This window comes from Planctomyces sp. SH-PL62 (genome assembly GCF_001610895.1).
GTDB lineage: Bacteria > Planctomycetota > Planctomycetia > Isosphaerales > Isosphaeraceae > Paludisphaera.
In genome coordinates this window covers 2,479,005-2,535,796 of the sequence record NZ_CP011273.1, presented here as the reverse complement: position 1 = coordinate 2,535,796, position 56,792 = coordinate 2,479,005, and the positions used below count along the sequence as shown (strand labels likewise).

Below are 56,792 nucleotides of genomic sequence, written 5' to 3'. Positions count from 1 at the left end.
TGGACGACGTCGAGGCGGTCGGTCCGCAGCCGCTTGAGGCTCAGTTCAAGCTGCCGTTTCGCTTCGTCCCCGGTGCGGGCCCCGAGCTTCGTCGCCACCGTGACCCGATCTCGCCACTCCGGCAGGATCCGACCGATGCGTTCCTCGCTCTTGCCGTCGCCGTAGCTGTGGGCCGTGTCGATGTAGGAGATCCCCAGGTCGAGGGCCCGCGTCAGGGCCTCCAGCGCCCGGTCCTCGTCGTACATCAGGAACCGGCTCCCGGAGCCGAATCCGAGGATCGAGACCTGCATCCCGGTCTTGCCGAAGGGACGGGTCGGCAGCCTGGGGGCGTCGGCCGCGCCGAGGGCGGGGACGACCGCGGCGCCCGCCGCGGCCTGGATGAACTGGCGTCGGGAAACGTCCATGGGGGGCTCCTCGTTCGCGGACCGAAAACGTCGGGAACGGCGGCCACGCGCCGGTTTCGGCATCGTAGCCGCTCCCGGCCGTCGAGGCCAGCGGCTTCGAAACCAGGCCGGAGGCGGCACGTTCCTTGCAACGGGTCGGGGTGGAGTCTCCGCCACGCTGCGGGGCGACGAGAACCCGATCCTCGAAGGAGAACGACATGAACCACGATCATCCCGACAAGACGGGCGCTTCCCTGGGCGAGAGCACCGGACCCGTCGGCTCTGTCGCCGACATCCGCGAGCACATGGAGGTCTACGCCTCGTGCGGCACCAAGGTCGGGCTTGTCGACCACGTCGAGGGCGACACGATCAAGCTCACCAAGCGCGAGAGCCCGGACGGCCAGCACCACCGGATTCCGACCTCCTGGGTGGCCAAGGTTCACGACCACATCCACCTGACCAAGAACCATAAGGAAGTGCAGAGCGAGTGGCAGCCGGCCTGAGCGTCGCGCTTCGCGATCGGGCCGGGGGAGGCTCCCCGGCCCTCGCATCGCGCCCCTTCCCAGCAGGAGTCGCCATGACGCCCGATGCGCCCGTGCCGGACGCGATCCCGACGCCCGACCCTCCCCGACCGGCCCCCGCCCTGCCGCCGGATTTCCCGACCATCCCCAGGCCCGAGCCGCCACGCTCGCCGTTCCCGAGCCATCCCGAGCCGTCCCCCGGCTCCCCCTCCCCTTCGCCGACGAACCCGCCCTCCTCTCCCCCGGGGCCGACGGCCTGACCCCCGACCCCGGCCGTCGAGCCAGAACGGCTCGGCTCCCCGGCCGGGAGATCCGGCTTTGCTCGCGAGCCGGGCGAGGTCGGGCCGGGCGACGCTTCCGTCGCACGTCGTCGGGCCTCGGCTGTGGGCGGGACGCAACGAGTGTTTCGCCGGATCACCAGGATTCTCGCCTTGCACGCATTCGTGCGGCCGTCGCGGTCCCTTCCGGGTTGAAGGGCGTAAGGATTCCATGACGACGAAGCGTCACGGCCTGCTCCGCCGCGTGAGGAGTCTTCTCGAAGCGACGAAGGAATCTCGATGCCCAGGCCTTTTTCCCTGCCCGCCGCCTGTCTCGCGGTCTGCTTGATGGGTGCGACCGCCGGTCGCTGCCCCGCCGCCCTGATCGTCGGCGATCCGTCCGCCAGTTCGAGCAACACGGGGTCCAACTACTCCGTCGACCTTGAGGTCGCGACCGTCAGTGCCAACAAGGCCTCGCTGACCTTCGTCGTGAGCAACTTGACGCCCGCGTCCGTCGGCGGCTACCTCACCGCGTTCGTCTTCAACAACCCGGGCGCGATCACGAGCGCCAGCCTCGTCAGCTCCTCCCTCCCCGGCATGACCGACTTCTACTTCACGAACAACCAGGTCAACGCCCAGCCGTTCGGCGGGTTCGACTTCGGCGTCGGGTTGACGACGGCGAACCAGAACAACGTCTTCGAGGGGGGAGGCGCGCCGTCCAACGGCCTGGGGATCGGCGGCGTCGCCACCTTCGTCCTCTCGGTCGGCGGGACCGGCGTGGGCAGCCTGACGACCTCGGACTTCGTGAACGCCCTGAGCACCGGCGGCGAGTTCTTCGCCGTGCGGTTCCGGGGCCTGAACGGCAACCTCAGCGACAAGGTCCCCGGGACTCTGGGGACCTCCGTGGGCCCCGGCGCCGTGCCCGAGCCGGCTTCCGTCGCCTTGATGGGCCTGGGCCTCGTGGGCGTCGCGGTCGTCGCCCGCCGCCGGGCCGGGTGAAGTAGGAGCGGCGATCCTGGACGTGGGGCCGTCCCTCCTCGGCCTCCGCCCCTCCTCGAATTTTCGGCCGGTGATCGACGGGCTTCGGCCCGTCCTTTGCTTTTCCAGGACCGGCGTTGACCCCCTTGCGTCTCCTGGGCGAGCCACGATGAGCGGAACCTCGATCGCGTCGGAATTCCGGGATGTCATCTATGCGGCGGCCGGGGCCGGCCCGCTGCTCCAGCGCGATTACGTCGCGGTGATCGAGTCCGGGCCCTGTTCTCCGGAGGACCTCGCACGGCTCCTCCGCGAGCGTTTCGTGGAATTCGGCCCGCGCGAGACCGCCGCGTTCGAGCGGTCCGCAGGCTCCGGCCCCTTGCGGATCGGCGATGAGATGTCCATCCGGATCGGTGGGGTGATGCCCTGTCGCGTCCGCGTCGTCCAGGCGGACGACCTCGTCCTCACGCTCCGCACCCTTTGCGGCCATCCGGAGGCCGGTCGGATCAGCTTCAAGGCGGGGCGTGACGACCAGGGACGGCTGACCTTCCACATCCGCAGCCGCGCCCGGTCCGGCGGGCTGCTCCACTACCTCGGCTTCCTGGTGCTGGGACGGACGATGCAGGCCCGTTGCTGGATCCGATTCATCGGTCGACTCGCCGAGACCTGCGGAGGCCGCCTGTCCGGGCCCGTCCGCGTGCGAACCTCCACGGTGCCGATGACCCCGCACGACGGCGAGGGGCCCGAGCGCTCCACCTTCGACGACGAGGGCTGACCGCATGGCCCTGTTCCGGATCGGCAGGGGATGGAGCGAATCCGAGATGCGCGGCTACCTGGAGGCGCTCAAGGACCGCGCGGTCAACTTCGATACGCCCATCGATGAGATGGTCGCGGAGAACGGCTGGACCGTCGACGGCGGCGAAGACGAGATCGGCGTCGAGCCCCCCGGCCCGCCGATCCCCGACGGGGTCTTCGCCCGCGCCCGGCAGGCGATCATCAATTACGACTTCTCCGATCCGAGCATCGTCGTGGGCCACTTCGACCCCGACACGCCCCCCCCGGGCCGCGACATGCTGCTGGAGCTGAAGGTCCTGGGGCTCCGGTTCCTCTGCGGCGTCCGCGTCCACAGCGTGCGCGACGAGACGACCGACCGGTTCAGCTATTTCGGGTTCCGGTACGACACCCTCGAAGGCCACGTCGAGAGGGGATTCGAATGGTTCCTCATGACCAAGGACCATGAAACCGGCCGGGTCCATTTCAAGATCGAGGCCCACTGGCGCATGGGCGCGTTTCCCAACGTCTGGAGCCGGGTCGGGTTCCAGTTGATCGGCGAGCATTATCGCTCGCTCTGGCGTCGGCGCGCGCCCGAGCGGCTCCGGGAAGTCGCCCGCAAGCCGGCGGCCAAGCCCGTCGCCGCGCCGGGCCGGCTCGCCCATCGCGGCGACGAGGAGGCGGCGCGGACGACCCCCGAGGCCGGCCGTTGAAGTCAAGGCCGACCCGGTCCGGCCGGGTCAGTCCGATCCGTGGAGCTTCACGATCTTGTTGTAGAGCCCCATGATCAGGAACGGGGCCACCCACTGGCCGACGAACTGCGAGTCCCGGTCGCGCCCGGCCAGCCGGAGCCCGAGCGAGGCCCCGACCGCGCCGAAGGCCATCCCGAGGTAGAATCCCGAGGGGATCTGGCTCGTGTACTGCTCGATCACCTTGGTCGTCAGACCCTCCTCATGCTCGCGAGGGCGGACGCCCACGCCTTCGAAGACGGCTTCGGTCATCAGCATTTCTCCATGGAAAGTCGGGGAAGGGCCGAGGGGACGCCCCCCCGACCCATCGACGTTCAGGCGAACGTCGGCGCGGGGGGCAAGGCGGCGAAATCGAGCGGGCGGCCGGGTGGGTCGGCCGAGGGGCCGGCGGTCAGGACTACGTCGACGGTGGCGACGTAGAGCCGGAGCCCGCCGCGCCGCGGCCCCGGCCCGAAGCCGCTGCGGACGATCCGCAGGCGGCCGGCGGGGAAGCCGGCGAACGGCCGGTCGTTGCAGCAGCCCTGGAGGCCCGCCCGGACCTCGTCCGAATCGCCGAGTTCGAGCCGGCGGCAGGGGGACGTCGGGGACGCGCCGAGGCCCGCGAAGGCCTCGCGCACCGAATCCTCGAATGGTCGGAACCGGAGCGACGGGGTGGGATCGGCCGCAGCCTCGGCTCCGGCGCGGACGCCCGCGCCCAGGCCCAGGCCGAATCCGAAGGGGAGAGCAGCCCCGAACGCGGAGAGGAGGGATCGTCGACTGGGTGGCATCGTGGATCATCCTTCACAGAGGGCCGGGCCGAGAGGGCGGGAGACGCCCCCTCGGGAATCGACGACCGTCGGCGGGCTCAGCGCTCGGCCCCCGCGCGGTCCCAGAACCGGAGCTTGCGGCAGGCCTCGACGAACTTCTTGGCGTCGTCGGCGGCCTTCAAGGGGATGACACCCTCGTCGAGGTTCCCGGCGACCCCCGCCTTCTCGAACAGCGGCATGGCGTCGGCGACGTAGGCCACGAACTTCCGGTGGGCGACGGCGTCGGCGACGAAGTCGCGGGCCGAGGGGAGCGTGATCAGCAGCTCCGCCCCCTCTTTCGAGGGGAGGATCGCCACGGCGTCGAAGAGGACCGAGGGCCCCCCCTCCAGCTTCTCGTGCGCGTCCCGCCAGGCGCCGGCCGAGTCCTTGACGCCGCCGACCTCGGGCGCGATCAGCTTGAGCGTCGCCCCCTCGGCCTTCAGCGCATTCGCCAACGCGTCGAGCAGGCCGGCGTCGACGCCGTCGGTCACCAGCGCGCCCACCTTGCGGCCGGCGAAGCTCTTGGGGCCGTTGAGCACGATGCTCAGGGCCGGCGAGGGCTTCAGGTCCTGCCGCGTCGGTTTGGCCGCGTCGGCCGCCTTGGGCATCTCCTTCAGGCGGAGCTGCTTGGCCACCGTCTCGGCCAGCGCCTGGTCGATGTTCAGCAGATGCGAGACGACCCGCGAGCGGATCGCCGGCGTCTCCACCTTGCTTAGCTCGAACGTCAGCGCGTTGGCGATGTGCGTCCGCTCGATCTCGGTCTGGCTGATGTAGAACTGCCGGCCCTGGCTGTAGTGGTCGGCGAACGTCTCCGAGCGGACCCGCAGCTTGGGGCCTTCCACGGGCGCGGGGAAGCTGTGGAAGCCCTTGTCGGGGCTCTCGCGCGGGCCGACGCCCCACGAGTTGGGCTCGTAGTTCACCCTCCCCTTGGGGTTGTGCATGGCCATGTGGCCGTCCTGCTGGAAGTGCGCGAACGGGCACTTGGGGGCGTTGATCGGGATGTGGGTGAAGTTCGGGCTCCCCAGCCGCTTGAGCTGGGTGTCCAGGTACGAGAAGTTCCGGCCCTGGAGGAGCGGGTCGTCGCTGAAGTCGATCCCCGGGACGACGTTCTGGGTGCAGAAGGCGACCTGCTCGGTCTCGGCGAAGAAGTTGTCGACGCAGCGGTCGAGAACCAGCTTGCCCACCGGGCGGATCGGCAGTTCCTCCTCGGGGATGATCTTGGTCGCGTCGAGCACGTCGAAGGCGAACTTCTCGGCGAAGGCCTCGTCGAAGACCTGGAGCCCCAACTCCCACTCGGGGAAGTCGCCGGCGTGGATGGCGTCCCAGAGGTCGCGGCGGTGGAAGTCCGGGTCGGCGCCGTTGATCTTCACCGCCTCGTTCCAGACCACCGACTGCAGGCCCTGCTTGGGCTTCCAGTGGAATTTGACGAACGTCGACTTCCCGGCGGCGTCGACCATGCGGAACGTGTGGACGCCGAAGCCTTCCATGAACCGGAACGACCGCGGGATGGCCCGGTCCGACATGATCCACATGATCATGTGCATGCTCTCGGGGGAGAGCGAGACGAAGTCCCAGAAGTTGTCGTGGGCGCTCTGGGCCTGGGGGAAGCCCCGGTCGGGCTCCTGCTTGACGGCGTGGACCATGTCCGGGAACTTCATCGCATCCTGGATGAAGAAGACCGGGATGTTGTTGCCGACCAGGTCCCAGTTCCCCTCCTTGGTGTAGAGCTTCACGGCGAAGCCCCGGACGTCGCGCGCCAGGTCGAACGACCCCTTGTTGCCGGCGACGGTGGAGAACCGGACGAAGGCCGGCGTCTTCTCGCCCTTGCGCTGGAAGAGGTCGGCCCGGGTGAGGTCCGCCAGCGGTCCGTAGTTCTCGAAGTAGCCGTGGGCGCCGAAGCCACGGGCGTGGACGACGCGCTCCGGGATGCGTTCGTGGTCGAAGTGGAAGAGCTTCTCGCGGAAGTGGAAGTCCTCCAGGAGCGTCGGCCCGCGGGCACCGGCCCGGAGCGAGTTCTGGTCGTCGGAGACGGGGATGCCCTGCTGCGTGGTCATCGCCGGGAGGTCGCCCCCGGCGACCTGGTGCGTCTCCCCCCCGGCGCCGACGTTCACATCCGCCTCGCCGTAACGCGCGGCCTTGCGCGCCTTGTCGTCAGCCTGCTCGGCCATGAGGTTGCCTCGGTCGTCTGGGAAAGGAATGCGTTCAAGCGTCCACAATCCCGTTTCTCGGAGGCAAAAGGCGTACCGCCCCGACCGGGGCGCGAGCGGGCCGGGCTCGACGCTCGGGTCGGAAGGTCGTCACGGCGACGGGGCGCGGGACTTCAGGACGTACCAGTGGGTGCCGCCGGCGACGGGGAGCTTGATGCGGAGGCCGCCGTCGACCGGCTCGGGCCGGGAACGGGCGGCGATCCGGCCGTCGGCGGCCAGGGCCAGCAGTTCCAGGTCCGTCGCCTCGGTCCTCAGGACGACCGTCCCGACGACCGGCTCGGAGACGTACGCGGCCCGTTTCTTCGGGTCGGCCGTTGCGCGGGCCATGGCGGTGATCAGGATGAAGCGGGACTTCGCCAGCGGCTCGTCGTCCACGCTGGTGAGGGCGACGACGGCCTTCCTGGTCTCGATCGCGAAGCTCGCGTCGGCCGTGGCGACGGCCTCGCCGCCGATCCAGCCCGAGGCCGCCTGGGACTTCGGGGAGTCGATCACCTGCACGCCCCGCTTCCAGTCGCGGGTGACCTGGCCGGTGTCCGACTTCACGAACGACTGGCCCTCGGGGATCATGTCGCGGTCGGGGTCGTCCAGGACGATCGCCCCTTCGGGGGCGGGGGCCGGCTTCAGCCAGGGGAGTTCGCGAGTCTCGGGCAGGCCGATCGTCAGCCGGCTCTGCTCGACCAGGGTGCGGATGGTCGCCGAGGTCTCCGGGCTCAGTCGGCGGCCGTAGAGCTGCTCCGGCGAGAGCGCGAGGTGGTAGGACTTCGCGGCCGGCGCGACGTGGCCTTTGCGGTAGAGCAGCGCGGCGGCGGGCATCATCCCCGTGAGCGCCGGGTCGGCGTACGTCGACCAGGTCGAGGGCTTCTTGGGCCGCGGGAGCACCTCCTGCGAGTAGTTGTAGATCATGGGGGCGTCCCAGCCTTGCAGGGCCGACGCGGCGGCCACGTAGAGCGGCGCGGTGAAGCGGTCCTCGGCCGGATAGGGGACGTTCCATTCGGTGACGGTCAGCGGCTTGCCCGCCAGCTGCGCCGCGCCGATCCAGGGGATGAAGTTCGCCTCGTAGCGTGGGTCGGCGTCCAGGGCCTCGGCCTTGCCGTAGGAGTGGACGTCGATGACGTCGCCGTCGCTGAGCGAAGGGAGGTTCCAGAGGGGCGAGTCGCCCCAGTAGTTGGTGGTGGCGATCAGCCCCCGGAACCCCCCGCGGCGGACGTCGCCCAGGAACAGCTCGTTGAACCGGTGCTCGACGGCGTTGAGGTAGATCTTGCTCGGCCCCGGCACCCAGGTCTGGCCCACCTTGTCGGCGGAGAGGCCGTGCTCGGCGGCGAACGCCTGGGAGTCGCGGGTGAACAGGGCGTTGTGGTACGGCCGCTTCTGGTTCGGCAGGAACATGTGGCCGAAGTGGTTCCCCAGGTCGTTCTCATTGGTGATGAGGACCGCGGCCACCGCCGGGTCGTCCTTGTACGCCAGGCCGGTGTGCGGGTTGACGTGGTCCAGGTATTGCTTCTGGAACTCGCGCATGAGCCGCTGGACGTCGGTGTTGTAATACGAGAAGCCGGCCGCCAGCCGCTTCGCGGCGTTGACCTCGGACTGGCCCTCGGTCAGGCCGTCGTCGTCCAGGAAGGCGCGGCCCACGTGCAGGTCCATCCAGACGTAGATTCCTTCATCCTTCAAACACTTGATCCACCAATCGATCTTCTCAAGCGACACCGGGTCGAGCCGGCGGGTGGTTTTGGGCTTCGTCCCGAAGACGTTCGGGGAGACCCACGGGGAGTCGTGGTGATGGATGCGCATCAGGTTGTAGCCCAGTTGCGCCATCCGTTTCGCCTGGGCTTTCGCGAGTTCGGGAGGGGTCTCGAACAAGGTGTAGGCCGCGATGTTGCCCCCCCAGAAGCGCACCGGGGAGCCGTCGCCGCGGACCAGTCGGTCGCCGTCCGCCTTGATGAATCCCCGCCGTCCGGCCGGTCGGTCGTCGGCGTTCAGGAACCGCAGGTCCACCGGGCTGGCGTCCCAGGCCACCGCCCCCGGGAACCACGTCTCGGGCGTCGCCGGGGCGTAGCGCTCGGCGGGGGTCGGCGTGCGGGTCGCCCCTTCGGGAAGCGTCAGGGTCATCCGGTACGTCTTCTCGCCCGGCTCCACCCGATCGGACATGAAGAAGACCCGCACGCCGTTCTCGGCGTAGACCTTGGCCGCCGAGGGAGCCACCTTCAAAGCGATGGGGAAGCCCGGCGCCGGCTCCCACGTCCAGCCGGTCGCGCCCGGCAGGATCTTCGCCGGCGGCGCCGCGCCCCCCAGGACCGTCGATTTCAGCTTGGTCGACCATTGCAGGCCACCGCCGATCGCTTCAGGCATCGCCTCGGCCGATTTCAGCCGGTATTCCATCTCCAGGACGTTGGGGGCGAGCGGGCGATAAACGGCGGCGAGATCCGTCTTGAGCTTCTCGATCCTCGCCGAGAGCGTCGCGCCGCCGCCGGACGTCGGCCGATATTCGACCTGCGACGGGTTCGTCCACGCCCACTTCGGGCCCCAGTAGACGTGGCTCGATTCCAGGACCACCGACCCCTTGCAAAGCACCCGCACCGCCCCGCTGGGGAGGATCATCCACGTCCAGTCACTCGCCTCGATCACGGGGATCGGCCCGCGCTCCGGCGCCGCCTGGGCCTCTCCCGAGCGGGTCGAAGCCGCCGAAGCCCGCGCGTCCGCCGTCGCCGCGACGTAATGCAACGACCAGGCCAGGACCGCCGCCGCGATCGGCGAGACGACGTAGAACAGGCGTGATTTCATGATGCTCCAACTCCCCGTACGGCCCCCGCGCGGCGTATTCGCGGCCCCCGACGGCCGCCCGACCCCTCGCGCATCGTAACCGATCCTCACGCCCACCCGAAAGCCGACCGCGCAAGGACCGCCATCGTCGGCCCTCCCCCCGCGACCAGCGATGCGAAGGTGCGGAATCCACGGCGCCACGGCGGAGCGGTCGAGTCTTATGAAGCCTAGTCCACCACGCGCCGTTGTCGCCGCCGACTTCGTTCGGCATGGGAACGACCGGAAAATCCGATCGTCCCCGTGGTCCGAACGGCTCGCCCGGACGTCGAATACCTGGGAATCCGGGACCATCCCTCGTCCCGGTCCCCAGGCTTCCCGGGAGAACTTCCGGGATCCGGGGCGAGCCCCAATTTGGCGGTTCGCGTTGATGAGACGCGGCGCGGCCTGATAATCTCGACCGTCGGCCGTCACGAAGCTTGGGCGGTCGCCGTCGTGTCGATATCGAGAGGGGGCGCGCGTCCCGCGCGGGCGACGGGGATTCTCGGGGTGCAGGGGGATTTTGAAAGTGGCCGACGCTTCCGCGTCCGAATCGGAATGTTGCCTCGTCATCTCGCACTACAACGCCTGGCCGACCGATCAACTCGTCGCGCTGCTCGATCAGACGTTGGAGATCCCGGCGGGCGTCCCGTTCCACACGCGAGTGGTGGTCAATCAGGCCCGCCCGATCCCGTTGTCGCTCCCCGAGCGGCATGCGCACGTCGAGGTCTTCCATCGCCCGAACCTCGGGTACAACATCGGCGCCTGGGACCACGGCTGGCGGATGGGCGAGCCGTTCGAGTTCTACCTCTTCCTCCAGGAAGAGTGCATCCTCCTGCGGCGCGACTGGATGAAGCGGTTCCGGGACGCGGCGTCGGCCCCGGGAGTCGGCCTGGTGGGGGAATCGCTCGGGAGCAAGGCGTCCTGGACGAGGCTGAGGGGGGAATCGAAGGGCCTGAAGCGGCTGTTCGATTATCCCCGGTACACCGTGCCGGCCGCCCGGTACGAGATGCTGACGAAAACGGCCCGGGAGCGCGGGATCGACCTTGGCCGGGACGGCCGGCACCTGCAGTCGCTCATCTTCGCGGCCCGTCGCGAGGTGCTGGAGCGGATCGACGGCTTCGAGGCCACGGCGGTCGAGTACTCGCGGGCGGTGATCTCGGAGATCCTGGCGTCGAAGGCCGTCACCACGACGGGGTTGGAAGTCCGCCAGGCGGGATGGCTGCCGTTCTCCGTCATCTCGCACCCCCAATGGAAGCGGCCGATGTGGCAGGAAGTCCTGGAGGCGACCGTCCTCCGCGGGGTCCCGCCGCGGCTGCGATGGCTCTCGTTCCTCGCCTACTACTCGCTGAAGACCCGCGCGGCGCGGGTCGTCTCCTGGAAATAGCCCGCCGCGGCCCTCGCTCGCGGCCGAGGGGCCGCCTCACAACCGCGCCACCGCCGGGAAGCCGCCCGAGGTCGACGCCTGCGCGGAATCGCCGCCCGGAGCGGCCCGAGCCGCCGGGGACTCCCCAGACGGGGGCGGGTGTGCCATAATCTCGGGGTGGATTTCGGGCGATCGGCCGTCGCGGAGGATCGCGCCGGGATGGGTCGGGAGGGGGTCGGTAATGGTCTCGGTGCATCTGCTTCCGTCGATGATGCCGCCCGGAGCCCTGCGCGGCGGGGTGGCGGTCGTGATCGACGTCCTTCGGGCCTCGACGACGATCGTCCACGCCCTGACGCATGGCTGCGCGATGGTGATCCCCTGCGCGGAGATCGACGAGGCCCGCCGGGTCGCGGCCGGGCTCCCCGCGGGGACGGCCCTGCTCGGCGGCGAGCGCCACGGCGAGCCCATCGCCGGCTTCGACCTGGGGAACTCGCCGGGCGATTACACGACGGACGTCTGCCGGGGCAAGACCCTGGTGATGACCACCACCAACGGCACGCGCGCCCTGCTGGCGAGCCTGGAAGCCGAGACTGTGCTGGTCGGCGCGTTCGTCAACTTCGCCTCGACCGTCCAGCGGCTGATCCACGAGGAGCGGCCCGTCCACCTGGTCTGCGCCGGGACCGAGGGGAGGGTCAGCTACGAGGACGCCCTCCTCGCCGGCGCGTTCGCCAGCCGGTTCGCCGACCTCGAGCACGACCTGGGCAACGACGAGGCCGAGATCGCCCGCGGCCTGTGGGAGCGCGTCCAGGAGACCGTCTGGGCCCACGAGCGGCACGGCGGCCGTCCCGGCGAGGAGCCCCCGCTCGTCCGCTACCTCAAGCGCGGCGCCGGCGGGCGTCGGGTCGTGGAGCTCGGCCTGGGGGACGATGTGGAACTCGCCGGCACCCTCAACCGGACCGACTGCCAGACGGTCGTCGAGCTGGCCCGCGACCCCCTGCGGCTGGTGGCCTCGGATTAATTAGCGGAGCGGGCCCCGCCCCGCCCGAAGAGATCGATCGAGAACGGAAGACGAGCGGCTTCGGCCTCCTTAGGGAAAAGAGAACGACGATGGAACTGGAAATGGACAAGCTGGTCTCGCTGTGCAAGCGGCGAGGGTTCATCTTCCCTTCGAGCGAGGTCTACGGCGGGATCAACGGCTTCTGGGACTACGGCCCGCTGGGCGTGGAGCTGAAGCGGAACATCAAGGACGCCTGGTGGCGCGACAACGTCCAGATGCGCGACGACATGGTCGGCCTGGACTGCTCGATCATCATGAACCCGAGGGTCTGGGAGGCGTCGGGCCACCTCGGCGGCTTCAGCGACCCGATGGTCGACTGCCGCTCCACGAAGGAGCGCTACCGGGCCGACCAGATGTACGTCTTCGCCTACGTCTTCCCGGCCGCGAACGCCAAGGGGGAGCCGACCGAAGCCTGGCTCGCCAGCCTGGGAGGCACGCCCGAGGAGGCCGTCGGCCCCGCCGAGAAGCGCGCCGCCAAGCTCGCCAAAAAGTTCGGCAAGCCGGTCGACCCGCCGGTCGTCACGCCCTACCTGGAGATCGCCGAGGACGACCGGATCAAGGTCATCGGCCCCTCCACCGACGAGGCCGGGACCCTCACCGAGCCCCGCTCGTTCAACCTGATGTTCAAGACCTTCGTCGGGGCTTTGGAGTCGGACTCGAACGTCGCCTACCTGCGGCCCGAGACCGCCCAGGGGATCTTCGCCAACTTCAAGAACGTGGTCGACACCGCGCGGGTGAAGCTGCCGTTCGGGATCGCGCAGGTCGGCAAGAGCTTCCGGAACGAGATCAACCCCCGCAACTTCACGTTCCGCTCGCGGGAGTTCGAGCAGATGGAGATCGAGTTCTTCTGCCGCCCCGAGGAGGCGAAGGACTGGTACAAGTACTGGCGGGACTCGCGGTACGCCTGGTACACGACCCTGGGCCTGAAGTCCGAGAAGCTCCGGCTCCGCGACCACGACGCCGAGGAGCTGGCGTTCTACTCGCAGGCCACGGCCGACATCGAATACGCCTTCCCGTTCGGCGTCAGCGAGCTGGAGGGGATCGCCCACCGCGGCGATTACGACCTGACCCAGCACATGAAGTTCAGCGGCAAGGACCTCTCCTACTTCGACGAGGAGAAGAAGGAGCGGTTCGTCCCCCACGTCGTCGAGCCCTCCGCCGGCGCCGACCGCGCCACGCTGGCCTTCCTGTGCGAGGCCTATCAGGAGGACGAGGTGGGCGGCGACATCCGGACGGTCCTGAAGTTCCACCCCCGGATCGCCCCCGTGAAGGCCGCCGTCTTCCCTCTGGTGAAGCGCGACGGCATGCCCGAGAAGGCCGAGGCGATCTATCGCGAGCTGAAGAAGGATTACAACGTCGCGTACGACGAGAAGGGGGCCGTCGGCCGCCGCTATCGTCGCCAGGACGAGGCGGGGACCCCCTTCTGCATCACCATCGACAGCCAGACGGCGACCGACGACACGGTGACGTTCCGCGACCGCGACAGTTGCCGCCAGTGGCGCGTCCCCGCCGCCGGCGCCGCGCAGGCCCTGCGCGACCTGCTCGACGGCCGGTCCGTCCCCGGGGCCGAGTGACGTCGACCCTCGCCGGTCGATCGCTCCCCCCCTCGCCCCGGAGTCGGCGCCTGCCATGAAGCCTTGCATCAGCCAAGCCACGACGATGAACGCCTCGCTCGAGGCCGACTTCAAGGCCTACGGCCGAGGGGGCTGGACCCGGGTCGAGCTCTGGATGACCAAGGTCGAGGAGTACCTCCGCGACCACACGCCGGCCGACCTCCTCAAGCTGCTTGAGGAGAACGGCCTGACGGCCGCCGCCGCCGCCGGCCAGGGGGGGCTCCTGCTCTCTCGCGGAGCCGAGCGGGGCGTCCACTGGGACCTCTTCCGCCGCCGCCTGGCCCTGCTCCAGGAGCTTCGGGTCCCCGTGCTGGTCGTCGCAGTCGACTTCAACCGGACCCTGACCGACGACGACTACCCGCTGGCCGCCGCCTCGCTCGCCGAGGCCGGCGAGCTGGCCGGGAAGCACGGCGTGAAGCTGGCGCTCGAATTCCAGAAGGGCGCCGCCTTCTGCGCCAGCCTGGACACGACCCTCGCCCTGATCTCCCAGTGCCGCTCCCCCCACGTCGGGGTCTGCCTGGACCTGTTCCACTACTACACCGGGCCCAGCAAGTTCGAGGACCTCGCCTACCTGAACCTCGAGAACCTCGCCTGGGTGCAGATCTGCGACCTGGGAGGGACCCCCCGCGAGCTGGCCGGCGACGCCGACCGCATCCTCCCCGGCGAGGGCGACTTCCTGATCGCCCCGATCCTCGACCACCTGGGGGCGATCGGCTACGACGGCCCGGTGTCGCTGGAGGTCCTCAACCCGTCGCTCTGGGCCTCCCCCGTCGACCGGGTCGCCGACTTCGGGCATCAGGCGACGACCCGCGTCCTGGGGCGCTGGAACGACGAGGCCGGACCCGACGCCGCCGCCGACGCGGGGCGGGGAGGGCGTTGAGCGTGTCGAGCGTGGCGACGATGCAACCCACCGCGGCCGTCTTCCACGAAGAGCAATACTTCGACTGGAAGGTCTACGCTCTCATCGGGACGCTGGAGATCCTCTGCGGCGCGGCGATCCTCTGGTGGACCCACCGCGCCGACGTCGACGGGCTGATCGCGCACGCCTGGTCGCTGGAGTTCGGCCTGGGGCTCTTCGCCGGCCTGGGCCTGCCGTTTCTGCTCATCGTCTCGGTCCTGCACATGACCACCGAGGCCACGGCCGACCTGGTGACCGTCTGGTACGGCTGGGTGCCGATCTACCGCCGGACGATCGCGATGGCCGAGGTCAAATCGTGCGACGTGGTCACCTATCGGCCGCTCCTGGACTACGGCGGCTGGGGCTGCCGCCGACGCGCCGACGGCGACCGCGCCTTCACCGCCCGGGGCGACCGCGGCGTCCGCCTCACCCTCCCCGACGGCACCCACCTCCTCATCGGCAGCCAGCGCCCGGACGAGCTCGCCGACGCCCTCGCCCGCCCCCCCCGCCCCGACGCCGCCTGACGCCGGAGATTCCCGGCCGGAAGGGCGAAGGTTCAACCCTTGCACAACGGATGGGGTCGACTACACTGGTCCCCGTGCCGCCGCGCCGTCGAGGGGCGACGCGAGGGGGCGACGAGCTTCGACTCCGGGCGAGGGGGCCCTTGATGCGACTCCAGGATCTGAAATGGCCGGAGGTGGACGGGCTCTCGCGAGACCTGCCGATCGTCGCGCCGATCGCGGCCGTCGAGCAGCACGGGCATCACCTGCCCGTGTTCACCGACAGTATGCTCCTCGGCGAGGTCGTCCGGCGCGCGTCGGAGGCCCTGGGCGACCGGGTCGTCTGGGCCCCCCTGCTCTGGCTCGGGAACTCGCATCATCATATGGACTTCCCCGGGACCCTCTCGGCGGAGCCCCGGACGTATCTCGACCTTCTGGGCGGGCTGATCGAGAACTTCCTCGCCCACGGCTTCCGCCGGATCGTCTTCCTGAACGGCCACGGCGGCAACATGGTGCCGTCGAGCCAGGCGATCTTCGAGGCCCGCCAGCGGCACCGCGAACGCAAGGATCTGCTGCTTCTCTCGGCCACCTACTGGGCCTCCGGGCCGCAACCGCCGGACCTCGGGCCGGGGTTCGTCCAGGACCACATGGAACACGCCTGCGAGTGGGAGACGTCGATGATCCTCCGGCTCGCCCCCCACCTCGTCGGGCCGACCAAGGACCTGCCGCACGTCTCCGGGGCCGACGGCTTCGCCCCCGCCGCGCACGGCTGGACCACCAAGGACCGGAGCGAGTCGGGGCACATCGGCGATCCCCGCCACGCCTCGGCCGAGAAGGGCGAGACCCTCTTCCGGCGCTTCTCAACCGACGTCGTCGCATTTCTGGACAAGGTCATCGCCTGGGACGGCCGCTCCTGGAGCGGGAACGAGGGCTCCGCATGAACGGCGACGACACGACTATCGCAACCTCGCCCCCGCCCCCGACGCCGAAGACCGAGGCTCCGCTCTCCTGGCGGACCTGGGCCGTGTGCGGCCTGATGCTGCTGGCGACGGCGCTCAACTACATGGACCGCCAGGCCCTGGCGCAGCAGGCGAGCGACGTCCAGGCCGAGCTCCACCTGACCAACGAGGACTACGGGAACCTGGAATTCTGGTTCGGGATCGCCTTCGCCACGGGCGGGGTGGCGACCGGGTTCCTGGTCGACTGGCTCAGCCTGCGCTGGCTGTATCCGGCCATCCTGCTGGCGTGGTCGGCGGTCGGCTTCCTGACCGGATCCGCCACGTCGTATCAAGAATTGCTCGTATATCGCGTCCTCCTCGGATTCTTCGAGGCGGGCCAGTGGCCGTGCGCGCTGGCGGCCTCGCAGCGGCTCCTCTCGCGGAGCAACCGGGCGCTGGGGAACAGCGTGTTGCAGAGCGGGGCGTCGCTGGGGGCCATCGCGACGCCGCTCATCGTGCTGCTGCTGAACTCCGGCGGGATGGGGGGCTGGCGGACCCCTTTCCGCGTGATCGGCGCGCTGGGGGTCGTGTGGGTCGTCGCCTGGATGATCCTGATCCGCCCCCGAGACCTGGCGACGCCCGACGTCGATCCCGCATCCGACGAGGCCGGCGACGCGTCCGCGACGGAGGGCGCGGGGGGGACGGCGGTCCGCCGCATCGCCGTGCTGATCGTGGTGGTCATCGCCATCAACCTCTGCTGGCAATACTTCCGCGCCTGGATGCCGAAGATGCTGGAGGAGGAGCACGGCTACGGGAAGCAGGCGGTCCAGTTCTTCTCGTCCGCCTACTACGTCGCGGCGGGGATCGGCTGCCTGGCGGCGGGGATCCTCTCGCGAAGGCTGGCGACGGGGCGGGTGTCGGTCCACGCCGCGCGGATGGCGACTTTCGCCGTCTGCATCGGGCTGACCGCGCTGAGCTGCCTGGCGGCCTATCTGCCGGCGTCCGGGCTCCTGCTCGGCCTGTTGCTGGCGGTCGGCTTCGGTTCTCTGGGCCAGTTCCCGATGTATTACGCGTTCACCCAGGAGATCTCGGTGCGGTACATGGGGCGGGTCACGGGGCTCTTAAGCTTCACCGCCTGGATCGCCGTGGGACGGATGCAGAAGGACATCGGTCGATGGATCGACCGCACCGGCTCCTACGCCGCCCCTACCTGTCTCGCCGGGCTCGTCCCGGTCGTCGCCCTGGTGGCGATGCTCCTCTTCTGGCACCCCCCCCGCCGTCGAGATGAGCCGACGCCCCGGCCCTGATCCAGCCGGCCGTTTCGAGATTCCGCCGCCGATCGGAGGACAGGAGGGCCGATCGGCGCGCGGATGTCGCTCAATTCCTTAGGGCGGACGGTCGCCCTCGTCGTCGGCCGTCCTTGAGGGCCGTTCGCGCCCTCGTTCGTCTCCGGCCCTCCAGGGGGATGGGCCCGTCGTCGCGTGGACCGTGCGGTGAATCGCCGCGGCGGCCGGCCGCTCCCGCGCGCCTGCGATGACGCATGAAGTACGAATGATCATTGTCCACGATGACTGATGATTTCAAGACTTCGCCTGGGATGGCGGGGGAGGCCGGGATGCAGGGCTTTTTCGCGTATTTCGGCCCCGAGGTCCAGATGCCGCTGGCTTCGCTGCTGGCGTCGATCGTGGGGATGGTGATGATCGCCGGCGCGGCGCCCCTGCGCGTGGCGAAGCGGTTGTGGGCCCGCGTGGCCCCGGCCGCGGCTCGGCGGGGGCCTCGCGGCTGAGGCTCCCCGGTCTCTCGACGTGGGAGGGACGGATTTGGACGACCACGCGACGACGTGGGACGAGGCCGCACGCGCCGGGCGACCGGCGGCCCGCGAAGCCTTCCGCACGGCGCTCTGGTTCGGGCTGGCGGCGGGGGGGATCGAACTGCTCCTGCTGATCCTCCGGGTGCAGGTCCAGGAGGGCGGATTCTTCCTGCGCAGCCGACATTTCGTCTGGATGGTGCCGGCCTCCGGCCTGATGCTGTTCACGGCCCTGGGGACCGTTGCGGCGGGGCTCGCCGCATGGCGGGGGACGCACGCCGGGGTTCGTCGCGCGATCCTCGGCCTGTACGTCTTCACGGCGTTCCTGGGCTGGTTCCTGCTTGTCCGGGGCCTGGAGGCGGTCGCCTGCGGGCTGATCGCGCTGGGGTTCGCCGCCCGTGGCGCCCCCTGGCTCGATGTCCGCCGCGCGGGCCTGCGACGGGTCGTCGGCCGGTCCCTCCCGGTCCTCGCGCTCGGCCTGGTCGGGCTGGCGGGGGCGAGCTTCCTGCGCGACGCGCACGAGGCTTCCGGGCGGGGCGTCGGCCGCGAGGCCCAGGCCGGGGAGGTGCGCAACATCCTCCTGATCGTGCTGGACACGGTGCGCGCCGATCGCCTGAGCTTGCATGGATATGATCGCCCCACCTCGCCCACCCTGGAGCGGCTGGGGGCGGAGGCCGCGGTCTTCGAGCAGGCGAGGGCGGCCGGGGCGTGGACCCTGCCGTCGCATGCCTCGATGTTCACGGGGCGATGGCCGGGGGAGCTGGGCGTGGAGCGTCGAGGGTGGCTCGACGCCGCGGCGCCGACCCTGGCGGAGCGTTCCCGAGACGCCGGGCTGGCGACGGCCGGCTTCGTCGCCAATCCCTTCTTCTGCGGCCGCGAGTCGGGCCTGGCGCGGGGGTTCCAGGTCTACGCCGACTATCCGATCACGTCCGGCGAGGTCCTCCGCTCCTCCAGCCTGGGCTGGCTCCTGGCCCGCTCGTGGCTCCGGCTCGGCGCCTTCCTGGGGGCGCGGTCGACCGTCGGCGCGGTGCGGGACGTGGACCTGGACTTCTCGCGCAAGGACGCCGCGACGGTCTCGCGCGAGTTCCTCGGCTGGCTCGACCGCCGGGGCGACCGCCCGTTCTTCGCCTTCCTCAACCTGTTCGACGCCCACGACCCGTACCTGCCGCCGCCGCGGTTCGAGGCGAAGTTCGCCGCCGGGTCGGTCCCGGACACGCCCCATCTGCTCCGCGACTGGCAGCGGGTGGACAAATCGAAGCTGACCCCGGCCGACGCCCAGGCCGCGCGCGACGCCTACGACGACTGCCTCGCCGCGCTCGACGCGCAGCTCGGCGATCTGATCGAGGCCCTCCGCGAGCGGGGCGTCCTCGACCGGACGGTCCTGATCCTGACGGCCGACCACGGCGAGCAATTCGGCGAGCACGGCGAGTTCGGCCACGGGCTGAGCCTGCACGACGAGGAGATCCGCGTCCCCCTCCTGATCCGCGCGCCGGGCCTCGCGCCCGAGGGACTCGTCGTGCCCGACGCCGTCAGCCTCCGCGATCTCGCCGCCACGGCGATGGACCTGTCGGGGCTCGCTCCCCACACGCCCCCCCTTCCCGGCTCCTCGCTCGCCTCGCTCTGGCGCGAGCCCCGGCCCGGTCCGGCCGCGATCTCGCCCGCCTTCTCCGAGCTTCGTGGGCCGGTCGACGATCGCGACGCGCGGCCGATCGCCGAGGAGGAAGACGGCCTGCCGAACTCGTGGCGCAGCGTCGTCGCCGACGGCCTCGCCTATCTCCGCCGCGGCGACGGTCGCGAATCGCTCTACGACCTGGCGACCGACCCGACGCAGACTCGTGACCGCATCGACGATCCGAGCCTGGCCGACGCCTTGCAGGTCTGCCGTCGAACGCTGGACGAGCAGGCCCCGAACCTCGCGCCGGTCCATCAAGGCGAGCGGGACGTCGCGAGCCGTCCCCCCGCCCCGCCGTCGTCGAGGCCCTGAGATCCGTCGCGCTCCCGGGAGTCCGAGATCGATCGGGCGTTCAGGTCGTCGGCGCGGGGTCGAGGTGGAAGTCGATGACGAGGGGGAGGTGGTCGGAGGCGTCGCGGGCGAGTCGGCTGCGGGCGATCCGGGCGTGTCGGACGGTGACGGGGCCTCGGGTGTAGGCCTTGTCGAGGGCCGTCATGGGGAGGTAGGCGGGGAACGAGCGGAACCGGGACCGGGGCGCGGTGACCTGATGGAAGCCGGAGCGGCCGAGCGCCCCCTTGATTCCCAGGGTGTTGCGCCAGTCGTTGAAATCGCCGACGATCAGGGTGGGGTGGTGGCTCGCCTCGCGAAAGAGGGCGTGTTGCATCAGGTGGTCGGCCTGCCAGTGCCGCTCCTTCTCGGCGAGGCCGAGGTGCCAGTGGACGAGGTGGAGCGGCCCTTCGGGCGTCTGCACGACGCACATCTGGGCGCCACGAGGCTTGCGGCGTTGCAGCCGCAGGGAGACCTGATGGTGCGACTGGAAGGGCCAGCGCGAGAGCACGAGGTTGCCGTAGCCCCCCTCCTTCAGCTTGACGTTGAGCTGGTAGAGGTGCGCGGCGGGGCGGAAGGCCTCGATGAACCGCCGGGGCTGGTCGTCGTGGCGGGTCCGCCGCACGGCGCGGTCGACCTCCTGGAGGCAGATGATGTCCGGGTTCTCTTTCTCGACGACCTCGATCACCCGATCGAGCCGATAGCGTCGGTCGCGGCCGCCGATTCCCTTGTGGATGTTATAGCTGAGGAGTCTCATGGGTTCCGTCGCGGGCTCCGATCGAGGGATCATGCCCGGCCAGGCGGGTCAGGCCTGACCGGTGTGCTTGACGTCCGAGCCGGCGGGGCCGTGGTGCTCGTGTTCGTCGTGCGGGTCGGTCGCGTCGTCCGTCGCCTTCCGGCGTTCGAGGTGCTGGCGGAGGCTCTCGCCGTCCTCGACCGCGGGGTGCGAGGGGCCGTCGACGCCCAGGTGGATCGGCGCGTCGAGGGCCTCGTCGGCCTCGAAGGTCGTCGGGGGGGGATTCCAGCGCGCCCGGTGGAGGGCGCGGACGATGACGTAATGGTTGAAGGCCCGATAGGTGAACCAGAAGCCGACGACGTTCGGTCCGGGGACCAGCCAGAGGAGCAACCCTGTGACCGGGGCCAGCACGCCGTCGACGATCAGCCAGAAGAGGTGCGATCGCGCCCGTCGGGCGAGGTAGCGCTTCCAGATCGTCCGGGCTTTTCGCTCCGGGAGGGAGGCGGGGTGGCGAACGACGACGACGTCGACCGCGCCGAGCCGGGCCAGCAGCTCCTCGTCGGGGCGGCGGCCGGAGTGGAGCCAATCCCAGGCCCGTCGCGACCAGCGCGCGGCGGTCCCTTCCGACTCTTTCCAGCGGGCCTCCATCTCCGCCCACTTCCGTTCGGCCCAGGCCCGGACGCCGGTCGGCTTCGCCGACTCGTCGACCGCGAGTTCGCACGGATCGGCGTAGAAGAAGGGGCGGCCGTGTTCCGGCTTGAGGTAGAGGATTTTCACGGTGGGACGGGGGCTCCAGCGGGCCAGGGGCGTCGGTCCTCCCGGGAAACAGGACGGCCGACGACTCCAGGATAGCCGGGGAGCCCCGCGGTCGGAAGACTCGCGGGCCGTCGTGGGACCGCTCAGGGGCTCGCGGGCGAGGCGGGCGGGCGGGACAAGAGCCCGATCCGGTGCTCGACGCGGGCCTGCTCGGCGTCGACCCGGCCCGAAAGATAGGCGGCGTCGAAGAGGCGGGCGAGGCTCATGAACTGGTCGAACTCGGGCGCGACGACCTCGTCCGACCGGCCCTGGCGGCGGGCGGTCGCCCTGACGAAGAAGTCGCGATGCTTGACGGCCAGGTCACCGAACGCGATCAGGTCGAGATAGGCGAAGGCCTCGCAGTCGGGAAAGGCCGCGGCCCTGATCGCGCGGAAGCGGTCGCCGGCGTGGGCGTCGGCGCCGGCCTCCATGTAGCGGGCGACGGCCTCGGCGGAAGTCCCCACGATCAGCCGACGCGACTGGGGGTCGATCGCGAAGGCGAAGGGATACGGGACATCGAGCGAAGTGACGCCGTCGCGTGTGCGGACCTGGGCGGTCGCCGGCGCCCGCTTCTCATCCAGCGCCAGCGCCGCCAGAACCGCCTTCAGGGCGTTGCCCAGGGCCTCGGCCGTGGAGGCGCGCGAGCCGCCGCCTCCGAGGTCGCGCGCGGCCTCCTCGTTGATTTCGATCGCGGCGACGGCGGGGAACGCGAGGCTCCCGTCGCGCGCCCCGGACGCGGCGTCGGCCGCCTCGGCGTAGGCGATCATCCGGGGGCCGAGCGCAGGCAGGACGCGGCTTCGGAGGTCCAGGCCCATCAGCAGCGCGGTCGCGATGGTCTCCAGCTTGGCGACCTTGGGCTGGTCCTTCTCGGGGGCCAGGCCGACGAGGAAACGGTAGACGCCCGGGACGTCGATGCGGAACGAGGCCGCCGCCAAGGCCGACGCCGGCATGTCGAGGAGCCGGGGCCCCGGGCCGATGCCGTCCGTCCCCGTCCGGAACGGGACGAACGTCGACTCGTGAAGGCGGTGGAACGACTCGGGCTTGAACGCCTGCACGAGCTGGAGCTGAACCCTGGAGTCGTCCACGATCAGGGCCGCGCCGACGCGGTTCGTCGCCGCCAGGTAATCGCGCAAGGCGTCGACGACCTTGCGACCGCCGGGGTCGTTCTCCGACGGCATGCTGTCGAGGACCCGCGAGACGAGGCCGGGGGCCACGAACGCGCGGGCCAGCGGTCGGCCCGACAGGCCGTCGGCCGCCTCGCGAAATCCGGGGGCGTCGATGAACGACGACCCGGCCGCGCCCGCCCCGGTCTTGCGGTCGATCACGTCCTGGATCAACGGCTCGGAGTTCGAGAACGCGAAGACGCCGTCGGGGAACAGCACGTACGATTCCGGGAGCTGGGGGGAGCCCTTCGGGTAGCGGCGGGTGGCGTAGGTCGTCCCCCCGCGCTCGGCCTCGACGACCTCGGCGAGTTCGCCGCCGCTCCGCTGGGCCTCGTCGATGCGGTCGATCAGCCGGCGGAGCAGCGCCGGGTCGCGGGCCTTCAGCACCAGGAGCCCTCGCGCGTGAGAAGGGTCGAGCGAGCGGCCTTCGGGGAGGAAGATCGCCAGGACCACCGCGTCGCCGAGGATGTCGTCCCGGACCTGTCCGTGGGAGACCTGGAGGAAGCCCAGGATCCGGTCGCGCGCCTGGCGGAAGTCGGTGACGTTGGGCGAGCCGATCCAGGCGCGGAACATCGGCAGTTCCTGGACCTCGCGCGCCAGGCTGGACTTCACGACCGTTTCCCAGCGACCCCTCAGGTCGTCCACGGCGAGCACCGCGCCGGCCTCGACCGGCACCAGTCGGAGCAATTCGTCGGCGGCCGGAGCGGGGCCGTCGGCGCGGGCGCCCCCGGCGAGGGCCATCGCCAGCGCCATCGAGGCCAGGAGGGAACGGGTCGCGAGCCCCACGGCCCCCCGCGAGTCGGGTGATCGTTCTCGGTGTCGGCGTCGATGGGGGGGGGCCGGCGGTTGCAGGCGGCTCGTCATGTCAGGTTCCCTCGGGATCGGCGGGGGGGACGGCGGGCGGTTCGGGGGTCGCGAGCCGGGGCGAGCGGAGGAAGCCGAACGCCTGCCTCGCCGTGTCGGAGAGCGGCCGCGCGCCGGCGGCGGCGTAGTCGCCGACGTGGTCCAGCAGGGCCGGGCGGAACGCCGAGGGGTCGAACATGGGGATCGGCTCGATGAACGGCGAGCCCCCGCCGACCGTCGAGCCGTCGCCCGCGGCGAGCGAGGCGTCGAGCATGGCGAGGCCCAGCCGGGCGGCCGGCTCCGAGGCCGTCCGGGCGAGCCGCAACGAGGCGTCGCGGGCGTCGGCGACCGCCGTCCGCAGCGAGCCCTCGACCGCCGCGGGGGCGTGCGCGTCGGGCCGGACCGGCTCGGGACGGGCGATCATCAGGTAGAAGCAGGCCGCCGCGGCGGCGAGCCCCGCCAGCGCGACCAGCCCCGTACGGCGGCCGAGGCGGCGGGGGGGAGCGGGCATCGGGAGGGCCGGGGCGTCGGCGACGGCCTCGAGGATGCGCCCGGCGGCCCCCGCCGCGTCGGCCGGGGCGGGGAGCGGGCGGGCGGACCAGGACCGCAGCGCGGCCCGCAGGGTCTCGAACTGGGCGTGGCGGAGCCGGCAAGGCGGGCACGCCTCGGCGTGTTCGCGGAGGCTCGCCTCGCGGTCGTGGCCGGACGCCGGTCGTTCCCCCGCGTCGCGACGGCGACCGGCCTCGGCGTCGAGCAGCTGGTTCCAGACTTGATCGAAATCGCGGCAGTTCATGGTCCGTGTCCGGTTCGAGTTGGTCGGGGTCAGCATCGAACCCCGCGGCTCGCGAGATGGGCGGCGAGTTCCGCTCGGGCTCGATGCAGCCAGGTCTTCACGGTCCCGATCGGTCGGCCGACGGCCTGCGCGACCTCCTCATACGAGAGCCCTTGCTCATGAAAAAGCGCAAAGACGAGACGGTATTCCGGCCGGAGCCGGCCCAGCGCCAGTTCCAACTCGCCGGCCAGGTCGTCCGGGTCGGGCGGGACGGAGCGGAGGTCGGCCTGATCGACGATCCAGGATGGTTCGGCCGAGGGGGGGCGTCGGGCCCGCGAGGCCAGGGCGGTGCGGCAACGGTTGGCGGCGATCTCCAGGAGCCAGGGCCGGATCGGCCGCGTCGCGTCGAATCCGAAGATCCCCCGCAGGGCCCGGACGAACGTCTCCTGCATCGCGTCCTCGGCGTCGTGCCGATGGTTGAGCATCCGGAAGCAGAGGCCGAACACCACCCCCTGGAACCGCGCGATCAACTCGCGCGGGGCCTGGGGGTCGCCCGACCGGATCGCCTCGACCAGCAAGAGGTCGTCCATCGTCGATCAGCCCGCCCGGTCCACCGCCCGTCTCCATCCTCGGGGCTTCGCCGACCACGCGCCGGTCGAAGGGTGTTACCCGAGAGGGAGGGGCTCCGTTTCAGCGATTCGCCCATTCTCGCCGATTCTTGGCGGCGAAGGGGAGCCGGTTGGGCCGGGAGCCCGGCCCTGAAACGCCGATCGGCGGCGTCTCGGTCCTTTGAGGGAAGGCCGAGGCGCCGCCGATGGAGGTCGAGGCCGGGTCCGAGACGATCGACGCGGCGGGCTCAGGAGCCGACCGCGGCCTCGGAGTCTTCCAGGTCGAGCAAGGCCCCCAGCTCCTCGGCCGAGAGGTCCATGAAGTCGCGGCCCTGGCGTTCCAGGCCGTCCTCCAGCCTCACGGCGAGGTGGTGCAGCTCGGGGAGGTCCACCCGGAACGCCAGCTCGGCGAGGTCGTCGGGGTCGAGGTCGCCGAGCTCGCACTGCATCGCTTCGAGCTCGAGCTCGATCCGGGTCACGGCCTCGCGCATCGCGTCGTGCGTCTCCGCGGAACCGCCGACGACCAGGCACTGGGCGCTTCGCGTCAGACGCTGCTGGTCGTCGCCGCCGTCGAGCCCGAATCCGATGATGGCGGCGCGGAGGCGGCGGGGTCGTGGTGTCGAGGACTGGGTCGTGATCATCGCGGAGGGGGCCTTTCGCGTGGGGTCGCCGATGGCGAAGGGATGGCGGACGGAGAGGGGATCCCTACGACCGGCATCGGCCATGTTCGTCAGGCTTCTTATCGGACTCCCCCGCGACGATCGGACAGGGCTCGGGTCGAGAATCCCGCCCCCGTGCGGATGCGACCGGCATCGGTCTTACGATCCGCCCAGGCATTCCTTCGCGACGTTGCGGGCCACGCGATAGGCGATTTTGATGGTCAAACCGCGACCGTCGATCTGGTCCTCGGTGAACGGTCGGCCCTCGCTGGTGTGGAGGCCCGCCAGCGCGATCGTCAGGGGGAGCAAGTCCAGGAATTGGCGGTATTTCTGCTGCAGGTCGGGGGACAGGGCGGGATTCTCGGCCACGTCGATTCTCCTTTCGCGAGGTCCATGTCCTCGTTGGGGCGCGGGACGACCGGCGCGTCCCGACGGCCCGCTCCGGGCGAGGCGGGGCGAGGCCCGCCCCAAACCCGATTGTCCATCGACGGACGCACCCGAGGCAAGCGCCCGGCGACGATTTCCTTCCGGGACGGCGGACCCCCCGACCCTACGCTATGCCCGGCTCGGCCGTGGCAGGCGGCCCGCCCCCCCCTCCGGCCCCCAGGTCCGGTTGGGCAAGAGATTTCGAACCAATCGGCGGGGGGCGACGTCTTGCCTTTGACGGCGGCGTCATGGTCTGATAAGTTCACCATGAAGAATTGAATGGATAGGAAATCGGGGCGCGGCGCGTCTGACGCATCCGGCCCTCACCACACCACCCACGTCACACTCGCTGAGTTTTCTTCGGAGGATTGTTTGATTCGTTCAGTCAAGGAGGCGCCCGCCTCGGGCTTCCGCTCGATGGGCCTGAGCCCCAGCATGCTCAAGGCCCTGGCGATCGCCAGATACCACACCCCCTCACCGATCCAGGCCGAGTTCATCCCCCACGCCCTCGACGGCCAAGACGTCCTTGGGCAGGCCAAGACGGGGACCGGCAAGACCGCCGCCTTCGGCATCCCGCTGATCGAAATGCTGGAAGCCCGGGGCCGAGGCCCGCAGGCCATCATCCTGGCGCCGACCCGCGAACTCACCCAGCAGATCGTCGTCGAGCTGAAGAAGCTGGCGCAGAACCGCGCCGACGTGTCGATCTGCGGGCTCTACGGCGGCGAACCCATCGACCGCCAGATCCGCGTCCTGAGCCGCGGCCTGGACATCGCCGTCGGCACCCCCGGCCGCGTGCTCGACCACATCGAGCGCCACACGCTGTACCTCGGGGACATCTTCCACCTGGTCCTCGACGAGGCCGACCGGATGCTCGACATCGGGTTCCGGCCCGACATCGAGAGGATCATGCGGCAGCTCCCCGTCCCCCACCAGACGATGCTGCTCTCGGCCACGATCAGCCCCGAGATCCGCACCCTCAGCCACCGCTACATGCACGAGCCGATCGAGCTGAACCTGTCGACCGACGAGCCTTCGGTCGAGACGATCCAGCAGTTCTACGTCTCGGTCAACCACGACCGGAAGATGGAGCTGCTCGTCCACCTGCTCAAGCGCGATCAGCCCCGCCAGTGCATCGTCTTCACCCGGACCAAGCGCGGCGCCGATCGGCTGGCCGAGCGGCTTCGGCGGACGATCCCCGGCGTCGCGGCGATCCACGGCGACCTCGCCCAGACGGCCCGCGACCGCGTCATGGCCGGCTTCCGCGCCGGTTCGATCCCGATCCTGGTGGCGACCGACGTCGTCGGCCGCGGCATCGACGTCGCCGGCATCAGCCACGTCGTCAACTACGACATCCCGGACGACCCGGAGAACTACGTCCACCGCATCGGCCGCACCGGCCGCATGGGTAAGGACGGCGTCGCCTACCTGTTCGTCGGCCCGGACCAGGGCGAGCCCCTGACCGAGATCGAGACCCTCATCAACAAGGTGATCCCGTCTCACAAGGTCGAAGGGTTCGAGGTCGTCCGATCTTCCTCCAACGCCCCCAAGGCCAAGGAACTCTTCAACACCGTCGTCAACCGCTCGTTCGCGTCCCGCTGACCCGATCGAGCGGCGCGCCGCCGGCCCCGCTTCGCTCTTCCTCACCGCTTCCGACCCGCCGACCGCCCGAGAGCTTCAAACAGTTCCCGGGCATCCTCCTTCAGGCGGTCCCCCTCCACCGACCCGCCGCCCGATCCGCGGGCGGCGAACAGGATCTGATCGCAACGCGCGGCGAGACTCGCCGCGCGACGACCCAGTTCGTTCGAGCCGCTGGCCCTCGCCACGGCCGCTTCGGCCTCGCCCGGCGTCAAGGCGCCGGGGGGCCGCCCGACGGCCTTCCTCGCATATTCCACCAGGGCCTCGATCATCCGTCGCGCCAGGTCTTCCACGCTCCCCGCGTCGTCGCCGAGCCGTGCGCCGGCTTCGGCCGCGAACCGTCTCGCCTCGCGAGCGCCGCCGGGGAACCGCCGACGCCAGGCCGCCGCGATCCGCTTTCGGAGCGCGAACAGGCCGACCGCCGCCAGAGTCAGCATCCCCAGCGCGAGCCCCACGGCGATCCGTCGCGCCGAGGCGTCCGGGGTCGGCGGTCGGTAGTCGAGTCCGCCGGCGTCGAAGTCCGGAACGGCGACCACCTTGAGCGGGACGCCGTTCGTCGCTCGGGTGATGTAGCGATCGATGCGAGGATCGAATGCCGCGATCGAAACCGGCGGCAGGACGACCTCGCCCGACTTCATCGGCCGGACCCGGAAGACGAACGCCCGACCCGGCGGCTCGTCGGACGTCTCGTCCGCGAGCCTTTCCAGCCGCGGCTCGATCGACGACCCGCGCAGTCGACCCAGGTCCGGCCCAGTCGTCATCCCCCACGCGCCGGGGCCCTGAACGCGGATTCGATAGGTCACTTCACCCCCCATGCGCACCTGACCCGGATCGACCTCGGCCGAGGCGGTGAAGTCGCCGACGCCCCCGAGGAACCCGGGCGGCCGACCCGCGACCGGCGGATTCTCGACCGTGAACCGGAGGGCCTTGCTCCGACCCGATCGGTCGCCGAGCCTCGCGACGATCGGCGGCACGTCGAGCCGTCCCGGCGCCGTCGCGACGAGTCGGAACCGGGTGGAGAACGCGTTGTCGCTCGCGACGCTCCCGCCGATCGCGCTCAGCCCCAGGGGGCGGAACGCCTCCTCGACGAGCCACATCCGCGCCCCCTTGAGCGCGGGCGGCTCCAGCTTCGGCCGCTGCTCCCTCGCCCCCACGTCCACGAACACGTCCACCCCCTGCCCCACCAGGATCCGCTCCCCTCTCGCCCGCGCGCGGACCGTCAGGTCCTCGGCCCGCAGGTTCGAGCCGAGCATGAGGAAGACCGCGATCCCCGCCAGTAAACCCTTCCTCCGCCAGGGGCGAAGGGAGGATTGGCCGTGGTGTGCGTGAACGGGGCTCATGGAGGATTTGTTGATGTCGAAATGTGGTGGTGCCATTATCCGCGTTACCAGTCCTTGCCGTCGACGCGGGGATCGTCGGGCGGTTGGTCGTCGGGGAGTCGTCGCCGTCGGGCCTCGCGGATCTGTTCGAGGGCGGCGTCGAGGCGGTCCTCGGGGGAGGCTCCGGGGGGGGCGGCGGCGTCTCCGCCGGCGCCGCCGCGCTGGCGAGGGCTGGGGCGGTCGCTCGCGCGGGCGTCGGTCGGGTCGGCGTCGGCCGAGTCCGGGGGCTGGCCGTCGGGGTCGTCGCCGGGGCCGTCGTCCGGTTGGGCGTCGCTCGCTTTGGGCGTGGCGTCGGGAGGGGCGGCCGAGTTCGGGGCCTCCTCGGGCTTCTCCTCGTCTTGCTGGGAAAGCTCGTTGCGAAGCTGCTCCAGGGCGAAGAGGCGGTTGACGGCGGCGTCGCGGCGGACCGCGTCGAGGTCCGCGCCGGGGGCCTTCGATCTCAGGCATGCGTCATAGGACTGCACCGCGAGCGGGAGGTCGCCGAGGCTGAGCGCGACGTTCCCCAGCGCGTAGTCGATCCGGGTCCGCAGCGCGGCGTCGGCTCGCTCGCGGGCTGCCTCGTAGCGCGCAAGGGCTTCGGGGAAGCGGCCGATCTGGTACAGGGTCGCGGCGGCGCCGTAGGGGGGGATGGGATTCGCGGGCGCCTTCGCGGCGGCCTCTTCAAACGCGGCGAGGGCCTCGGCGAAGCGGCCCGCGTCGTAATCGGCCCGGCCCCGCGCGACGGCCTCGGCGGCGGTCCCCGGCGCGGGCGGTGGGCCGTCGGCGCCGAACTGGGTCGGGGCGAGCAGGGCGAGGACGAGGACCGAGGCGGACGCGGCGAGCCGAGGGGAGCGTCTGGGACGTCGGCCACGGTCGCCGGGTCGGCCCGCGGCGATCAGGAATCCGGCCGACGCGACCAGGAACAGGCCGAACCGCTCGGGACGCGCCGCGGCCCTCGCCGCGCGGCGGTGCGCCAGGGCCACCGGGGCGATGCGTTCCTGGTACAGCACCCCGAGGTCGGCGGTCGCCAGGCCGAGCTTGATCGACGCCCCCCCGCTCCGCTCCGCGATCGCCCCGAGCGCCGCGTCGTCGCGCTTCGAGACGACCGGCTCGCCCTGGTGGATCAGGGGGCGGGCGGGCGTCCCGGAGGGGACCGGCGCCCCCGCCTCGGCGTCGCCGATCGCGACCGTGTGGACGACGACCCCCCTGGCGAGCGCCCGCTCCAGGGAATGCGCCCACCGCCCTTCGTGATCCTCGCCGTCGGAGAAGAGGAGGATCGTCCGGCCCTCGTCGGCCTCGCCCGGATCGAAGGCGTCGACGGCCGCGTCGATCGCCGCGCCCAGGTCGGTGCCGCCGGGCCGTACGTCGCCGGGACGGAGCCTGTTCATCGCATCGACGACCGCTCCCATGTTCTGGGTGAGCGGGCAGCGGAGGACGCCCCGGCCGGCGAACGCGACCACCCCCGCGCGGTTCGCGGGCTCGCGCGCCAGGGCTTCGACCAGCCCGCGCGCCGTCTCGACGGCCAGGCCCAGCCGATCGGGCGTGGCGTCCTCGGCGGCCATGCTCCGGCTGACGTCGAAGGCGAGCACGACGTCTTGCCCCGGCCCGATCGGCTCGTCGGACGCGAACCCGATCCGAGGCCGCGCCAGGGCCAGGACGAGGAGCGCCGCGGCGATCAGGATCTCGATCGAACGATCTCCCGGCGGCCTCCCCCACAGGCCGAGCGCCCGCCAGCCCCGGGCGCGCAGCCGCGCGGCTCGCCACGACCAGACCGCCAGGGCGGGGAGGCCGAGCAGGAGCCAGAGGCGCTGGGGGTTCTCGAAATCCATGACGCGATGCCTCGGGATGTTCTCGTCTCGTCAGGGGAGTCGTCGCAGGCGTCCGCAGGCCAGCAGCCGGTCGAGGGCCAGCAGGCCGACGGCGGCGGCGGCCCAGGGGGCGAACCGCTCGTCGTATCGGGTGCGGACCTCGTCGCGGATCTGGCTTTTCTCCAGGGCGTCGATCGTGCGAAAGACCGCGTCGAGGGCGTCGGCGTCGGTCGCGCGGAAGGAACGGCCGCCGGTGGTCGCGGCCAGGCGTTCCAGCAGCTCGACGTTCGGCCCCTCGCGCTCGGCGACGACCGGGGCGCCGGTCGCGTCGACCCCGTGGACGACGCCCCCCTCGCGGCCGACGGCGATCGTGTGCAGCGTCACGCCGAGGTCGCGGGCCAGCTCCGCGGCGCGTTCGGGGGCGAGTGGGTTCGGCACGGCCGGCGCGTCATTGCCGTCGGTCAAAAGGATGAGCACCTTCTTGGCCGGCGAGGCGAGCCGCAGGGCCTCCAGCGACCAGGCGATCGCGTCGCCGATGCTGGTGCCGTCGTCCCCCGGCCGGGCCGGACGCACGGCCGCCGCCGTCTCGATCAGGAACCGGTGGTCGAGCGTCGGCGGGCAGGCCAGGTCGGGATAGTTGGCGAACGTCGTCAGCCCGATCAGGTCCTCGGGGCGGCCCTCCACGAACCGCGCGAAGGTCTCGCGCGCGGCCTCCAGCCGGCTGATCCGCCGGGTGTCGCGGTCGGCCGGGAAGTCGACCGTGTTCATGCTCGAACTCTGATCCATCGCGACCACGATCGCGACCCCCTTCGCCGCGATCCGCACCACCCCGCCGACCGTCTGCGGCCGGGCCGCCGCCACCGCGATCGCCCCGATCGCCAGCGCCTGCAAGGCCGCCGGCAGCCACGCGAACCAGGCCCAGGGGGAGGCCCCCGCCCCGCCGCCGACGAACCCCGAGAGGCTCGGCCAGGCGACCCGCCCCCGCATCCGCTCGCGAACCAGCGGCAGGACCGCGAACCCCAGCAGGATGAGCCAGACCGGTTGGGCGAATCGCATGAGAGGTTTGTCCTCCCTTCCCCCACCAGGGGGGAAGGAATGCTTGCGCCGGAGTCGCTTTAGTTCTGTGTCAGCGCCTGCTTCGCGGCCAGGGCGCGGGCGAGGGCCTGTTCCGGGCTTGGGTCGAGGACGGTGATGTGGCCCATCTTGCGGCCGGGTTTGGCGGTGCGCTTGCCGTAAAGGTGGAGCTTCACGCCGGGATCGCGGAGCGCCCGCGCCCAGTTCGGCTCGCCGCCGGCCCAGAGGTCGCCCAGCAGGTTGACCATCGCGGCCGGGGAGGTCAGGTCGCACGAGCCGAGGGGGAGGCCGCAGAGGGCGCGGACCTGCTGCTCGAACTGGCTGGTGAGGGCCGCTTCCATCGTCAGGTGGCCCGAATTGTGGGGTCGGGGGGCGATCTCGTTGACCAGGAGCCGGCCGGCCGAGGTCAGGAAGAACTCGACGCAGAGCACGCCGACGGCGTCGAGCGCCTGGGCCACGGCCAGGGCCGTCTCGCGCGCCTCCTGAGCCACGACCGGGCCGACGGGGGCGGGGGTCATGGTGCTGGCGAGGATGTGCCGCTCGTGGTGGTTCAGGCCCACGGGGAAGGCGGCGGCCTGGCCGTCCCTCCCGCGCGCCACGACGACGGACGCCTCGGCGGCGAACTCGACCCAGCCCTCGGCCACGCATGAGGTCCGGCCCAGGCTTCCCCAGGCGGAGTCGGCGTCCGCGCCCCGCTCGACGAGCACCTGCCCCTTGCCGTCGTAGCCGGAATCCGACGTCTTCAGGATCAGGGGCGTCCCCAACTCGCGGACGGCCGTCGCCAACTCGTCGGCCGTTCGAACGGGGCGCCAGGGGGCGTGGGGGATACCGTGGCGGGCGAGGAACGTCTTCTCGCGGAGCCGGTTCTGGCTGACCCAGAGCGTCCGCCAGCCCGGCCGGACGATCCGCCGTCGGGCCAGCCAGCGGAGCGCGGTGGCCGACACGTTTTCGAACTCGACGGTCACGGCCGACGCGCGGTCGGCCAGGGCGCGGAGGGCGGGCAGGTGGTCGGGCGGGCCGAGCACGGTCCAGTCGGCAACCTGCGCGGCCGGTGTCTCGGCGGTGGCGCTGAGCACGCCGGCCTGGTAGCCCATCCGCTGCGCCGCCTGGATGAACATGCGTCCGAGCTGTCCGCTGCCGACGACCGCGATCGACGCGGGGGGATGCAGGACGTTCGATTCCTCGCCGGAGGTCATCGGGGCGATTCTCCCACCGCGTCGGTCTGGGCCTTGCGGAACGCGGCGAGCGCCTCGCGGACATGCGGGTGCTTGCGGGCCAGGATCGCCGCCGCGAGCAGCGCCGCGTTCGCCGCGCCCGAGGCCCCGATGGCCAGCGTGCCGACCGGCACCCCGCGCGGCATCTGGACGATCGAGAGGAGCGAGTCGATCCCCTTGAGCATCTTGCTCTCGACCGGGACGCCCAGGATCGGCAGGATCGTGATCGCCGCCAGCATCCCCGGCAGGTGCGCCGCGCCGCCGGCCCCGGCGATGATCAGCTCCAGCCCCCGGCCTTCGGCCTCGCGGCCGTAGGCGAACAGCCGGTCGGGCGTCCGGTGGGCGGAGACCACCCGAGTCTCGTGCGGGATCCCCAACTCCGTGAGCAGCTCCGACGCGTGCCGCATCGTCTCCCAGTCGGACTTGCTCCCCATCACGACGCCGACGAGGGGGGACTCGTTCTGTTCTGGATTCATGTTCATGGGCTTACAGCGGCTTCCTGGTCATGGCGCGGCGTCTCCCGGATGATCGCGGCGTCGGCTTCGAGTCTATTTCGGACGTCCTGCGCCCCGGCTTCAACCTATTATCCGCCGCGTGGGGGGCCCTGCCCACCCTCGTTTCGGGATGCGCCGGGGCTTTCGCCCGAATTGACCGGGCCGGGCGGGACGGCGACAATGGCGCTCCAACGCCCAAGGTGCACGCCAGAGGAGGTCGGCCGGATGACGGAGACGGATCGGGACGAGGTTCGGGTCGGTGTGGTCGGGTGCGGGGGCTTCGGCCTCTACGCGTTGCAGCAGTTCGTCCAGGTTCCCGGCGTCCGGCTGGTGGCGATGGCCGGCACGGCCCGCGAGGCCTCGATCGCCGCGGCGAAACGGTACGGCATCCCGGACGTGGAGGCGGTCGATTCGCTCCTGGCCCGCGAGGACGTCGACCTGGTCTACATCTCCACGCCGCCGTTCCTGCACCACGACCAGGCGATCCGGGCCCTCCGCGCCGGCAAGCACGTCGTTTGCGAGAAGCCGCTGGCGATGACGTTGGAGCAGGCCGACGAGATGATCGCCGAGGCCCGCCGCGCCGACCGGCTGCTCACGGCCAATCTGATGCAGCGGTACAACCCGGTGTACGACGCCGTGTCGCGGCTGATCGCCGACAAGGTCCTGGGCGAGCCGATCCACGGCTTCTTCGAGAACTACGCGTCCGACGAGAATCTCGGCCCCGGGCACTGGTTCTGGGATCGCTCCAAGAGCGGCGGCATCTTCATCGAGCACGGCGTCCACTTCTTCGACCTCTTCGCCGGCTGGCTCGGCGAGGGCCGCGTCGTGGCCGCTCAGCGCGGGCTCCGGCCCGGCTCCCCGACGCCCATCGAGGAGCAGGTCCAGTGCTCGGTGCGGTACGCGAACGATGTGCTGATCAACTTCTACCACGGATTCCACCAGCCCGGCCGGATGGACCGGCAGGAGCTTCGCATCGTCTTCGAGCGCGGCGACGTCACGCTCTTCGGCTGGATCCCGACCGTCGTGAAGGTCCACGCCGTCGCCGACGAGGCCCAGACCCGGGCGCTCTGCGACCTCTTCCCCGGCGCCCGCCTGGATTGCACCACCACCTACGCCCCCAAGGACCGCTCCTGCGCCGCCCGCCACAAGTCGCTCGACGTCTACCAGACGCTCGAACTGACCTGGGGCGAGGGCGTGGTCAAGTCGCACCGCTACGGCGAGCTCCTCCGCAGCGTCATGGCCGATCAGGTCGCCTGGATCCGCGACCGCTCCCATCGCCGCGTCATCACCGAATCCAACGGCCGCGACTCCCTGGGCCTCGCCTGCGAGGCCGACCGCCTGGCGCAAGCCTCGGCGTGAGGCTTTTTCGCGGGAGTAAGCGAGCACGAGACTCGCATTCGAACCGTAACATCCTTCCCCCCTCGCGGGGGAAGACAGACCCCGAAGGGGTCAGATGAGGGGGAAGACGAGCAAGTCGGCCGTCGGAATTCGCAGACCGGCCGCCCGAAACGCCGACGGCTCTCATGCTCGTCTTCCCCCTCATCCGGCCCTGCGGGCCACCTTCCCCCGCGAGGGGGGAAGGGATGATCGAATCGATTGGCGTTTACCTACGGAGCGACTCCCATGATCTTGCCCAGGCGATTCGAGAAGCTCCTGCTGACTCCCGCCGACGTGAAGCCCTCGCGCGAGGATTTCGAAGTCGTCGGCGTCTTCAATCCGGGGGTGATCCGGGCCGGGGACGAGGTCGTCATGCTCGTCCGGGTGGCCGAACGCCCGCGCGAGACGCGGGAGGGCTATACGGCCCTGCCCCGCTGGGACGCCGACGCCGGGCTGACAGTGGATTGGGTCGCGAACGACGAACTGAGGCCGATCGACCCCCGCGTCGTCGAGCGCAAGGCCGACGGTCTCGTCCGGCTGACGTTCACGTCGCACTTGCAGGTCGTCCGCCTGGGCGACGGCCGTTCCGTCCGCGAGACCACCGACGTCCGCTTCGTCCCCGAGGGCGAGATGGAGGAGTTCGGGGTCGAGGACCCCAGGATCACCGAGCTTGACGGGCGCTTCTATTTCACCTATGTGTCGGTGTCGCGGCATGGGGCCTGCACGTCGCTGGCGTCGACCGCCGACTTTCGGACCTTCGCGCGGCACGGCGTAGTCTTCTGCTCGGAGAACAAGGACGTGGTGCTGTTCCCCGAGCGGATCGGCGGCGAGTTCGCGGCGATCCATCGGCCTAACCCGGCGACGCCGTTCAACCGTCCCGAGATGTGGATCGCCCATTCGCCCGACCTGAAGCACTGGGGACGCCACGCCTGCCTCCACGGCGGCGGCGGCTCGTGGGAGACCGGCCGCGTCGGCGCGGGGACGCCCCCCGTCCGGGTCGCCGACGGCTGGCTGGAGATCTACCACGGCAACCGCCGCCCGACCAAGCCCGGCGAGGTCGGCGCCTATTCCACCGGCGCCCTCCTGCTCGACCTCGACGACCCATCGCTCGTCCTCGCCCGCACTCCCGACTCGATCTTCGAGCCGACCGCCGATTTCGAGCGCCGGGGGTTCGTCGACGACGTCGTCTTCCCCACCGGGATCGTCGAGTCCCCCGACGGCTGGCTCGTCTATTACGGCGCCGCCGACTCCTCGACCGCCGTCGTCGAGTTCGGGCGGGACGATCTGCGGGGGTCGCTGGTGGAGGTGTGAGGATCGACTGTCCGGCCGAGCGTCCTCTCGACACCCCGCGTCGATGCGGTCCGTCAGCCCCCCCGGACGGGGAAGATCGGAGCCCAGGCATGAGCAGGTGGTTTTTCGGTCTGGCGATCCTGCTGGTGGTCGGCGGATTCGGGATGGTTCATGAGTGGCTTGGGTTGAGTCGCCAGGTCTCGGTCGTCGCGGGCCTGCTGGTCTACGCCGCCGGCTGGTTGCTCGTCAGCGTCGTCGTGGGCTTCCGGACGCGGTGGCGGATCCAGGCCGACGCGCGGCCGTTCGGGTCGGAGGGTGATGGCCAGGGTCGTTACGCAGCCTTTTCCCGGGCCCTGGCGGGGAGCCGCCGGACGGGACTCTTCCTGATGCTCGTTGGCGCGTGGCTTACGCCTGTGGCGATTCTCGGGTTGTTCGGCCTTCCGATATTGCTGGCGGGGGCCGTCGCCTGCTTCATCGCCTCGCTGGCGATCCGGCGCGACGGGGACGGGAACGCTGGCCCTGCCCTCGGGGGCGTTCTGCTCGGCCTGGGATGGCTCCTCGCCGCCGTTGCGGCGATGGGGGTCGCCCACCTCGTCGGCGACGTTCGAGCCCGAGGGCGGGACGTTCCACCGCTCCTCCCTTACTGGATCGCGGCGCCGTTGCTGGTCGGCGTCGGTTCCGGCCTGCGTTCCGTCCTCGGTCGGCGCGATCGAGCGGCCCGGGCGGCGGTCGTCGTCGGCCTGCTCCTGGTCGTGGCCGTCCTGGCCGGGTCGACGCGAGGCGTCTTGCCCCGGAGCCTCTAGGCTCCTCCTCGAACGCCGGCGACCGGCGACGGTGGCGGAGCACGGAATTCCGGTGGAGCGATCCTAAAGATGTGGGCTTTCCTGAGGGTCTTCTGCTTCCTCGGCCTGCCTTGCTTCGCCATCGCGAGTTGCGCGATCTGGCGTCCCGTCGCGTCCTGGGAGGGGCCGAGGCTCCCGGCGGCGACGCGGGCCGTCGCACCGATCCTCGTCCTCCTGGCGATCGGCTTCCCGATCGTCGGAATCCCGGTGGTCCTGCTCATGTTCTGGCTGCTGCCGAGGGTTCCCGCCGACCGGCCGACGCCGATCCGGGACCGCCTCGCGTGGACGGCCTTCGCGCTCGGGATCTCCCTGATGGTGACGATGGCCGTCTTCGCGATGACGCAGGAGGGCGACGGCGATTGGCGGCCCTTCGCGACGATCCGGCTGCACACGCGGATCTTCCTGGGGATGGCGTCGTTCGCGCTGGTCGGGCCGTTGGCGGCCTTCTTGCTGTCGCGAGGGACGAAGGGAAGCCCCCTCTCGATTGGGCCGATGAGACGCCGACGACCCTCGTGGAACTCGTGGCGCGGTTGGATACGCTCGATCCTCGGATGACGATCCATGCGGCCCGGCCGTGGACCTGCGATTCGCCGGCCGTCGCGCTCGAGGATTCCGCTGAGTTCAGCGGCCGGGAGGATCCTCGACGGCGCGGGTGCGTCTATTTCCTGGAGGTGTTCATCGCGATCGAGCTGCTGGACGACTGGGAGGCGGGTCTCCCCGCGCCCCCCTCGGATCGCGAGCGTTGCGAACGGCTCATCGAGCTGCGGACGCCGCGACTCCGGAGGGGCTCGGATCGTCCCGGGCTCAGACCATCGCCTTGATGATGTCGTCGACGGGGATGGTGGCGAAGGTGCTGGCGTAGTCGGACATGGCGTAGGGGATGATCAGGACGCCGTCGTGGACGACCCCGCCGCAGGAGTAGACGACGTTGGGGACGTAGCCCTCGCGCTCGTTGGCGTTGGGCTCCAGCAGGGGGTGTTCGAGGCGGCCGATGAGGCGGGAGGGGTCGTCCTTGTCGAGCAGGAACGCGCCCATGGCGTACTTGCGCATGGCGCCGACGCCGTGGGTGAGGACGAGCCAGCCGGCGTCGGTCTCGATGGGGGAGCCGCAGTTGCCGAGCTGGACGAACTCCCAGGCGTAGGTCGGCTTGGCGATCGGGACCTTGGTGTACCAGAAGTGGAGCATGTCCGAGTACATCAGGAAGATGTTCTCGTTGTCCTGGCGCGAGAGCATGGCGTAGAGGCCGTTGACCTTGCGGGGGAAGAGCGCCATCCCCTTGTTGCGGACCTCGGGGCCGTTGAGGGTGCTGGCCTTGAAGCGGAGGAAGTCCTTGGTCTCCAGGATCTGGGGGAGGACGACCTTGCCGTCGAACGCGGTGTAGGTGGCGTAATAGGTGATGGAGCCGTCGTCGTCGCGGAACTCGACGAAGCGGGCGTCCTCGATGCCGTTGGTCTCGGTGGGCGAGTTGGGGAAGATGATCCGCTCGGAGACGTTCAGCTCCGGCTCGAAGGCGACCTCGTAGTTGGCGCCGACGAGGGTGCGCATGCCCTGGGCCAGCGGCTCCAGCTCATGGAGACGGGGACGCGCGCGGTGGAGGGCCAGCCCGATGGCGGCCTCGAGCTGCTCATCCGTGAACTGGTCCTCCAGGGTCTCCAGGACCTGCTCGGCGAACGGGCCGTCGATCCGCAGTTCCACGAGCTTGCGGAAGAACAGGACCTTGTCGAACAGGGTGTCGGGGATCTGCTCGGGCGCGGTGACGAACCGGGTCGGCTCGTCCATCTGGATCCGGAGGCCCCGGTCCACGACCCCGGAGCGGAAGGTGATCGACGAGATGTGCCCCTCGCCGGTGGCCCGCAGGCTGATGATGAACCGGCGCGAGCCTTCGGGCAGGCCCGACTGGTCCGGGGCCCAGACCATCGAGGGGTTGAACAGGGCCGCGGACTCGAAGGCGTACTCCTGGGTGAAGTAGGCCCCGATGAGCAGCCGGCGGGCCTCGCTGACGGGCTGATCGGTCAGCATCAGGTGGCGGACGCATTCGTACCGCTGGAGGAAATACCGGCGGATCTTCTGGTGGCGGTCCCGGAACTCGTCCATGACCTCTTCGAACTGGCGCTCGACCTCGACCTCGGAGAGCGCGCAGATCCGGCCGATGATCCGTTCGACGCGGTGGTCGTCGGCCGGCTGGAAGGGGCGGATCACCACGCGGCTGTTGTTGGGCCGCAGGACGATGGCGGTCCGGTCGACCCGGAGCTGCGCGCAGGCGACGGCGGCCTCGTCCGTGGCCGGGGTCGTCGTCGTCGTCGTCGAAACATCCATGCGAGAGGATCCTGGATCGGGTTGGGATGGGATGGCGAGGGGTCGTCGCCGCCGAAGGGGGGATCGGAGGGTCGGCCGGCGGGTCAGGGCGCCTGGACCTGGCGTTGGTGCGAGAGGGCGCTTTCGATCAATTTCATCTCGGCGAGCGAGAGGAGGAAGGCCAGGGTCGATTCGGCACCCTGATTCTGGTTGATCCGGTCTTCCTGGAGGCCGTCGCGGCAGCCGCCGGACTTGGCGTCGTACAGCTCCAGGCCCAGGTCGTTGCCCCCCAGGAACCATTCGAAGGCGCGGCGGGCCTCGGCGAGCCAGGCGGGGTCCTCGGTGGCCTGGTAGGCCTCGAGGCAGGCGGCGACCATGGCCTGGGCCTCGACGGGCTGCTGGTCGAACTGGGCCCGGACCCCTTCGCGGACGTAGAAGCCGTTGCAGCCGATGGGGCGGAAGCAGCCCGAGGGGGCCTTGTGATGCTCGACCAGCCAGGCCAGGGTGTCGAGCCCGGCCTTGAGCGCCTCGGGGGGGCCGCCGTTGCGGGCGCTGGCGATCAGGCTGTGGGAGAGCCGCGCGTTGTCGTAGGTCAGGCGATCCTCCAGCCACCGCCAGCCGTCGTCGGCGACGGCCTCGTGCAGGCGGAGGAGCTTCTGGGTCAGCAGGTCGCGGGCCTGGCTGGCGGGCCTCGCCCCGGCGAGCCGCTGGAGGTAGTGGCAGACGCCCAGGAGCCCGAACGCCCAGGCCCGGGGTGACGTGGTCTCCAGCAACCCGGGGAGGGCCTGGTCGAACAGGTGGGAGGCCCAGAACTGGAGGTCGTGGCGGCGCGAGCGGTGGACGCAGGCGCCCAGGACCCAGATCGCCCTGCCGTGGCTGTCGTCCGAGCCGACGTCTTCCAGCCAGCGGCGGTCGAAGCTCATGAAGTTGCGGAACCGCCCCCGCGCCGGGTCGAAGGCGTAGTTGAGGAACGCCGCGTAGGTCGACGCCAGGCGGGCCGTCTGGGGGCTGTTCTGGCCGAGCTGCTCCAGCAGCACCGTCAGCAACAGGGCCCGGGCGTTGTCGTCGGTGCAGTAGCCCTCGGCGAAGTTGGGGATGGTGAACGTGGCGTGCTGGATCATCCCGGCCGAGTCGCTCATCCGCGCCAGGTGGTCGAGCCGCCAGCCGGGGAGGTCCAGCGGCTGCTCGGCCAGGGTCCGCACGGCCAGGGGCTTGATCGGCACGTCGAGGCGGCTCCGCCGCGCGTGCTGGAACGACTCGACGAACTGGTGGGCCACGCGGCTCCAGATCATCTCGCGGCCCATCATGTAGCCCCGCCTCCGGATGGCGTGACGCCGCGAATCGTCGCGCAACAGGTCGCGGATCGCGGTCGACAGCGCCTGGGAGTCGGCGAACGGCACCAGGACGCCGCGGCCGTCGGCCAGCAGCTCCTCGGCGTGCCAGTAGGGGGTCGAGACCACGGACTTGCCGCAGCCGAAGGCGTACGCCAGGGTCCCCGAGGTGATCTGCGCCGGGTTCAGGTAGGGCGTGACGTAGATGTCGGCCACGCCGATGAACTCGATCAGCTCCGGCAGCTCGACGAACCGGTTGTAGAAGCTGACGTTCTCGCGGATGCCCAGCTTCCTCGCCAGCCGCTCCAGGCTGATCCGGTAGCGCTCCCCCTGCTCCCTCACGAGGTTGGGGTGGGTCGCGCCCAGGACGATGTAGACGAAGTTCGGGAACTCCTCCAGAATCGCCGGCATCGCCTCCAGCATGTACTCGATGCCCTTGTTGGGCGAGAGCAGGCCGAAGGTCAGGGCGACGTGCTTCCCCTCGACGCCGAACTGGTCCTTGTAGAAGGCCGGGTCGACGAACGGCATGTCGGGGATGCCGTGGGGGATCAGGTCGATCTTGGACTCCGGCGTCTTCCAGACGTCCAGCAGGAACGCCTTGGCCCGCTCCGACATCACGATCACCCGCGCCGAAAGCTCGAGGATCTCGTCCATCACCCGCCGCTGGTTGGCGTCGGGATCCTTGAGGACGGTGTGCAGCGTGGTGACGATCGGCATCCGCAGGTTGCGAAGGAGCCGGACGATGTGGCTGCCGGCCGGGCCGCCGAAGATGCCGTACTCGTGCTGGAGGCAGACGACGTCGGCGTTGCTGAAATTCAGGAAGTCGGCCGCGCGGAGGTAGGAGTCGAGCTCCTGCTCCTCGATCTCGAAGCGGACCTCGGGGGGGTAGTCGTACCCCCCGGCGAGGTCGTTGACCGGGACCACGAAGCAGTCGGCCGACGGGAACTGGGTGGCCGTGGACGTGCAGAGGTCGTGCGTGAAAGTGGCGATCCCGCACTTGCGCGGCAGATAGTCGCCGATGAACGCGATCTTCCGGACTTCGCTGGTTCGGTTCATAACACCTGACGGATCATGCCGGGGCCCCGCGGGACGGCCCGGGCGACGTTTCGGGGCTTGGCTAACGACTCGGGCCGAGAACTCTCGCCCGCGAGGGCGTGCAGACGTGCCCGAGCTGGCCCCTCCTCCCGTTCGGGAAGTAGTCCCTGACGATGGGCGGCGAGGTCGGCCGGGGCGGCGGCGGGGGCGTCAGCCTTGAGGGGCTCCCGGATCCGACGCCGGGCCGAACGCCATAAGGGGCCAGCAGGTCGGCCCCGATTCGCGAGGCCGCCCTGGTCCGATCGACCGCGACCGCTTGGCGGGCCGGCGGCCTCGTCCCGGCCCCCACCACGCTCCTCGTGCGGTTGAAGCGCGACGCCGGCGCGGATTGGGCGCGGACCTCGCCGCACCAGGCCGCCAGGACCGTCGCGGCTGCGATCGCGCGGAAGACGTTGGCCAGACTCATGGAGACGACCTCCTCGGGCCCCGCCGACGATTCTCCAGACCGGCAAGGGGCCCACCGTGAGAATACCCGTCGCCGGCCGGCTTTGCCAGAGGGCCCCTCGGCGGCGCGGCGTCCTCGAGCCGAGATTTCCGACGCGCCCCGCCCTGTTCCAGGCCCCTCGACGGCGGACGGCCCGATAGGGCGATTCGAAGCGATGCGATCGAACGCCGGCGAAGTCCGGGGCCTCGTCTATTTCCGACTTTCGGTCGAGGGATCGCCGCTTTCGCCCCCGGGGCGCTTCTCGCGATCGGCGCGTTCCCGCTCCTTTTCGACCGCCCCGGGAGCGGGCCCGGGATGGCCGCTGTCGCGGCCGCCGCGGTCGGTGGTCGCCCCGCCTCCCTCGACCGCGTCGGCGTCGCTCTCGAACTGGTCCGGTTTCCTGGGATTCTCTGCCATGACGCTCGCTCCAAGTTCAGGACGCCGCACCGGGGGGAGGTCCCTCGGGCCGCTTCGAACGAGGGGCAAATCCCGGACCCCTGGAACGATTTCCGGCGCGGCCCGGGAACCACGCGGGCCCGCCCCCCCGTGAGGAAGGGCGAGCCCGTCGCGCGGCCGGGGCCGAATCCGGTTCAGCTGCCGGCGGGGGCCGGCGGGGTGGCGGCTTCGGTCTGGGAGGCCGGGGCGAACCGCACGGCGCGCTGGTCGACGTGCGTCTTGCCGAACATGTCGGTGGCGCGGACGTGGATCAGGTGGGTGCCGGGGGCCGGGGCCTCGCTCGCCAGCCTGGCTCGCCAGAGGTGGGTGGACTTGTTGGGGGCGGGAAGCTTGCGGCCGGGAGGGGGCTTGGGGCCTTCCTCCAGCGCTTTCATGGCGACGAAGTAGGGGTCCGCTTCACGGACCTGCTCCATCGGCCGCCATTCGCCCGAATCGCCGAGCCGGATCTCGACGATCGACTTCTCATTGCCGGCGAAGACGTTGACCACCGCGTCGGTCGTCGAGGCGGCCTCGGCGGCGACCTCTTCGGGGGCGTGGATGTTCATCTGGTGGCTGGCGGGGCGGCGGGCGGCGTGGAATTCCACGTCGTACTTCGGGCCGTCGAAGGTGACGATCGAGTAGCCGTTGGGGGCGCCGTCGGACATGGTGGCGTGGGGGATTCCGTTCTCGTCGGGCGCGCCGGCCCACCAGCTCCCGCAGACCGTCCCGTGGACGAGGTGGTGGTGCGGACCGTCGCCGGGGAAGCCGTCTTCCGAGCCGAGGAACCGATGCTGCTGCTGGTGCAGGTGGGCCGACAGCGAGAGCGAATGCGGGCGTTCGGCCAGGAGCTTGAAGATCTCCGGGCGCTCCTCGATCTCGGTGATCGGGATGTGCATGGTGAGGACGACGAGCTGGTCCTTGGGGGTGTTCGCCAGGTCGTTGCGGAGGAACTCCATCTGCTTGGCGCCCAGGCCGCCGTGATACTTCCCCTTGGACTTCTTGTCGTTCGGGTCGGCGGCGACCCAGACCACGTCGTCGAGGACCACGAAGTGGACCGGGCCGTGGTCGAACGAGTAGTACGGAGGGCCGAAGTAGTGCTCCCACGTCTCGTCGGAGTAGCGGTCGTCCACGGCGTCGAAATTCATGTCGTGGTTGCCCAGGACGTTGTACCAGGGGAGCCCCAGCAGCGCGATCGACTTCTTCAGGGGTTCGAAGACGGACAGGTCGTTGAAGACCACGTCGCCCAGGGTCATCCCCAGCACCGCGCCGTGGGATTTGGCGGAGATCAAGGGCTCGATCACGTCGTGGGTGATGTACTCGACCTCCTTCACGTCGCGCGGTTGGGTGTCGCCGAAGAGGAGGAGCTTGAACGAATCGGGCTCCTCGCGCGGGACGAGCGCGAAGTCGACCGAGGCGGGGAGCGGGCCGGTCGGCGCGACGCCGGGGAAGTGGGTCTTGGGGGAGCCGGCCGGCTTGTGGTTGTAGTGGAACTTCGGCAGTTGCTCGTGGTCGACGGGCGTCATCCAGTGGCGAGGCTTGATGACGAACAGGATCGTGTCGTCGTCGATCGGGAGCGTGTAGCGGCCCGAATCGTCGGTGCGGACGACGTCGCGGCCGTTGGAGACCCGGACGTCCGCCAGGCCCGGCTCCCCCTCGTCGCGGACGCCGTCGCCGTCCTTGTCATGGAAGACCAGGCCCGTCGCCGTCTGCCCGGCCGGGGCCGCCGGCGCGGGGGTCGGCTTCGGGTCGGCCGGGACGACGGCCTCCGTCGGGTTCTTCGGCGCGCCGGGCGCCGGCGCGTTGGGCGCCTGCTGCGCCGGGGCGAGCGGGCCGAACGCCAGGAAGGCCGCCGCGGACAGGGCGACGGATACGCGGATTCTCATGTCGGCGATTCTCCAGGGGATGCGGGGTCGCGGGTGGGGCCGAGTCAGGCCCCCCATTATGGCCCCGTCGCGTGAAGGTTTCGCGAGCCTTCGAGGAAATTCGTCCCGCCTCCCGCATCGGGCGTCGCCCTCGATCGTTCGAAGGCCGTCCGAGAGCCGACGGGTGCCCCGCTCGTCCGGCCCTGAGGGAGCCCGCCAATCATCATTCAAGGTGGATATGTCGCTTTAGGTCCCGCGACGTCCGATTTTGACAACGAGGATGCAGTTCCGGGACGCTGCGTCGATTGGCGTTGTTAAACGTAATCGTGTCGTAAGTCGTTTGAAGACAACGTGTTAATGGGATTGGTTCGGGCTCGGGCGACTTCTCGGCAGATCCCGCCGGACCTCGGATAGCGAGCGTTCCGCACCCGAGATATCGTTCAACGCAGACTGATCCGAGCCGCCTGGGTCTGGGACCTGGGGCCGAGGGCGGGTCGTCAGGACCCGGGGTCGGACGCTCGGAGCGAGGTCGCAAGCTGGCCGTGTTCGTGGGCCCAGGGGTCCCGGGGACGTTCCATCAGCGATGCGGCGGCGGAATTCCCGTTCCAAATACATGCTGGAGAAGCCACGACGATGAAGATCAGCCGCTTGTTTTTGATCGCTTTCGGTTTGCTGGGCCTCGTCGCGGCCCCCGCCATGTCTCGCGCCGATTTCGTCATCGTCAAGGCGAACAACCCCCAGGTCGATGAGAACGTGCTGCTCACGAGCGGCGAGGTCGGCCACACGATCACTGGTGAGACGAACACGACGCATGCCGGCGTGCTGATCACGTCGGCCGCGCAGGTCCTGACCTCGCCGTCGAGCGGGCAGGCGCGGGTCGAGGCGCAGTCCGGCAGCCTCCTCGGGCTCGACTCCATCAACCTCCTCGCCGGCGCCACCTACACCAGCCTGATCTTCAACCTGTTCAGCGGCAGCGGCGACGCGGTGTTCACCATCAACGGCTTCGACGCCAACGGCAACGCCGAGTCGATCACCAGCTCCGCGTTCGCCCTGGGCAACGGGCAGAACTTCTTCACCATCACCGCCATCAACGGCGAGCGGATCAGCAGCGTGGGCTTCACCTCCGCCGGCGGCGTCACGGACGTCCGCCAGATCCGGATCGGCGGGGTCGCCGCCGCGGTCCCCGAGCCGGCCTCGGTCGCCATGCTCGGCCTCGGCGCCGGCGCCCTCGGGCTCGTCGGCGTCGCCCGCCGCCGCCGCGCGACGACCGTCTGAACCAACTACAAGCTCGATCCTGGATCGACCGAAAGCCCAGCCCCCGAACCGGGGCTGGGCTTTTCGCTGCGCGGCGTGAAGGGGCGAATCCCGACGAGGGCGCGCCCTTTGCCCTCCGGCGGGGTCCCGCCCCGATCCGACGTCCAGGCCGGGGGCCGTCCCGCGCGGCTTTCCCGGCGGTCGGGGGCCCGCTAGAATCATCCCGAAGCCGCGTCGGCCGGATGAGGACGGCGGCCGCCAGGCCGGGGAGTCGCGCCATGCCGGACGACATCGACCGCATCAGCCCGACGCTCCGCCCCGCCGGGCGCACGTCCATGCGCCAGCGCTGGGCGGAGCTGCTGTTCCTCCACTGGCCGATCCCGGCCGAGACGCTCCGGCCGCTGATTCCCGACGCCCTGGAGATCGACGCGTTCGACGGCGTCGCTTACGTCGGCCTGGTCCCGTTCACGATGACCGGGATCCGGTATTCGTGGGCGCCGCCGGTGCCGGGGACCTCGCGGTTTCACGAGGTTAACGTCCGTACGTATGTGCATTATCGGGGTCGAGATCCGGGCGTCTGGTTCTTCAGCCTGGACGCGGCGAACGCCCTGGCCGTGCGGGTCGCCCGACGGTTCTGGGGCCTGCGGTACCACTTCGCCCGCATGAGCCTGACGCGCGGGCCGGAAGGGATCGCCTACCGCTCCGACCGCCTGTGGCCGGGACCGGCCCCCGCCGGCTGCGACCTGGCGTATCAACCCGAGGGGACGCCCCGGGCGTCGGCCCCCGGCACGCTCGAACACTTCCTCGCCGAACGCTACATCCTTTACACGACGCATCGCGGCCGGCTCCTGTCGGGCCGGGTCCACCACCCGCCCTACCCGCTCCAGCCGGCCCGCGTGCTCCATCTCGAAGAATCGCTGACCGCCGCCGCCGACGTCCCCCGCCCGATCGGCGTCGACCCCCTCGCCCACTACGCGAGCGAGGTCCGCGTCCGCGTGTATCCGCTCCGGCCGGTCGGTTGACGAGCCGTCCCGGACAATATCGGCCCGCCGTCGACGAACACACGTCCGAGAACGACGAACTCGACTCCAGAATTGAACAGGGGTTCCGACGATGGATGCCGACTGGGAAGGCACGACGAAGGCGACGATCCAGATGACCGAGGTGCCCGTCGTCCCGAAGTCGGGGATGGGCACCCTGATGAGCATGGGGGGCATGGTGGCGTTCGGGGCGTTGATGATCTTCATCGCGATCGCGACGGAGAACGGCTTCTTCGTGGTGCCGGCGCTGCTGTCGGGCGTGGTCGTCTTCTTCGGGCTGGTCGGGCTGTTCACGGTGGGCCCGAACGAGGCCAAGGTGTTGCAGTTCTTCGGCGACTACCGGGGGACGGTCCGCGAGCCGGGGCTGCGCTGGGTCAACCCGTTCTTCACCAAGCGGAGCGTCTCGCTGCGGGTGCGGAACTTCGAGAGCGAGCGGCTGAAGGTCAACGACCTGGCGGGCAACCCGATCGAGATCGCCGCGGTCGTCGTCTGGCGGGTCGTCGACACCGCCGAGGCCCTCTTCCACGTCGACGACTACAACGACTTCGTCCACGTCCAGAGCGAGGCCGCCCTGCGGAACCTGGCCCTCAACTACCCGTACGACCCCCACGTCGAGGGGGAGATCGCGCTGCGGAGCCACACGGCGGAGGTCGCCGAGCACCTCAAGGTCGAGATCCAGGAGCGGCTCGTGCAGGCGGGGGTCCTGGTGATGGAGGCCCGGATCAGCCACCTGGCGTACGCCCAGGAGATCGCCCACGCGATGCTCCAGCGCCAGCAGGCCGGGGCCGTGATCGCCGCCCGGACGATGATCGTCGAGGGCGCCGTCGGCATGGTCGAGATGGCCCTGGACCGGCTCTCGCACCAGAAGATCGTCGAGCTGGACAACGAGAAGAAGGCCGCCATGATCGGCAACCTGCTGGTCGTCCTCTGCTCCGACCGAGGGACGCAGCCCGTCGTCAACGCCAGCAAGGGTTGACGATCGTAAACGTCCCAACATTGCACGCTTGATGCCCTGCAGCCCCCGCGATAGATTCGAGCCCTCGACATCCCCCGATTCCATCCCCGGGACGGGACGGGACGGGATGGACTCGGGGCCATTTCTTCACCACGACCGCGGGGCCTGGTCATGCGAGCGTTCCCCTCTCTTGTCGCGTGGCGGCGATGGGCGATCTCCTTCACGATCCTGCTGGCGGCGAGCTTCGGCCCGCCCCTCGCCACGACGGCGACGGCGACCGCCGCCGCGACGCAGGAGGGCGAGGCCGAGTTGCGGACGTGGAAGGACGTCAGCGGCCGGTTCAAGATCCAGGCCCGCTACGTCGGCGTAGAGGGGGAGAACGTCGTCCTCCGAAAGGCGGACGGGAAGGAGATGCAGGTCCTGCTGGACCGCCTCTGCTCCGCGGACCGGCGATACGTCGAGGACCTCCTGAAGAAGCTGGCCGAGGAAGACCCGTTCAAGCCCAAGCCGGCCGCCGATCCGTTCCAGCCCAGGGCCGCCGACGCCCGCCCCGGCGCGATGGCGGCACGCCCAGGGTCCCCCTCCCCGAACCTCGGCTTCCCGAACCCGGCCGTCCCGAACCCCGGCGGCGAGCCCGCCGAGATCGACCCCGATTGGTCCTCCGCCCAGCTCGCCGGACTTCCGCCCGAAGGCGCCTGGAAGATCGCGATCGCCCCCGCCGCGCCGCCCGCCGCCGAGACCGCCCCGGCCGCGCGGCCTCGGGGCGTGCCGATCCCCGCCACGACCGACTTCTTCGAGCACCAGAAGGGCTTCGCGGTCAACGTCGCCGGGAGTTACGCGGTGGTCGGCTACACGCTGGACAACCCCAAGCCCGGGACCACCCGGATCGCGGTCTGCGACCTCAAGGCCGGCAAGACCCTGGGCGTGGTGAAATCATCGGGCGTGCTGGCGCCCCTGGCCCTCTCCGACGCGGGCGATCAGGTCTTGATGCGGAAGGACGAGTTCGGCTTCGGCAACGCCGACCGGCTCGAACTCTGGAACCTCACCGCGCAGGGGCTCGTCAAGGCCTGGCGGTTCGCCCCCTACGACGACGCCCAGGGCCCCGCGCGTGACGTGAAGTGGGCCGCGTTCCTCGGGCCGAAGCGGTTCGCGACCATAGGCGGCGGCAAGCTGGTGCTCTGGGACCTGGACCCGGTGCGGCCGAGCCTGACGCTCCAGACGACCGACGGCTGCGTGCCCGCCGTCTCCCCCGACGGCAAGTTCCTGGCCTTCGCCCACGAGGGGAAGGTCGGCCTGCTGGACGTCGAGGCCGGGCAGATCGCCGCGGTGCAGGCCATGCCGCTGACGCAGACCCCGTGGCCGAGCTTCGGATTCTCCCCCTCGGGCAAGCGGTTCGCCTGCCTCACGGTCGGCAAGGCGTTCGTCTGGAATACCGAGGACGGGACGCTCCACCGCGATCTTCAGCTCAGCCCGATCGCCGTCGCCCCGGACAATCCCCCGCTCTGGACCGACGAGGATCACCTCCTCGTCGGCGGGCGTTACCTGATCGACGTGGAAAGCCAGGTCAAGCTCTGGGACTACCAGGGGGCCGAACAGGCCGCCCGCGACCGCGACGGGCTCTGCTGGTTCCTGCTCGCCGCCCGCCAGAACCAGGCCGGCGCCCTGATCCCCGCGCGGCTCCCGCAGCCGATCGTCCGGCAGTCGCTCAAGCAGGCCCTGGCCGATCCCAACTTCTTCATCGTCCGCCCCGGCGCGACCGTCTCGATCGACGCGGCGGGCGTCGCCGACGCCTCGAAGCGCGAGAAGGTCGTCGAATCGCTGACCGCGAAGCTCGCCCAGATTCAGGTGAAGGTCGCGCCAGGCTCCGCGTTGGTGCTCCTCCCCGTCGTCGAGACCGGCAAGGAGGAGGAGATCTCCTACCGCACGATGGGGGCCGGATTCCGCACCGACAGGTTCAAGGTCCGCCCCCAGATCAGTCGGATCCAGCTCGCTTACAAGGGGCAGTCCGCCTGGGAGTCCGGCTCCTCCTCGGTCCCCCATTTCGACATCGCCCACCTCGGCCCCAACGAATCTCTGGCCGACCACGTCAGGAAATTCGAACAGCCCAACTACGCGTTCTTCGATCAGGTCGAGCTTCCTCGCCTCCTCGCCCGGCCCAACCCCGGCGGCGGGTTCACGCTGGGGTCCTCGCAGGTCGGCACGGCCGGGGTGAGGTGAGGGCGGGGATCGACTTGGGGGCGACGGCGCGGGGTCAGCCGGCGAGGACTTCCTCGGGGATGTTGTCGTTGGCGTAGACGTTCTGGACGTCGTCGTTCTCGTCGAGGAGGTCCTTGAGCCTGAGCATCTTCTTGCCGGAGTCGACGTCGAGGTCGACGTAGGTGGCCGGCAGGTAGCTCGTCTCGGCGCTCTCGGTGGGGATCCTGGCGTCTTCCAGGGCCTTGCGGACGGTCTCGAACTGCTTGGGGTCGCAGGTGACCTCGAAGTAGCCCTCGATCAGCTCGACGTCGTCGGCGCCGGCTTCCAGGGCGACTTCCATCAGGGCGTCCTCGACGACGTGCTTGGACTCGACGAGGAACAGCCCCTTGTAGGTGAAGAGGTAGTTCACGCAGCCGGTCGCGCCGAGGTTGCCGCCGGAGGCCTCGAAGATCCGCCGCAGGTCGCCGGCGGTGCGGTTGCGGTTGTCGGTCAGCACCTCGCAGAGCACGGCCACGCCCGAGGGGCCGTAGCCCTCGTACATGACCTCCTCGAAGTTCTCGGCCCCCAGTTCGCCGGTGGCCTTCTTGATCGAGCGCTCGATGTTGTCCTTGGGACAGGAGAACTGCCGGGCCTTGTCGATCGCATAGCGGAGGCGGAGGTTGGCGGCGGGGTCGGGGCCGCCGTTGCGGGCGGCGACGTAGATGGCCCGGCAGAGCTTGCTGAACAGCTTGCCGCGCTTGGCGTCGACCGCGCCCTTGCGATGGGCGATGTTCGCGGAGTGGGAATGTCCTGCCATCTGGGATCTCGGCTCCTCTCTCTGGCGGCCGCGCCCGGCCGGTTCGCGTCAGGCGTCTCGTCGAACGCCGGGTCGCCGCAGGGACGACGACGGGCCGGCGCTCGAGCGTCGGCCCGCTGGGGAAGGCCCGAGGGGGGCGTCGATCCGACGTCCCCCCCGGTCGTGTATCGGGCCGGGTCGGGTCGATCGAGTCCGATCGATCAAGGGGTCTGTCCGGTGGAAGGCTTGGGTTCCTCTTCGAGGGCGTCCAGCGAGGCCAGCTTCTTGCGGATCTCGTCCAGGCGCTTGTCGGGGGGCGTGCTGCGGGCGGCGGCCTGTTCGGCTTCGCGCCACCAGGTGCGGGCCTTCTCGACCTCGCGCATCTGGAGATAGACGTCTCCCAGGTGGTCCGGGAGGGTGGCGTCGGGCGAGGAGAGGCCGCGCTTCTCGGCCTCCTTGTGAAGCTCGACGGCCTTCTCCAGCGGCTCGACGGCCTCCTTGAGCTTGCCCTGCTTGAAGAGGGCCCAGCCCAGGCTGTCGAGGTAGGCGTAGTTGTCCGGGTCCTCCTTGAGGGCCTTGCGGATCATGGCCTCCGCCTTCTCCAGGTTCTTGCCCTGATCGGCGTAGAGGTAGCCCAGGTCGTTGTTGACGCCCGGGTCTTCGGGGAAGCGTTCGAGGACGGTCTCCAGCTCGGCCTCGCCCTTGGCGTAGTCCCCCTGGTTGACGTAGACGATCGACAGGTTGGAGCGGATCAGCTTGGCGATCTCGTCCTTGCCGGCGTTGCGGTCGAGCATCTCCTTGAAGAACTTGACGGCTTCCTCGTTGCGGCCGTACTTGGCGAGCAAGCCGCCGAACATGAACTCGTACATCGGGTTGCCGGGCTCGTCCTTGATGAGCTTCTGGAAGAGCGGCACGGCCTCGTCGAGCTGGCCGAGCTCCGCCAGGAGGTTGGCGGCCTGGGCCTGGGTGTCGGGGTCCGTGGGCTCGATCTTCACGGCCTCGCGGGCCGTCTCCAGGGCCTTGGCGTCCCGGTCGGTCTTGCGGTAGAAGCTCGCCAGGAAGAACAGGTAGCGGGCCTTGCGCTCGCTCGGGTACTTGGCGAACATCTCTTCCAGGGTCGCGGCGGCGTCACCGAACTGGTCCAGCCGGCGCTGGGTGTCGACGACTTCGAGGTAGAGCTTGGGGTTCGGGGACCGTTCGAGCATGAGGCGTTGGAGCTTGAGCAGTCGTTCCAGCCGGGGGGTCTTCTGGTCCCCACGGTCCGGGTTGGCGATGATGCTCAGGACGGTGAACGCGGGGGCCTGGGGGAGCCCCGGGGGGTCGGCGGAAAGCTGCTTGAGCCCCTCGTCGAGCATTTCCTCGGCGAGCGCGTCGTCGGTCGCCACGACCTGGAGCTGGGGCATGACGGCCTCGAACCCCTGGGGACGGCCGATGGCCTCGCACAGCACTTTCAGGAGGTCGCCGGCCTTCTTGCGCTTGAGCAGCGAGGCGGCCAGGGCCCGATAGGTCAGGGGGTCCGGCTGGCTCGCCAGCAGCCCCTTGTACAGGGCCTCGGCCTTGTCGACCTGGCCGGTCTCGCGGTAGCGGTCGGCCAGCACGTACTGGAGCGGCACGTTCTTGGGGTCTCGGCCGGAGGCCTCTTCCAGCCGGGGGGTGATCCGGTCTTCCTGGTTGAGCGCCTTGAGCACCTTGGCGAGCAGCTCGTAAGCCTCGACCCCCTTCGGCTGCCGCTTGATGTAGCGGTCCACCAGCGCCAGGGCCTTGTCGCCCTGGTTGGACTTCAGGTAGGTCTCGGCCAAAAGCAGGGGGATCTGGGGGTTGGTGTCGTCGTAGACCAGGCCCCGCTCGAACGCCCTGACGGCCAGGTCGTCGCGCTTGGCGGCGAGGAAGACGACGCCGAAGCCGAGGTAGGTGACCGCCGGCTCATTGCCGAGGATCCGCGTCACGTCGGCGGGAGCGAGCTTCATCGAGGCCTTGTCGTCGAGCTCGGCCATGACCTTGGCGTAGGCGTCGGCCGCCTTCTCCGGCTCGTTCAGGCCGGAGGAGTAGAGCCTCCCCAGGTCGAACCAGGCGACCGTCCGCGCCGGCGCGTGGGCCTCCAGCTTGGGATTGGCGAGCACCTCTTGCAGCAGCGCTTCGCAGGCCCGCAGGTCGTTGCGCTGGAGATGGAACTGGAACAGGCGTTCGAGGGTCTCGGAGTCCGAGGGGTCGGCGGCCAGGGCGCGCTTGCCGTAGTCGACGGCGAGGTCGGGCCGGGCCAGCGGGCCGACGTAGAGCCGGCTCAGCCGTCGGGCGATCGCCACCGAATCGGGGTCGAGCTTGTAGGCCTCCAGGAGCGCGTCGGCGGCGTCGGCGAACGCCCGACGGTCCTCCAGCGCCCGCGCCGCGGTGTAGAGCCGGACGGCCTCGATCCGCTTGCGGTCCTCGACCGTCTGGGGGTTCTGCGGCACGAACGGCTTCGGGGGGTCGTCGCCGGGGCGGTTGTACAGCTCCGTCACGTCCGGCTTGAGCGCCGCCGCCGGGGCGTCGGCCTTGGGAACGTTCGCTTCGGGGGCGTCGGCCTTGGGCGGCTCGGCTTTGGGGGCGGGCTCCTGGGCCCGGGCCCGGCCCGCGCCGAAGCCGACCGCCAAGGTCGCCAGCGCGACCGCCGTCCAGCCCGCTCGACACGCCGCAGACCATCGGATCGGCCCGACCATGTTCACCTCTCCCCGTCCTCGGTGGAGTCCGTCGGGATGACGGTCCCTCGTCCACATCTCCATCCCGGCGTCTTCGTTTCGACGCCGAAACTTCCAGCCCATCGTATCAGCACCCGACGGAAGCTGCCAAGACGTTCTGAACTCCCGCGCCGGCGTCTTCGGAATCCCCCGCACCCCTTGACAAGATTGTCTACCTGAGTAAATCTACTTGGGTGGATAACCGAGGCTCCGGGAGGGACCCGTGATGGGCGAGACGCAACTGGGCCGGATGCAGTTCCGGATCATGCAGGTGCTGTGGGACCGGGGGAAGGCCAGCGCCCGGGAGATCACCGACGCGCTCAACGATCGCGAGCCGGTCGCGCACAGCACGGTGCAGACGCTCCTCCGCCAGCTTGAGGCCAAGGGGGCGGCCGGGCACGAGGCCGACGGCCGGACGTTCCTCTTCTTCGCGAAGCTGAAGGAGGATCGCGTCAAGCGGACGGCCGCTCGCGACCTGTTGGAGCGGGTCTTCGGCGGCGACGCCGGCAGCCTGGTCGCGCACCTCATCAAGAACGACGGGCTGACCCGCAAGGAGCTGGACGAACTCGGGAAGCTGATCGACGAGACCCGCCGGGACGGCGAAGGGAGGTCGAAATGAGCGACGCGATTTTGCTGGACGCCGTCCGCGCCGCGACGGGCTTCGGCCTGACCTGGCTGGCGCAGTCCTCGGCGCTCTTGCTGCTGGGCCTGGCCGCCGGGCGCTGGGCGCGATCGCGGGGGCCGGCGCTGCAATCGGCCGTCTACCGCGCGACCCTGGCGGCGGTCCTCCTCGGCCCGGCCGTCTCGATCACGTTCTCGGCGATGGGCTTCGAGGGCCTCGCCCTGCGATGGCCGACGGCCGAAGCCGCGCGTCCCCTGCCCTTTTCGTCGTCGTCGCCGTTCATCCCGGCTCCTCCCTCCTCAGAGCCGCCGTACACCGACGTCCGGTTCACGATCGCTCCCCTGCCGACGGAGCCGTTCACCCCGCTCCCCGCGTCCCTCCCGGCGTCCCCGGTGGTCGTCGAAAGGTCGCTCCCTCGCGACGCGATCGCGGCGGTCGGCCTGGCGGGGTGGGGCGTCGGGACGCTGTTCCTGCTGGCGCGGATGCTGGTCCGGCAGGGCCGGATGCGGCGGCTCCGGGACTCGGCGGCGGACGTCGAGCCCGAGACGCAGGCGCTTTGCGAGGCGATCGCGCGGGAGCTGGGCGTGCGGACGCCCCCGGTGCGACGGAGCCCGTTCCTGTCGAGCCCCTGCCTCGACGGCCTGACCCGGCCGATGATCTTGCTGCCGGAAGGCGCGGACGACCCGCGCGACGCCTTCGTCCACGAGTTGGCGCACCTGGCCCGCCGCGACGGCTGGTGGAACCTGACGCGGCGGCTGGCCGAGGCGGCGCTCTGGGGCCAGCCGCTCCTCTGGGCGCTCTCCCGGCGGATCGAGTCGACGGCCGAGGAGGTCTGCGACGATGTGGTGGTGTCGTTCGGCGCCGACCGGACGAGCTACGCCGAACGGCTCGTCGAATTGGCCGGTCGGGCGTTGCCCCCCCCTTCCCCGACCGTCGTCTGCATGATCTCGCTGCGGTCGCTCCTGGCCCGTCGCGTGGCCCGGATCCTCGACCCCTCGCGGACCCTCTCCACCCGCGTCGGCCGCCGCGCGGTCCTCGCCGTCGCGATCGTCGGCCTGGCCTCGACGGCCTTCGCCGGCCTGCTGCGGTTCGGCGATCCGCCGCGAGCCGTAACCGAGGAACCGGCCGCCGCGAAAGCAGACGTCCCGCAAGGCGACCGGCTCCGAGGCCGGGTCGTCGACCGTTCGGGCAAGCCCGTCGCGAGGGCTTCGGTGCTCGCCTGGAGCACGCGCCAGGGGGCGACCGGAGGCCCCGTCGATGAGCAACGGCGAGCGACCACCGACGCCGAGGGCCGGTATGAGCTGGACGCCTTCGGCGGCCCCCCGTTCGATCCGAAGGCCCGGACGCCGATCGTCGCCCTCGCCGAGGGATTCGGCCCCGGAGCGGCCGGCGCGGACGGCATGGTGAAGCTCGGCGAGCCGGGGCCGCCGATCGACGGCCGCGTCGTCGATTCGGAAGGCCACCCGGTCCCCGGCGCGAAGATCCGGCTGCGAGACGTCTTCTTCCTCAGGTCCGGCAAGACGGCCGATCCGGCCCAGCCCTGGAGCACGTCGGATCGCTGGTCGACCAACGGGCTGCTACCGTCGCCCCACGAGGTCGAGACCGACGCCGACGGCCGGTTCCGCTTCACGGGGCTGGGCCGCGACTCCCTGGCGATCCTGGCGATCTCCGGCCCCGACGCGGCGCTTCGGCACGCTCTCGTCCTGACCCGGGCGATGGATCGGACCCGACTCCCGAACCTCTACCAGTTCCAGGATCTCCGCTTCGGCATCCTCGATTTCACCGAGATCCAGGGGGCTGCCTGCACGATCGCCGTGGACCCGTCGCGGGCCGTCGAGGGGATCGTCCGCGACGCCGCCGACGGCTCGCCGATCTCCGGCGCGTTCGTCACCGCGACGGCGGACTGGGACTGGCCCCGCCCGGTCGGCGATCGAGACGGTGCCTGGACCGACGCCGAGGGCCGATATCGGCTCCTCGGCCTGCCGACGACCGGTGATGAGCAACGCGTCCTCTTCGTCTATCCCGCCGCCGACCAGCCCTACTTCGTTTCCACGCACTTGCAGGTCCCCGCCGCCCCGGTCGACGGCCCGACGAGGCTCGACGTGGCCCTCAAGCGCGGGGTCTGGATCGAGGGCCAGGTCGTCGACCAGGCCGACGGCCAGCCGGTCGCGGCACGGTTGGACTACGTCCCGGCGGCCGACAACCCCCGCGCGACGGATTGCCTCGCTGCGAATCCGGGTGCCATCGGCTACGGATACCGGCTGCACGGCGATCGGTTCCGCACGGACGCCCAGGGTCACTTCCGCGTGCTGGGCGTCCCTGGACGGGGCGTGGTGCTGGTCAAGGCCGACGACTTCCGCTATCGGACTCGGATCGGCGCCGAGACGCTCGAACGGCTCGCGGACTCCGATCATCTGGCCACTTACGTCCGCATCCCTCCGGGGTCGTTCCACTCCCTGAAGGGAGTCGACGCCGCCGACGGCCCTTCGGCCTCGGCGGGGGCAATCGCGGTCGTCCGGGGAGCGTCGGTGGCCCTGAAGTTCGTCGACGAGGACGGCTCGCCGGTCCCCGCGCAACAGCTCCAGAACCGTGTCCCGACCGATCTCGGCGGAGGGTTCCTCCCGCCGAGGGCCGAGGCGCGGATTCTGGGGCTCGACCCGGGCGAGACGCGCGTGGTCATCGTCCAGAACTTCGACCGGAATCTCGGCGTGATCGTCACCGTGTCCGGCGACACGCCGCCGGACACGCCGGCGAGGACCGTCCTGCTGGCCCCGATCGTCCCGCTGACGGGCCGGCTGGTCCATGCGGACGGGAAGCCGGCCCGAGGTCAGATTTCCGTCCAGATCGACCCCGGAAATCAGCCGTTCGCACGTCCCATGGATATCACGTGGTCGGAACTGGATTCCCAGGGGCGGTTCAAGTGTTTCACGTATCGGGGGGCCGGATGTCGGCTCTTCGCCATGAACCTCACGCACGAAGACGGCCGGGGCGGCAAGGGCTTCGGCTGGATCAAGGTCCCCGGCGGGTTCCAGGGCTTCGACCTGGTCCGCGACCTGAACGTCGAGGCCGGCGAGCCCGTCG

General features: G+C 70.5%; 48 protein-coding genes (2 of these 48 cut by a window edge). 25 read left to right on the top strand and 23 right to left on the bottom strand.

Features of this window, described 5'->3' with window-relative positions; all coding sequences use genetic code 11:
- Positions 1–404 carry the beginning of an aldo/keto reductase gene (locus VT85_RS09785; RefSeq protein ID WP_068414013.1) on the bottom strand. It extends 562 nt beyond the left edge of the window, so the window shows 404 of its 966 coding nt (coding positions 1–404); the start codon lies at positions 402–404; its stop codon lies beyond the left edge, outside the window.
- 197 nt (positions 405–601) lie between these two features.
- On the opposite strand from VT85_RS09785, the gene VT85_RS09780 reads away from it, so the two are divergent.
- From VT85_RS09780 to VT85_RS09765, 4 genes are all read left to right on the top strand, one after another.
- Complete coding sequence (locus VT85_RS09780) at positions 602–886, top strand: DUF2171 domain-containing protein (RefSeq protein ID WP_082858488.1); 285 nt, start codon at positions 602–604, stop codon at positions 884–886.
- 575 nt (positions 887–1,461) lie between these two features.
- Positions 1,462–2,160 (top strand): PEP-CTERM sorting domain-containing protein, encoded by a 699-nt coding sequence (locus VT85_RS09775; RefSeq protein WP_068414009.1) that lies wholly within the window; start codon positions 1,462–1,464, stop codon positions 2,158–2,160.
- Positions 2,161–2,308: 148 nt separating this feature from the next.
- Positions 2,309–2,911, top strand: coding sequence for a DUF1990 family protein (locus VT85_RS09770; protein WP_068414006.1), 603 nt, complete (start codon positions 2,309–2,311; stop codon positions 2,909–2,911).
- A 4-nt stretch (positions 2,912–2,915) separates the two neighbouring features.
- Entirely contained in the window at positions 2,916–3,620 is a 705-nt protein-coding gene (locus tag VT85_RS09765; RefSeq protein ID WP_068413999.1) for a DUF1990 family protein, read from the top strand.
- 27 nt (positions 3,621–3,647) lie between these two features.
- Here the strand turns inward: VT85_RS09765 and VT85_RS09760 are convergent, their stop codons facing one another.
- The 4 genes from VT85_RS09760 to VT85_RS09745 all read right to left on the bottom strand — a co-directional run bounded on the left by VT85_RS09760 (position 3,648) and on the right by VT85_RS09745 (position 9,426).
- On the bottom strand, positions 3,648–3,908 hold the full coding sequence (locus tag VT85_RS09760; RefSeq protein ID WP_068421738.1) for a hypothetical protein: 261 nt from the start codon (positions 3,906–3,908) through the stop codon (positions 3,648–3,650).
- A 62-nt stretch (positions 3,909–3,970) separates the two neighbouring features.
- Positions 3,971–4,423: a hypothetical protein gene (locus VT85_RS09755; protein WP_068413994.1), complete on the bottom strand. Its 453-nt coding sequence runs from the start codon at positions 4,421–4,423 to the stop codon at positions 3,971–3,973.
- A gap of 77 nt (positions 4,424–4,500) precedes the next feature.
- Positions 4,501–6,609 carry a catalase gene (locus VT85_RS09750; RefSeq protein ID WP_068413992.1) on the bottom strand — a complete coding sequence of 703 codons (2,109 nt, stop codon included), beginning with the start codon at positions 6,607–6,609 and terminating at the stop codon, positions 4,501–4,503.
- A gap of 129 nt (positions 6,610–6,738) precedes the next feature.
- On the bottom strand, positions 6,739–9,426 hold the full coding sequence (locus tag VT85_RS09745; RefSeq protein WP_068413989.1) for a hypothetical protein: 2,688 nt from the start codon (positions 9,424–9,426) through the stop codon (positions 6,739–6,741).
- Positions 9,427–9,970: 544 nt separating this feature from the next.
- On the opposite strand from VT85_RS09745, the gene VT85_RS09740 reads away from it, so the two are divergent.
- From VT85_RS09740 to VT85_RS09700, 9 genes are all read left to right on the top strand, one after another.
- Positions 9,971–10,828 carry a hypothetical protein gene (locus VT85_RS09740; RefSeq protein WP_068413983.1) on the top strand — a complete coding sequence of 286 codons (858 nt, stop codon included), beginning with the start codon at positions 9,971–9,973 and terminating at the stop codon, positions 10,826–10,828.
- A 220-nt stretch (positions 10,829–11,048) separates the two neighbouring features.
- Complete coding sequence (locus VT85_RS09735; RefSeq protein ID WP_068413980.1) at positions 11,049–11,825, top strand: 2-phosphosulfolactate phosphatase; 777 nt, start codon at positions 11,049–11,051, stop codon at positions 11,823–11,825.
- A gap of 89 nt (positions 11,826–11,914) precedes the next feature.
- On the top strand, positions 11,915–13,438 hold the full coding sequence (locus tag VT85_RS09730) for a glycine--tRNA ligase (RefSeq protein ID WP_068413973.1): 1,524 nt from the start codon (positions 11,915–11,917) through the stop codon (positions 13,436–13,438).
- A gap of 55 nt (positions 13,439–13,493) precedes the next feature.
- Positions 13,494–14,357 carry a sugar phosphate isomerase/epimerase family protein gene (locus VT85_RS09725; protein ID WP_068413970.1) on the top strand — a complete coding sequence of 288 codons (864 nt, stop codon included), beginning with the start codon at positions 13,494–13,496 and terminating at the stop codon, positions 14,355–14,357.
- Between the two features lie 20 nt (positions 14,358–14,377).
- On the top strand, positions 14,378–14,899 hold the full coding sequence (locus VT85_RS09720) for a hypothetical protein (RefSeq protein WP_068413967.1): 522 nt from the start codon (positions 14,378–14,380) through the stop codon (positions 14,897–14,899).
- Between the two features lie 143 nt (positions 14,900–15,042).
- The gene (locus VT85_RS09715; protein ID WP_068413964.1) at positions 15,043–15,816 is read left to right on the top strand and encodes a creatininase family protein; all 774 of its coding nucleotides are present in this window, start codon (positions 15,043–15,045) and stop codon (positions 15,814–15,816) included.
- On the top strand, positions 15,813–17,120 hold the full coding sequence (locus VT85_RS09710; protein ID WP_068413961.1) for an MFS transporter: 1,308 nt from the start codon (positions 15,813–15,815) through the stop codon (positions 17,118–17,120). The genes VT85_RS09715 and VT85_RS09710 overlap by 4 nt, the downstream gene beginning before the upstream one ends.
- A 308-nt stretch (positions 17,121–17,428) precedes the next feature.
- Positions 17,429–17,599, top strand: a complete 171-nt coding sequence (locus VT85_RS09705; RefSeq protein WP_156512776.1) for a hypothetical protein — start codon at positions 17,429–17,431, stop codon at positions 17,597–17,599.
- A 34-nt stretch (positions 17,600–17,633) separates the two neighbouring features.
- Entirely contained in the window at positions 17,634–19,604 is a 1,971-nt protein-coding gene (locus VT85_RS09700; RefSeq protein WP_068413956.1) for a sulfatase, read from the top strand.
- Positions 19,605–19,644: 40 nt separating this feature from the next.
- Here the strand turns inward: VT85_RS09700 and VT85_RS09695 are convergent, their stop codons facing one another.
- From VT85_RS09695 to VT85_RS09665, 7 genes are all read right to left on the bottom strand, one after another.
- Positions 19,645–20,376, bottom strand: coding sequence for an endonuclease/exonuclease/phosphatase family protein (locus tag VT85_RS09695; protein WP_068413950.1), 732 nt, complete (start codon positions 20,374–20,376; stop codon positions 19,645–19,647).
- 48 nt (positions 20,377–20,424) lie between these two features.
- The gene (locus VT85_RS09690) at positions 20,425–21,132 is read right to left on the bottom strand and encodes a hypothetical protein (protein WP_068413947.1); all 708 of its coding nucleotides are present in this window, start codon (positions 21,130–21,132) and stop codon (positions 20,425–20,427) included.
- Between the two features lie 122 nt (positions 21,133–21,254).
- A complete protein-coding gene (locus VT85_RS09685; protein WP_156512775.1) occupies positions 21,255–23,177 on the bottom strand; it encodes a hypothetical protein in 1,923 nt (640 codons plus the stop codon).
- A gap of 1 nt (position 23,178) precedes the next feature.
- A complete protein-coding gene (locus VT85_RS09680; RefSeq protein WP_156512774.1) occupies positions 23,179–23,949 on the bottom strand; it encodes a hypothetical protein in 771 nt (256 codons plus the stop codon).
- 29 nt (positions 23,950–23,978) lie between these two features.
- Positions 23,979–24,518 (bottom strand): RNA polymerase sigma factor, encoded by a 540-nt coding sequence (locus VT85_RS09675; protein ID WP_068413933.1) that lies wholly within the window; start codon positions 24,516–24,518, stop codon positions 23,979–23,981.
- 266 nt (positions 24,519–24,784) lie between these two features.
- Complete coding sequence (locus VT85_RS09670; protein WP_068421736.1) at positions 24,785–25,177, bottom strand: hypothetical protein; 393 nt, start codon at positions 25,175–25,177, stop codon at positions 24,785–24,787.
- A gap of 177 nt (positions 25,178–25,354) precedes the next feature.
- Positions 25,355–25,564: a hypothetical protein gene (locus VT85_RS09665; RefSeq protein ID WP_068413931.1), complete on the bottom strand. Its 210-nt coding sequence runs from the start codon at positions 25,562–25,564 to the stop codon at positions 25,355–25,357.
- Positions 25,565–25,993: 429 nt separating this feature from the next.
- On the opposite strand from VT85_RS09665, the gene VT85_RS09660 reads away from it, so the two are divergent.
- A complete protein-coding gene (locus tag VT85_RS09660) occupies positions 25,994–27,220 on the top strand; it encodes a DEAD/DEAH box helicase (RefSeq protein WP_197491191.1) in 1,227 nt (408 codons plus the stop codon).
- Positions 27,221–27,261: 41 nt separating this feature from the next.
- On the opposite strand, the gene VT85_RS09655 is transcribed toward VT85_RS09660, so the two are convergent.
- Genes VT85_RS09655 through purE form a run of 5 tightly spaced genes read right to left on the bottom strand, consistent with a single transcriptional unit; the run spans position 27,262 to position 33,192 of the window.
- Complete coding sequence (locus VT85_RS09655) at positions 27,262–28,596, bottom strand: BatD family protein (protein ID WP_197491190.1); 1,335 nt, start codon at positions 28,594–28,596, stop codon at positions 27,262–27,264.
- Positions 28,597–28,640: 44 nt separating this feature from the next.
- On the bottom strand, positions 28,641–30,443 hold the full coding sequence (locus VT85_RS09650; RefSeq protein WP_068413913.1) for a VWA domain-containing protein: 1,803 nt from the start codon (positions 30,441–30,443) through the stop codon (positions 28,641–28,643).
- A 30-nt stretch (positions 30,444–30,473) separates the two neighbouring features.
- Positions 30,474–31,478: a VWA domain-containing protein gene (locus VT85_RS09645; RefSeq protein WP_068413911.1), complete on the bottom strand. Its 1,005-nt coding sequence runs from the start codon at positions 31,476–31,478 to the stop codon at positions 30,474–30,476.
- A gap of 59 nt (positions 31,479–31,537) precedes the next feature.
- Entirely contained in the window at positions 31,538–32,692 is a 1,155-nt protein-coding gene (locus VT85_RS09640; RefSeq protein WP_068413905.1) for a 5-(carboxyamino)imidazole ribonucleotide synthase, read from the bottom strand.
- Positions 32,689–33,192, bottom strand: a complete 504-nt coding sequence (gene purE, locus VT85_RS09635; protein WP_315850941.1) for a 5-(carboxyamino)imidazole ribonucleotide mutase — start codon at positions 33,190–33,192, stop codon at positions 32,689–32,691. The genes VT85_RS09640 and purE overlap by 4 nt, the downstream gene beginning before the upstream one ends.
- A gap of 237 nt (positions 33,193–33,429) precedes the next feature.
- Between purE and VT85_RS09630 the strand changes: the two genes are divergently transcribed.
- The 5 genes from VT85_RS09630 to VT85_RS09610 all read left to right on the top strand — a co-directional run bounded on the left by VT85_RS09630 (position 33,430) and on the right by VT85_RS09610 (position 37,534).
- Positions 33,430–34,563 carry a Gfo/Idh/MocA family protein gene (locus VT85_RS09630; RefSeq protein WP_068413902.1) on the top strand — a complete coding sequence of 378 codons (1,134 nt, stop codon included), beginning with the start codon at positions 33,430–33,432 and terminating at the stop codon, positions 34,561–34,563.
- Positions 34,564–34,827: 264 nt separating this feature from the next.
- Positions 34,828–35,892 carry a glycosylase gene (locus VT85_RS09625; RefSeq protein ID WP_068413900.1) on the top strand — a complete coding sequence of 355 codons (1,065 nt, stop codon included), beginning with the start codon at positions 34,828–34,830 and terminating at the stop codon, positions 35,890–35,892.
- 89 nt (positions 35,893–35,981) lie between these two features.
- Complete coding sequence (locus VT85_RS09620) at positions 35,982–36,674, top strand: hypothetical protein (protein WP_068413897.1); 693 nt, start codon at positions 35,982–35,984, stop codon at positions 36,672–36,674.
- Positions 36,675–36,743: 69 nt separating this feature from the next.
- A complete protein-coding gene (locus VT85_RS09615; protein ID WP_068413894.1) occupies positions 36,744–37,268 on the top strand; it encodes a hypothetical protein in 525 nt (174 codons plus the stop codon).
- Positions 37,265–37,534 (top strand): hypothetical protein, encoded by a 270-nt coding sequence (locus VT85_RS09610; protein ID WP_068413891.1) that lies wholly within the window; start codon positions 37,265–37,267, stop codon positions 37,532–37,534. Before VT85_RS09615 ends, VT85_RS09610 begins: the two co-directional genes overlap by 4 nt.
- On the opposite strand, the gene VT85_RS09605 is transcribed toward VT85_RS09610, so the two are convergent.
- The 4 genes from VT85_RS09605 to VT85_RS09585 all read right to left on the bottom strand — a co-directional run bounded on the left by VT85_RS09605 (position 37,518) and on the right by VT85_RS09585 (position 44,176).
- Positions 37,518–39,029 (bottom strand): glycoside hydrolase family 130 protein, encoded by a 1,512-nt coding sequence (locus tag VT85_RS09605; RefSeq protein WP_082858483.1) that lies wholly within the window; start codon positions 39,027–39,029, stop codon positions 37,518–37,520. The genes VT85_RS09610 and VT85_RS09605 overlap by 17 nt on opposite strands.
- Positions 39,030–39,112: 83 nt before the next feature.
- Positions 39,113–41,395: a glycosyltransferase family 4 protein gene (locus VT85_RS09600; protein WP_068413888.1), complete on the bottom strand. Its 2,283-nt coding sequence runs from the start codon at positions 41,393–41,395 to the stop codon at positions 39,113–39,115.
- A 61-nt stretch (positions 41,396–41,456) separates the two neighbouring features.
- Positions 41,457–41,840, bottom strand: a complete 384-nt coding sequence (locus tag VT85_RS09595; protein WP_068413881.1) for a hypothetical protein — start codon at positions 41,838–41,840, stop codon at positions 41,457–41,459.
- 608 nt (positions 41,841–42,448) lie between these two features.
- A complete protein-coding gene (locus VT85_RS09585; protein ID WP_068413875.1) occupies positions 42,449–44,176 on the bottom strand; it encodes a calcineurin-like phosphoesterase C-terminal domain-containing protein in 1,728 nt (575 codons plus the stop codon).
- A gap of 612 nt (positions 44,177–44,788) precedes the next feature.
- Here VT85_RS09585 and VT85_RS09580 point away from each other — a divergent pair.
- The 4 genes from VT85_RS09580 (at position 44,789) to VT85_RS09565 (ending at position 49,621) form a co-directional block, all read left to right on the top strand.
- Positions 44,789–45,430, top strand: coding sequence for a PEP-CTERM sorting domain-containing protein (locus VT85_RS09580; protein ID WP_068413872.1), 642 nt, complete (start codon positions 44,789–44,791; stop codon positions 45,428–45,430).
- Between the two features lie 257 nt (positions 45,431–45,687).
- Complete coding sequence (locus VT85_RS09575) at positions 45,688–46,431, top strand: YqjF family protein (RefSeq protein ID WP_197491189.1); 744 nt, start codon at positions 45,688–45,690, stop codon at positions 46,429–46,431.
- A gap of 133 nt (positions 46,432–46,564) precedes the next feature.
- Entirely contained in the window at positions 46,565–47,425 is an 861-nt protein-coding gene (locus VT85_RS09570; protein WP_068421720.1) for an SPFH domain-containing protein, read from the top strand.
- Positions 47,426–47,575: 150 nt separating this feature from the next.
- Positions 47,576–49,621, top strand: coding sequence for an SHD1 domain-containing protein (locus VT85_RS09565; RefSeq protein WP_068413864.1), 2,046 nt, complete (start codon positions 47,576–47,578; stop codon positions 49,619–49,621).
- A 34-nt stretch (positions 49,622–49,655) separates the two neighbouring features.
- Here VT85_RS09565 and VT85_RS09560 read toward each other — a convergent pair whose 3' ends face one another.
- Positions 49,656–50,396, bottom strand: a complete 741-nt coding sequence (locus VT85_RS09560; RefSeq protein ID WP_068413861.1) for a YebC/PmpR family DNA-binding transcriptional regulator — start codon at positions 50,394–50,396, stop codon at positions 49,656–49,658.
- Positions 50,397–50,596: 200 nt separating this feature from the next.
- Positions 50,597–53,071, bottom strand: coding sequence for a tetratricopeptide repeat protein (locus tag VT85_RS09555; protein ID WP_082858952.1), 2,475 nt, complete (start codon positions 53,069–53,071; stop codon positions 50,597–50,599).
- Positions 53,072–53,315: 244 nt separating this feature from the next.
- Here VT85_RS09555 and VT85_RS09550 point away from each other — a divergent pair, with 244 nt between their 5' ends.
- The gene (locus tag VT85_RS09550; protein WP_068413849.1) at positions 53,316–53,708 is read left to right on the top strand and encodes a BlaI/MecI/CopY family transcriptional regulator; all 393 of its coding nucleotides are present in this window, start codon (positions 53,316–53,318) and stop codon (positions 53,706–53,708) included.
- Positions 53,705–56,792 carry the 5' portion of a M56 family metallopeptidase gene (locus VT85_RS09545; protein ID WP_068413845.1) on the top strand. It continues 77 nt past the right edge of the window, so the window shows 3,088 of its 3,165 coding nt (coding positions 1–3,088); its start codon is at positions 53,705–53,707; its stop codon lies off the right edge, out of view. Before VT85_RS09550 ends, VT85_RS09545 begins: the two co-directional genes overlap by 4 nt.

Excerpts from the sequence above, each read along its gene's own strand:
- VT85_RS09780 (WP_082858488.1), top strand. The coding sequence starts at position 602 with ATGAACCACGATCATCCCGACAAGACGGGCGCTTCCCTGGGCGAGAGC.
- VT85_RS09775 (WP_068414009.1), top strand. The coding sequence starts at position 1,462 with ATGCCCAGGCCTTTTTCCCTGCCCGCCGCCTGTCTCGCGGTCTGCTTG.
- VT85_RS09770 (WP_068414006.1), top strand. The coding sequence starts at position 2,309 with ATGAGCGGAACCTCGATCGCGTCGGAATTCCGGGATGTCATCTATGCG.
- VT85_RS09765 (WP_068413999.1), top strand. The coding sequence starts at position 2,916 with ATGGCCCTGTTCCGGATCGGCAGGGGATGGAGCGAATCCGAGATGCGC.
- VT85_RS09760 (WP_068421738.1), bottom strand. The coding sequence starts at position 3,908 with ATGACCGAAGCCGTCTTCGAAGGCGTGGGCGTCCGCCCTCGCGAGCAT.
- VT85_RS09755 (WP_068413994.1), bottom strand. The coding sequence starts at position 4,423 with ATGCCACCCAGTCGACGATCCCTCCTCTCCGCGTTCGGGGCTGCTCTC.
- VT85_RS09750 (WP_068413992.1), bottom strand. The coding sequence starts at position 6,609 with ATGGCCGAGCAGGCTGACGACAAGGCGCGCAAGGCCGCGCGTTACGGC.
- VT85_RS09745 (WP_068413989.1), bottom strand. The coding sequence starts at position 9,426 with ATGAAATCACGCCTGTTCTACGTCGTCTCGCCGATCGCGGCGGCGGTC.
- VT85_RS09735 (WP_068413980.1), top strand. The coding sequence starts at position 11,049 with ATGGTCTCGGTGCATCTGCTTCCGTCGATGATGCCGCCCGGAGCCCTG.
- VT85_RS09730 (WP_068413973.1), top strand. The coding sequence starts at position 11,915 with ATGGAACTGGAAATGGACAAGCTGGTCTCGCTGTGCAAGCGGCGAGGG.
- VT85_RS09725 (WP_068413970.1), top strand. The coding sequence starts at position 13,494 with ATGAAGCCTTGCATCAGCCAAGCCACGACGATGAACGCCTCGCTCGAG.
- VT85_RS09720 (WP_068413967.1), top strand. The coding sequence starts at position 14,378 with ATGCAACCCACCGCGGCCGTCTTCCACGAAGAGCAATACTTCGACTGG.
- VT85_RS09715 (WP_068413964.1), top strand. The coding sequence starts at position 15,043 with ATGCGACTCCAGGATCTGAAATGGCCGGAGGTGGACGGGCTCTCGCGA.
- VT85_RS09710 (WP_068413961.1), top strand. The coding sequence starts at position 15,813 with ATGAACGGCGACGACACGACTATCGCAACCTCGCCCCCGCCCCCGACG.
- VT85_RS09705 (WP_156512776.1), top strand. The coding sequence starts at position 17,429 with ATGCAGGGCTTTTTCGCGTATTTCGGCCCCGAGGTCCAGATGCCGCTG.
- VT85_RS09695 (WP_068413950.1), bottom strand. The coding sequence starts at position 20,376 with ATGAGACTCCTCAGCTATAACATCCACAAGGGAATCGGCGGCCGCGAC.
- VT85_RS09685 (WP_156512775.1), bottom strand. The coding sequence starts at position 23,177 with ATGACGAGCCGCCTGCAACCGCCGGCCCCCCCCCATCGACGCCGACAC.
- VT85_RS09680 (WP_156512774.1), bottom strand. The coding sequence starts at position 23,949 with ATGAACTGCCGCGATTTCGATCAAGTCTGGAACCAGCTGCTCGACGCC.
- VT85_RS09675 (WP_068413933.1), bottom strand. The coding sequence starts at position 24,518 with ATGGACGACCTCTTGCTGGTCGAGGCGATCCGGTCGGGCGACCCCCAG.
- VT85_RS09670 (WP_068421736.1), bottom strand. The coding sequence starts at position 25,177 with ATGATCACGACCCAGTCCTCGACACCACGACCCCGCCGCCTCCGCGCC.
- VT85_RS09655 (WP_197491190.1), bottom strand. The coding sequence starts at position 28,596 with ATGAGCCCCGTTCACGCACACCACGGCCAATCCTCCCTTCGCCCCTGG.
- VT85_RS09650 (WP_068413913.1), bottom strand. The coding sequence starts at position 30,443 with ATGGATTTCGAGAACCCCCAGCGCCTCTGGCTCCTGCTCGGCCTCCCC.
- VT85_RS09645 (WP_068413911.1), bottom strand. The coding sequence starts at position 31,478 with ATGCGATTCGCCCAACCGGTCTGGCTCATCCTGCTGGGGTTCGCGGTC.
- VT85_RS09640 (WP_068413905.1), bottom strand. The coding sequence starts at position 32,692 with ATGACCTCCGGCGAGGAATCGAACGTCCTGCATCCCCCCGCGTCGATC.
- purE (WP_315850941.1), bottom strand. The coding sequence starts at position 33,192 with ATGAACATGAATCCAGAACAGAACGAGTCCCCCCTCGTCGGCGTCGTG.
- VT85_RS09630 (WP_068413902.1), top strand. The coding sequence starts at position 33,430 with ATGACGGAGACGGATCGGGACGAGGTTCGGGTCGGTGTGGTCGGGTGC.
- VT85_RS09625 (WP_068413900.1), top strand. The coding sequence starts at position 34,828 with ATGATCTTGCCCAGGCGATTCGAGAAGCTCCTGCTGACTCCCGCCGAC.
- VT85_RS09620 (WP_068413897.1), top strand. The coding sequence starts at position 35,982 with ATGAGCAGGTGGTTTTTCGGTCTGGCGATCCTGCTGGTGGTCGGCGGA.
- VT85_RS09615 (WP_068413894.1), top strand. The coding sequence starts at position 36,744 with ATGTGGGCTTTCCTGAGGGTCTTCTGCTTCCTCGGCCTGCCTTGCTTC.
- VT85_RS09610 (WP_068413891.1), top strand. The coding sequence starts at position 37,265 with ATGACGATCCATGCGGCCCGGCCGTGGACCTGCGATTCGCCGGCCGTC.
- VT85_RS09605 (WP_082858483.1), bottom strand. The coding sequence starts at position 39,029 with ATGGATGTTTCGACGACGACGACGACGACCCCGGCCACGGACGAGGCC.
- VT85_RS09600 (WP_068413888.1), bottom strand. The coding sequence starts at position 41,395 with ATGAACCGAACCAGCGAAGTCCGGAAGATCGCGTTCATCGGCGACTAT.
- VT85_RS09595 (WP_068413881.1), bottom strand. The coding sequence starts at position 41,840 with ATGAGTCTGGCCAACGTCTTCCGCGCGATCGCAGCCGCGACGGTCCTG.
- VT85_RS09585 (WP_068413875.1), bottom strand. The coding sequence starts at position 44,176 with ATGAGAATCCGCGTATCCGTCGCCCTGTCCGCGGCGGCCTTCCTGGCG.
- VT85_RS09580 (WP_068413872.1), top strand. The coding sequence starts at position 44,789 with ATGAAGATCAGCCGCTTGTTTTTGATCGCTTTCGGTTTGCTGGGCCTC.
- VT85_RS09575 (WP_197491189.1), top strand. The coding sequence starts at position 45,688 with ATGCCGGACGACATCGACCGCATCAGCCCGACGCTCCGCCCCGCCGGG.
- VT85_RS09570 (WP_068421720.1), top strand. The coding sequence starts at position 46,565 with ATGACCGAGGTGCCCGTCGTCCCGAAGTCGGGGATGGGCACCCTGATG.
- VT85_RS09565 (WP_068413864.1), top strand. The coding sequence starts at position 47,576 with ATGCGAGCGTTCCCCTCTCTTGTCGCGTGGCGGCGATGGGCGATCTCC.
- VT85_RS09560 (WP_068413861.1), bottom strand. The coding sequence starts at position 50,396 with ATGGCAGGACATTCCCACTCCGCGAACATCGCCCATCGCAAGGGCGCG.
- VT85_RS09555 (WP_082858952.1), bottom strand. The coding sequence starts at position 53,071 with ATGGTCGGGCCGATCCGATGGTCTGCGGCGTGTCGAGCGGGCTGGACG.
- VT85_RS09550 (WP_068413849.1), top strand. The coding sequence starts at position 53,316 with ATGGGCGAGACGCAACTGGGCCGGATGCAGTTCCGGATCATGCAGGTG.